The following is a 45,122-nucleotide window of genomic DNA, read 5'->3' as shown; positions in this document are numbered from 1 at the left end:
TCCACTAAGCAATAGGTGGACACCTACCGTCATCGAAGTCGGAGCTCAACGGAAGGTGTGTTCACCGGCCGGATACGCTCGACGGTGCAACGAGCCGTGGGGATCGCTTCTCAATGCAATTGGCGCCAGACCTTGCGGATGCCATAGACACAGAAGTTCTCGTCCCAGACGCGCTGGATCTCGGCGCTCAACCAGCGATCACGCTGGATGCGGGGTGGCGCGCGATCAGGCTGGGCGTCACGGGCTTTGTGCTCGTAGTAGGTCGACGGGGCGATCGGCAGGACACGGCAGATCGGCTCGACCCCGTACGACTCCCGGTGATCATCGATGAACTCGATCATTACTTGCCGCGGCGGTCGAGCTCCGCCTGGGCAAAATACGCAGAGGCCTTGCGCAGGATCTCGTTGGCCTGCTTCAACTCGCGGTTCTCACGCTCCAACACCTTGATCCACTCGCGTTCAGTAGTGGTCGCGCCTTCCCGACGTCCTGTATCACGTTCAGCCTGACGGACCCAGCTACGCAGCGTCTCCGGTGTACAGCCGATCTTGGGAACAATGGCACCGATGGCGGCCCACTGAGAGGGGTAATCGGCTTCATGGTCGAAGACCATGCGGACGGCCCGTTGACGGACCTCAGGGGCATATCGCTTGGAAGTGTTCATGGCTCCATCCTCTCAAGGTTTGGAGCCTCCGGGAATCCCGGTACGGTTCACCTGGATCAGCGACATGGCAGCCTGCTCGAACAACATGGTGAAGTCGCTGCTGGGCCGTGCCCAAGGCACCTCGATACCCTTGACGCCATGCGCGGGACGCGCGCATGCAGGTAGCAGTGATGCTGGAAGAAGTTCAGATGCCGCCAGGTCTTGTCGTCGAAGTCATGGGCCGGGCAGGCCTTGCCGCACTCCGGGCAGGGGCAGAGGCTGCCCCGCTCGGCCTCGACATAGAGGTCCAGGCGGAGGGCTGACACGGAGGTATCCAGATGCCGGGCCTTGAGAACCCAGGGCGCATCAAGCCCCAGGCCGAGAGTCAGAATCTGGGGACCGTCTATGTAGAACCTCCTTTACATGTGGAGGTCATATCCTGGCACAGCTCAGGGGATCGAATTCCACACCCAGCGACGAAGAGCCTAAAGAAAGGGCTGCGGGCGGGTTAGGACGACTCAGCTAGACTTATAATCGGTGATCGTCCATCTCACCAGCCGGTTCACTAGTGGCCTGACTGCCAGCACCCCGACAAACGCCACCGGCATGGCGCGGACATAGGCCCTGGCCACTGTCGTCAGGTACTCAGGCCCCATGCCCTCCGTCACCGCCGTGATCACCAGACACATTATCAGTGCCATCAAGGCGGACATATAGAAGGCAAAAACCAGGGGGGCATAACGTGGTGGCAATCCCCGCCGGGTTTTGGATGGAGGCGAGTCCTGCGACGAAGTATGCTGGCACATATAACGATTCCTTCTCTAGAACTGGAGAACCTACTTACCCTTGTTTCCTACCACAACACTACCTTTGATTTGAGGACACCACCCTGGATTGCCAGCCATAGCGGCCAAGGATGTCGTCGCTAACCGGTCTTGGAGCGTAGCTCTTCCCTCCGCTGTCAGGCGACATCGAAAACAGCCCCCCAGGCGACACGGAGAATTGTCCACCTCCGCGATCTCACCAGGAGTGTGCACTCATGCAGCAACTTGGATACAAGGTTCTCCACACTCAGTTGCGTGTGGAAGCGATGCAGAGCCCAGAGGGTGTCGCGGCCATGCTGCGCCTGAAGACCAGGAATAGACTACGAGCCCTGGGGCAATCCACAGCCACTGCAAGCTAAAGGCACTGGGATCCGGTTCCAGGAAGGTTATGAAGCCTTTCCAAAACAGGAGACCTGGCGGTAGCTTCCATGCCACGCGGCGTCCGGAAGCTGACATTTTGGCAAATATCAGCTTATCTGGAACTACCGTTGTTTCTCTATCATGGCTGTCCCACAGAACTACCACTTTCACGACGACCTGCCAAAAGCCAAAAAAGACCCCATTTCAGGAATTTGCACTACCCCAAGCACACGACCGCTTGGGGGCAACGCGCCCAGCGACATGTGAATGATTCGATTCCCACGCTGCGCCGGATGCTACATTGAGATATCAAGAAAACCTTATACAAAGCTTATCGATGCATGACCGCCCTTCTGGAGCCGATTCACCGTCACGCGACTAAAGTCGCAGTCTCGTGCCTTGCATTCCCTTTGAGAAAATACTTAGATATAAAAGCATATTCGCACCACCACCACAACAACAGGGAGATCCCCGTGACGACCACTGACGAAGCAATGCCCATGACCGACCTCGAGGTCTCCGCGCTGGATGCCATCGCCGACGGAATCTACCGTCTCGAATTCACTCACCCGGAGGGCGACGAACTCCCTGAGTTCACGCCCGGCGCCCACCTCCACGTGGAGGTGCCGAATGGCCAGGTACGGCGCTACTCCCTGTGCAACGACCCCGAAGAACGCGATCGCTACGTGATCGCGGTCAAACGTGAGGAGGCGGGCACCGGGGGCTCGAAGAGCCTGGTGGATGACACCCGCGTGGGGGATCGCCTGCAGGTGTCGGCCCCCGTCAACGACTTCGAGCTGAAAGGCAACCCGGCACGCTACGTGTTCATCGCCGGCGGTATCGGCATCACCCCGATCCTGTCGATGATCCACCACCTGCGCACCACCGGCGGCAAGCCGTTCAAGCTCTACTATCTGACCCGAGAGCCGGAGCAGACCGCCTTCCTCGAGGAGCTCAGCGGTCCCGAATTCCGCGGCAAGGTTGTGATCCACCATGACCACGGCGACCCGGACGACTCCTTCGATCTCTGGCCGGTGCTGGAACAATCCAAGGGCGCTCACATCTACTGCTGTGGCCCGCGAGGCCTGATGGAGGCGGTGCGTGACATGACCGGCCACTGGTCATCCTCCAGCGTCCACTTCGAAGACTTCGGCGCCCAGAAGCATGCCTCGGCAGAAAACGACACGCCGTTCACCGTGCGTCTACACAAGACCGGCGAAGCGATCCCGGTACCGGCTGGCGTGTCGATCCTCGAGGCATTACGGGTCAACGGCCACCATGTGCCCTACTCCTGCGAAAGCGGCACCTGCGGCTCCTGTCGTTCGACGCTGATCGAGGGCAAAGCGGACCATCGCGATCTCGTGCTGTCCGAGGCCGAGCGAGTCGACCACATCATGGTCTGCGTCTCGCGTGCCTGTTCGAAGGAACTGGTGATCGACCTGCCGGAGTGAGCCGGCCCTGCTCCCGGAGGACGCACCATGTCAGAATCCCCCTTGAGACTCGGCATCGCGGGGCTGGGCCGCGGCTTCATGCTGTTGCTGCCCACCCTCGCGGCCCATCCCGGCATACGTTTAGTGGCGGCAGCCGACCCGCGCGAAGAAGCGCGTCAGCAATTCACCGCCGATTTCTCCGCTAATGCCTATGCCGAGGTGGCCGAGCTATGTGCCGATCCCGAGGTGGAGGCGGTGTATATCGCCACACCCCACCAGTATCACCGTGAGCACGTTGAACTGGCCGCACGACACGGCAAACATGTGCTGGTCGAAAAGCCCATGGCACTTTCCCTCGCGGACTGCCAGGCGATGATCGATGCCATGTCCCATGCCGGACGCTGGCTGATCGTCGGCCACAGCCATAGCTTCGATGTGCCCTATCTGCACACCCGGAAACTGATCGACAGCCAGGCGTTCGGCGGGGTGCGCATGATCAGTGCCCTGAACTTCACCGACTTCCTCTATCGCCCGCGTCGCCCCGAGGAGCTGGACACGGCGCAAGGCGGCGGCGTGGTGTTCAGCCAGGCCGCCCACCAGGTCGATATCGTGCGCCTACTCGGCGGTGGTCGCGTCGCGAGCGTGCGCGCCGCCACCGGTCGTTGGGACGCGGCCCGCCCCACCGAAGGGGCCTATAGTGCCTTGCTGACCTTCGACGATGGCGTCTTCGCCAACATGACCTATAGCGGATACGCCCATTTCGATAGCGACGAACTCTGTGGTTGGACGGGAGAGCTGGGACAGCCCCGCGATCCGCGACGCTACGGCCAGGCCCGCGCCGCCCTGGCAGGGCTTCGCGGTGCCGAAGAGGAAGCTCGGCTCAAAAACGCCCGCACCTACGGTGCCGGCCTGTCGTTGTCCACCAGCAGCCTGGCAGGCATCTCCCATAATCACTTCGGCTTCGTGGTGGTGTCCTGTGACGGTGCCGACCTGCGTCCCACGCCTCAGGGCGTGGAGGTCTATGCCAACGATCGACATTACCTTGAGCCCCTCCCCGCGCCGACGATACCGCGACGAGAGGTCCTCGACGAACTGATCGTTGCCGTCCGTCACGACCGCCCACCTATTCACTCCGGTGCCTGGGGCATGGCCACCATGGAAGTGTGTCTGGCCATGCTCGACTCCGCCACCACGGAGAAGGATGTTGCGCTGTCCCATCAGGTAAGTCTGCCCTAGATCGGTCGGTTATAATTGGATCTTCGTTCAGGGCGAATGAAAGGATATCACCATGACACGCAGCAACACTCCGGAAACTCACTCGATCCTGCGTCACTGGCGGGAAGATGTGCCGGACGACCGCCTGGCCCACCTGGTGCGGGACGCCGGGCGCGTCCTGACCAAGAGCCTCCAGTTACGACTGGCCGAGCACTCGGTCAGCTTCGGCCATTGGTCGTTCCTGCGCATCCTGTGGGTCAGCGAAGGACTGACGCAGCGGGAACTCAGCGAACAGGCCGGGCTGATGGAGCCGACTACCTTCACCGCCCTGAAAGCCATGGAGGCCAACGGCCTGATCGAACGGCGGCATTTGAACGGCAACCGCAAGAACATCCACATCTACTTGACGCAGAAGGGGCGCGACCTGAAGGAGACCTTGGTGCCCCGGGCCGAAGAGGTCAACGACATCGCCGTACAAGGCGTCGATGACGACGACCTACGGGCGACTCGGCGCACCTTGCTCACGATCATCCGCAACCTGGCCGACGCCAACGAATGACCGGACGGGCTGGTTGCCTGACAACGATCCCAAGACAGGACAGGCGATGACTTACCACGATTCAACACCGGCGGTTCAAGACAAGCAGGCACTCCTTGACGACTTGGTGGATGCCAACCACATCCTTTTCGACGAGGGTGTGCTCGATGCCTTCGGCCATGTCAGCATCCGCCACCCGGACGATCCCGAACGCTTTCTTCTGGCCCGCAACATGGCGCCGGGCCTGGTTACCCGCGACGACATCCTGACCTTCGAGCTCGATGGTACGCCCGTCGATGCCGAGGGGCGGAAGGTGTACCTCGAGCGCTTCATTCATGGCGAGATCTATCGACTCCGTCCCGATGTAATGGCAGTGGTACACAGCCATTCCCCTTCGGTGGTGCCCTTCAGTGCCGTCAAGTCGACCCCCTTGCGCCCGATGTGCCACATGAGCGGCTTCCTGGGAGACGGCGCACCAATCTTCGAGATCCGCGATGTGGCCGGTACGGCCACAGACCTGCTGATCCGTGATCGCGCCCTCGGTGCCTCCCTGGCCGACTCCCTAGGGGAGAACAACGTCGTGCTCATGCGCGGTCACGGCGCCACCGTGACGGCGGCCACGCTCAAGCAAGCAGTCTATCGGGCCATCTATGTCGAAGTGAATGCGCGCCTGCAGGCCGATGCCCTGCGCCTCGGCCCCGTCGAATACCTCACCGCCGGCGAGGCCAGGTCAGCGATGGAGACCACCGAGGGCCAGGTGGAGAGGCCCTGGCAGTTATGGAAACAGCGTGCGCGTCAGGCGCGCGCCACAAGCACAAGCTGAGATGGCGACCGGTGCCCGTGACACCGGTCGTTTCCTTGTGCGCCAGACTAACGCTATTGCCGAGGGTGGTGTCTCGGAGTTACTGTGTGGTGGGAGCCCCTTACGGACTTGGTATCGGGATCCGTTAGTTAAATAGTAAGGCTCTCACTGCCAAACTAGTTAGAATCTAAAAGAAGCTGAAGATCTCCCATTTTATTTCTGCACAACAAACCAAAAGAAACAGGTGCTTACATGGCAGTGCATGTTTTTTCTGGAGTCAGGCTCTATGAATAAAAAAAGCACTCACATCCCAAACTTGAGCATTGGAGAAATTTCTCGACGCAGTGGTTTGCCGGTATCCACAATTCATTATTATGAGTCTAAGGGCCTGATTAACTGCAGCCGTTCTGCTAGCAATCATCGGCGTTACTCCTCTGATGTTTTACGCTACCTAGCCGTCATAAAAGTTGCACAGCGTACTGGCATATCTCTCGTGGAGGTATACGAAGCACTTGGTCCCTATAAGCCTGGAAAAAGGCTGACTGCAAAAGATTGGAGAGCGATTGCCGCTCAATGGCGGAATGACCTTGATGAAAGAATCAAGAACCTGCAGCGCTTGCGCGATGAGCTAGATAGCTGCATTGGCTGTGGCTGCTTGTCTCTAAAAGAGTGCCCGCTAAGAAATCCGGGCGATAACCTCAGCACTGAAGGCCCTGGAGCCAGGATACTTGAAAGGGAAGCTTAACAAATCCACTCACAACCGATAATCAAGTAAACACTACACCCCGCCGGAGTCGCCTCATCGCCCCAGAAAGGATATTTGATCTCCCTATTAGTACTACAGCCGTACCTGTGAATCCAGGAATGACTGTACTGTACCTCACTTTTCCCTAGCGCTTTTTGGGGGATGCGCGATGCAGACGCCAGACACCGTCATCGTCGATTACGTCGATGACCTCGTCGAGCGACTTGAACCGCTGTTTCCCCGTTCGAAAACCCGAGCATGTGCCATGGGGTACATCAACGGGTTGCGCGGCTCCTGTAAGCGCAAGAATAGCTAGCAACTGGCGGAATGGTTGAGCGATGTCTCCCCTGATGGGGTCCAATATCAGCTGAATCGCGCCTGTACGTGCCCCAATCCTGGATCGAAGGCCGTGAGCGCTGTCAGCGTGCCGGCATTCCCGATGAGGTTACGTTTGCCAGCAAACTGGAACTGGCCCGCCGCATGCTGGAGCGCGCCTTGGGTCATGGCGTTTAGGCCGCCTGGGTAACCGCTGGCAGTGGGTATGGCAGCAACCGGAACCTAAGTTTCTTGCTCGAGCAGTGGAAGCAACCCTTTGTTCTGGAGGTGGCGTGCAAGGCCCCCCATGGTGGAAAAGTTTCCGCACGACCCGAGTCGATGACATCGCGTGCGCTCTACCGGAGCAGGACTGGCACCTCCTGTCGGCCGGTACCGGCAGCAAGGGCGAACGCTGGTACGAGTGGGCATTGGCGCCGCTGATGCGCCTCCATCTCAAGTTACGTAAGGATGGCCTGATAGACCTAAACACCTGGATGATTGACTCAACGGCCGTTCGCGCCACCAGCGCCGCCTCCGGCGGTGGCGAAAAGGGGCACGAACGAACCAGTAGATTATGCGCTGGGCCGTAGCCAGGACGACTTGACCACCAAAATCCATCTTGTCTGCGATCGCCATGGCTTGCCACTGACCTTCACACTCCCCCACTGTCAGGCTAGTTGGACCGAAGAGGTTGGAAGGACAGGTCCGACCGGCCCCTGATGCTGCACCCATCGGAGAGAATAAGTAAACCATGGCATTCGAACCTCTTGCCCTGACCAGGCCCTGATGAATACGGCATTTTCCCATCTTGAGGCGTGCTCATTTCCAAGCCTTGACCTCAAGCTAGGTTGAGGTTTTACAGTATTCGACAGCTCATGCTTTTGGGAGCTATACAGTAAAAACCGATCTTTAAGTTTATATTAGCGAAAGGAGTTAACTATGGCATTCGAGCTTCCCGCTCTGCCGTACGAGAAAAACGCGCTGGAGCCGCACATCTCCACCGAAACCTTGGAGTATCACTACGGCAAGCACCACCAGGCGTATATCAACAAGCTCAACGAGCTGACCGACGGGACCGACGACGCCAACAAGTCGCTGGAAGAAATTGTCAAGTCCTCCTCCGGGGGCCTGTTCAACCAAGCGGCTCAGGTCTGGAACCACACCTTCTACTGGCACTGCCTGTCGCCCAACGGTGGCGGCGAGCCGAAAGGTGCCCTGGCCGCAGCCATCAACGCCAAGTTTGGCTCCTTCGACAAGTTCAAGGAGACCTTCAATGCTCAGGCCGCCGGTAACTTCGGTTCCGGATGGACCTGGTTGATCAAAACCGATGACGGCGGCGTTGACATCGTCAACACCAGTAATGCCGACACCCCCATCGCCCACGGCCAGATACCGCTGTTGACCATCGATGTTTGGGAGCACGCCTACTACATCGACTATCGCAACGCCCGTCCCACGTACCTTGAAAACGTCTGGAACATCCTCAACTGGGATTTCGTGGCCCAGAACTTCGGCTGATTACCCGACAGCGCACCACTGCCCCGATAATCGGAACAACGAGGCCTCTCCGGCGGGGCCTCGTCTTGTTGGATGTGCCAAGCATGGCGTGTGGTGCCTTGCTTAATCAAGAGCCGCTCACACTGAACGCCCTGGCGAAAATCTGTCGATGCATGACCATTCAGCGGCTTGCCCACCGTCAGGCTGCAAGGACGGTGCGGCAGTAGAGCAGGTTCTTATAGCTAATTCGAATAAGAATCACCATATTCATATTAAGGGCACCAGCTACCTTGACGGACACCGGGACTAAACATCAAAACCTTTCCGTCGGTTACAAACCCCGATGAATAAAGCATATTCACACCTTGAAGCGATTCATTTCCAAGCCTTGACCTCAAGCTAGGTTGAGGTATTACTGTATACAACAACTCATCCTTTTGTGAGCCATACTGAAAAGAACCGATCCTTGAGTTAATATTAGCAATGGAGGAAATTATGGAAATGCATAGAATAGCCTTGGTAAGCGGAGCAAACCGTGGTTTAGGGTTGTCTATAACAAAAGGGCTAGCCAAAGAAGGAGTTCATGTTTTGGCTGGTTGTTGTGATTTAGGAAATGGAAAAGAAGCATTTTATGATTGTAAAAGTGAATTGATAGAGCCGGTTCAGCTGGATGTCAAGAATGAGAGGAGTGTTATAGAACTTAGAGAGCTTATTGAAAAAAAATTTGGGCGATTGGATGCTCTTATAAACAATGCCGAGTTTTCCATGGACAACGATAGCGAGATGGGCATATGGGAAAAATATCAATACACTTTTGATGTAAACGTTTTGGGCGCAGCGCTTCTAGTAGAGAAAATGACTCCCTTGCTTATCAAGTCTAGCTGCGCGAGAATTGTAAACATTTCATCTATATTGGCCTCTTTCACTTTAAGAAGCGATCCCTCGTGGGAGTTCTACAACCTCAACTTTCCATTTTATCAAGCTTCGAAAGCAGCCTTAAATTCCCTTACTTTGAGCCAGTCGAAATCTTTGTCAAATCACGGCATAAAAGTTAATTCTTATTGCCCTGAATTTACCGCCACTTCAACCACTTCTCACCAGGAAAGGAATGCTGATAAAAGTGCAAGATATGCAATAAAACTTGCTTTAATTGATGAGCAAGGTCCAACAGGGTTCTTCGCTAATAACGAGGGAAATATCCCATGGTAGTTTATTGAGCAACCGGACTGCTCCTAAACTTGTGGACAATAGAAAAAGACAGTGACTTCAAATACCCACTATCACCAGCCTAGGAATAACTGTGCTTCTCTCTTTTACAGCAGACCATAACAAATGACTGGCGAGTGGCTTTCGCTTTTAGAATGTATTTTTCCCGGCTAGGTCACGATTCAAGAAGACCACTCATCATGGATGAAACGATATCTCCCTGGCCCCCTACTGCAAGAGGACCGTCAACGTCCAACCGAGCGGCCGCACTATGGCCAGCGACCCAGAGCCGGAAACCCTTGGGGCTAAGCCTGGATGCATTTCGGGCGTGGGAATCAGTGAGAAGTAGGCGAGGAGCGTGGTGGAATGCTGGGACCTCGCCCATGAATCAATCCCCGCCGAGGAAATGATTCAATTAACGAGGCCTGATCGCGGCATTGTAAACGGCAAGATAGCTTACTCGTTGGTTATGAACTGCTATATATCGAATGGAACAGACGGCGTGTAAGAGGACGAGGGAAAGCCCTCCTTCCTACTCGATTTCACGCTCCTCGAGCTGATCGCGCCGACGCTGACGCCGGCCGCCCTCTTACCTCCCCCATGCTTCAACCGTCTCCCAGGGTCGGCCTGGCACTATTGCCTCAGCGAAAGGCGCATCGAGAGATCGATCGCCGCCACGTCCTTGGTCAGGGTCCCCAATGAAATGAAATCGACCCCGGCGGCAGCGATATCGCTCAGGGTGGCTTCCGTGACGCCTCCCGAGGCCTCGAGCTTGGACCGACCAGCGGTCCGCGACACGGCCTCACGCATGTCCTCGAGGCTGAAATTATCCAGCATGATCATGTCGGGGAGCCCCTCGAGCGTCTGCCGGAGTTCGTCGAGGGTTTCCACTTCCACTTCGATGGGCTTGCCGGGAGCTAGGCGTCGCGCCGCCTCGATCGCCGGGGCGATGCCGCCGCAGGCGGCGATGTGGTTCTCCTTGATCAGGTAGGCGTCATACAGTCCCATCCGGTGGCTGTGGCAGCCTCCACAGGCGACCGCATACTTCTGTGCCAGGCGCAGCCCCGGTAGGGTCTTGCGCGTGTCCAGCAACCTCACCGCGGTGCCTTCGACCAGGTCGGCATAGTGCCGGCTGCGAGTAGCGGTGCCCGAGAGCAACTGGAGGAAGTTGAGCGCGCTGCGTTCTCCGCTGAGCAGCGAGCGGGCGTTGCCCGTCAGACGGCAGAGCATCTGGCCGGGCTCGACTCGGTCACCATCGGCCACGTGCCACTTGATCCGTACGGCCGGATCAAGCTGACGGAAGACCTCATCGACCCAGGCGACGCCGCACAGGGTAGCGCCTTCCTTGGCCGTGATGCGGGCTTCTCCCTGACAGTTCGGTGCGACCAGTTGCGCAGTGATATCGCCGTTGCCGACATCTTCCTCCAGTGCCATTGTGACATTACGGGTAATCGCCTCGCTGAGTGCTTGGCTGTCGATTCGATACATGTTCGTGCCTTTGGTCTTCATGGTTCGAGTGGCGTCACCAGCGGCAGCGACCCCGGCACCGCAAGACGCGATACCGGGGCCAACCTGCCCTGCTCTTCGGCAGGGGTGACGCGGTTTGTGGGTTAGCGGCCGGTTGGCGACACCGTCATGCCGGTTCCTTGTGCCCATGCAGCCGCAGGTGCGGGGTGGCGATGATCGCCAGGGTGCCCACCAGCATGGCCGCGACCACGGCCCACCAACTGGGAGTGATAAAGAGCAGCCCTGCCAGACCGAAGCCAAGCCTCGGGAGTCTAGCCAGGCGCTGACGCCAGAAGCCCTCCACGGCGATACTCAACAGCAGCACCCCCACTACCGCCGTGACACAGGAGACGGTGATCGCCTCCCAGCTGCCGACCATCAGCAGGCCCTCGCCGTAAACGAACGCGAACGGCACGATGAAGGCGGTGATAGCCAGCCTGACAGCGCCAACGGCGATCTTCAGCGGGCTAGCATCGGCGATGGCCGAAGCCGCGAATGCCGCGACCGCCACCGGCGGGGTCATTGCCGAGAGCACGGCGAAGTAGAGGATAAACATATTGGTCTGCAGTACGCTGAAGTCCATCGAGAGCAGCGTAGGCCCCACGAGTACGGCGGCGAGGATGAAGGCCGACGGTGTAGGCATGCCCATTCCTAGGATGATTGCCAATACGGCGGAGATGACCAGCGCCAGGAAGGCGCTGTCCCCGGCCATCAAGTAGACCAGGTCGGCGAACTTGCCGCCCAGACCGGTCATGGAGATGCCGCCGATCACCAACCCGGCCGCGGCGCAGGCCGCTACCACCGATACCATGCGTAGCGTTGTTACAGCCAAGGCATCCCAGATCGCTCGGGGACCCATGCGGGTCGAAGGATGCACCATCGCCACCATCAGTACCACCGCTGTAGCGATGGCCGCCACGAAGGTCGGTGAATAACCCATCAGCAGTGCGCCTGACAGTGCCACCAGGGGCACAATGAACAGGCCGCCGTTCTTGAGGGTCTTCTTCAGCGGGGGAGTTTCCTCCTTGGACAGGCCACGCAGGCCCAGCTTCTGGGAGCGCAGGTGCACCTGGGCGTAGACGCATAGGTAATACAGCAGGGCAGGAACGATGCCGGCGATGGCGATATCCCGGTATTCGATGCCGGTGTATTCCGCCATGATGAACGCTGCCGAGCCCATCACCGGCGGCAAGAGGCTGCCCCCGGCGGAAGCCGCCACCTCGACGCTGCCGGACAGCGGCTTGCTGTAGCCCAGACGCTGCATGATGGGGATGGTGACGGACCCCGTCGTGACCACATCGGAAGTCGGGCTACCCGACATGGTGCCGTACAGGCCGGATGAGATCACGGCGATCTTCGCCGGTCCACCGGTGCGACGCCCGGCGAGCGACGACGACAAGTTGTAGAAGAACTCGGCACCGCCCGCCTTGGACAGGAAGGTCCCGAACATCACGAACAGGAAGGCATAGGTCGCGGCGACACGCAGCGGCACGCCGAACAAGCCATCCGAGGTGAACATCATGATATCCAGGAAGTGGTTATAGCTGACTTCCCGAAATCCGAGCGCCCCCGGCAGGCCATGCCCCCACAGGTTGTAGACCACGAACACCAGGACCACGCTGGTCAGGCCGAAGCCCACGGTTCGCCGCGTCGCCTCGATGGTCAGCGCCAGCAGCACGCTGGCCGCGACCAGGTCCGGCGTTTCCAGCGGGAACAGCAGCGTGATGCGTTCGGCGATTCGCTGACTTTCCAGCAAGAAATACACACCTACGGCGATGCTGGCCAGCACCAGGCACCAGTCGATCAGACCTGGACGGTCCTCGCGTCCCCGAGGGCCGGGGCTGACGTTTATGAACAGCAGGGCCAGCATGGCAGACAGGAACACCACCATCATGACGTAGAGATCGACGTACACGATCGTCGTGGTGTAGATGACCGCCAGTGCCACCAGGGCAGCGCATCCATGCACTGCCATGCCCAGCATGCCTGTCAACTGTCGCTTGGAGCCGGTCCCCGTCAGGATCGAAAGGAACTGATTCATCGATACCTCCTCGGCATTGATGCCGACTCACTCGATTAACGAAGGCCCGCTTCTTTCAGGTAGCGTGCGGCGCCGTCGTGATAGGGGGTGACTTCCACGGAGGCCATGATCTCGGGCGACAGGGTCTTCATGGCAGGATGCACGCCGGCGATCTTCTCGTAGTTTTCGTAGATGGCCTTGGTCAGATCATAGGCCTGCTGTTCGTCCATATCGCTGCGCACTGCCAGGGTGGCGCTGATCGAGACCGTGGGGACGTCATTGGGGGCCCACTCATAGGCGCCACCAGGGATGACGAAGGGCGTGGTGCCCGTACTCGCGGTGACCGCCTGTACGATCTCCTCGGGCAGCGGCAACAGGGTAAGATCGACGCTTGTCCCGGCCTGCATGAGCGAGCTATGACCGACGAACAGGCTGTTGAGGATCATGTCGGCACGACGGTCCTGGATCAGGTTCGCCTGCTCGCCGGAGGCTGCGTAGATGATGTCGCCGCCCCAACGCTTGACCTCCTCGGGACTCGCCCCAATGGTTTCGAGCATGGTCTCGGCCACGCTGGAGGCGATATTCCCCCGCTTGTTGATGGCAATGGTGATAGGTGGCTTGACCTCGCCAATGTCAGCGAAGCTATCGATGTCGTACTCTTCGGCAAACGCTTCTCGCATGACCGGCTGCATTGGCGCCCAGGTATAGAGGTTGGCGAGCACGCGGATATCGTCGGTCGGTTCACGGAATGGTGCCTCACCCTCTCGAGCCCGCTGCAGAACAGCATCCTCGATGATGGCGAGACTGGCGTCATTGCGTTGGAGGACGGCCACGTTGGCGAGTCCACCACCGGAGGTTTGATAGGTGACGGTCGAACCGGGGAACTCGGCCTTCATGGCGCTATCCAGGCCGGCACCGAGCAGCGACCAGAGTCCACCCGGCGAGGCGCCGGCGACCGTCAGGTTATAGCTCTGAGCAGCGGCGACGTTCATCATCAGGCCGGGGAGGACAAGGGCCGCAGTCATCAGGGTTTTCTTGATGGATAATTTCATTATTTCACCTTGTAGTCTGAAGTCGTCATTGATTGTTATCAGACGTTCTATTGTCGTTATCAGGCATCGGTCTTCCCGTGCCGAGGTCGATCAGATCTTGAAGCTCTCCAGAGTGGCGGGATGGAAGAGTTCCTCGGGCTCCAGCAGCCGCCGAGACAATCCCTCTGTGTGATGTTGCCGGAGAAAGCGCTCCAGGGTCTTGCGGTTGGGGGCGAAACCATAGGACCAGAAGTCATCCCCCATGAGCTGGCGCGCGGCCCGCAGCTGATCCTCGACGAATGGCAGGGTCACTTTGGTGGCCGAGGTGTCGCTGAGTTTTGCTAAAGCACGTGCCTTTGACTGCTCGAAGGCCTTGTAGACCGAGAACGGCAACCAGGGGTGTCGTTCGACGAGTGTCTTGCGGATACCCAACAGGTGCATGATTGGAAAGAGTCCGGTGCGGCGGTACCAATCCGATGCCGCTTGCTGCGGGTCAGCGTAGAGATAACCCACGTGAGGATGCCCCTGCTCGAAACAGGAAGGTGCGCGTGGCCCCATCACCGCATCCAGTTCGCCTGCGGCCAGCATGCCGGAGAGGGTTTCCCCTTCGGGTATGTTCTCCACGCGCACCCCATCGGGCAGATCAAGGTTGATCTTCTCGACCCGGCCAGGCTCCTCGTAGCCGCCGCGCATCCAGGTCACATCACTTGGCTTGAGGCCGTGGTCCTCTTCGAGAAACAACCGTGCCCACACGTTGGCGGTCAATTGATACTCGGGCACGCCGATGCGCTTGCCGCGCAGATCGGCGGGCGTTTCGATACCGCGATCGGTACGCACATAGATCGAGGTATGTCGGAAGGCGCGCGAGGGGAACACTGGCACTCCGATATAGGGGCAATTCTCCGCCGCCGTCTTCACCGTATAGCTGCTCAGTGACAGCTCGGTGATGTCGAAGTCGGCATGCCGGAAGGCTCGAAAGAAGATTTCCTCCGGATCATGCAGCATGAACACCGGGTTCACGCCATCGATCTGTACCTCGCCGTCGATCAGGGGGCGCATGCGGTCATAATTACCCACCGCAATGGAAAGTTCGAGCTTGTTCATCAGGGTTCCTGTGTTGTGATCAGAGAGTCGCCATGCTGGGAGGCGAGCACGCCTCCCACGCGAGTTATGGCCGTACCGCTGAGCGGGTGTCATGAACTCATTCTTCTACGTAATACTCTGCCTCTTCCGGGGCCGTGCCCAGCTCACGCCAGTCGGTTTCCTTAGTCACAACGCCCTGGAAGGATTTAAGCTTGTAATGCGGAATGCGTGGCTCTTCGGCACCGATGGCTGTCCCACCCTGTTGCATGGTCTTGGCCGCCTGGAGCATCTGGCGACGGAACTCGACGATCGCCAGGTCGCTCGCGCCCAGTCGGTCATGGGTGCGATCGGCGATCGGCCCCATGGTTTCCCACATGGCGATGTCCTGGTTGGGGATCCCCTTAATGCCGGTAAAGCTCGTGCCCAGCTGCATTATCCGCCGATCCTGCCAGTAGTTGTTCTCGCGGGTGCGGAACTTACGGAAGCTCTTATCGACATCGAGACCGATCTGCGTACCCAGGAACTTGCGCCAGGACTCCGTATCCGGCGTGGTGGCGGGGTCGCCCCAGGCGATGAAATGAAAGGCGGTGTGGGTGTCGTCGATCGGCACGTGCAGAATGGCGATGTCGTATTGGTTGTTCGGTGGAATCTGCACGGTATAAGGGGCGATGAACAACGTGGTACGCACGTAGTCGTGCGTCTTGGCATCCTTGATCGGCCGACGAATCGCCGCGTAGCGGAAGCCGAAGCGCGTCTTCTGGACCTGTAGGCGTGGCGCCTTGTCCGTGGAGGGACGCAGCCACAGCGTATCCGTGGCTTCGGCGCCAGTGGTCCGCGCTGGCACCATGTCGGTGGAGTGCAGGCTGGACGAGTGCGCCGAGTCGATGGCCCCTTCGAGGATCTGGGCCCAATTGCAGTCGATGATGACCTTGGAGATGGACACCTTGGTATCGGGTGTCGGCTGGAACACCGGGGCCGTGAACTCCGGCTGCTCGTCGGGAGGGCCCATATAGACCCAGACAAAACCCGCCGCCTCATGGGTAGGATAGGCCTTGTGCTTGACCTTCTCGGTCATCTTCGACTCCGGCGGCTCGGATGACATCTCGAGCACGTTACCGTCGACGTCCATCTTCCAGCCGTGATAGAGGCAGCGCAGCCCACATTCCTCATTACGGCCCAACACCAGCGACGCCCGGCGGTGGGGACACATCTCGTCCAGCACACCCACTCGGCCGTCGGTATCGCGGAAGGCAACCAGGTCTTCGCCCAGCAGCCTCACCCGCACCGGATCCCCGTCCGGTTCCAAGATTTCTTCAGAGAGGCAGGCAGGAAGCCAGTGACGACGCATGATCTCCCCCATCGGGGCCTCGCCTTCGACACGGCACAGCAGTTCATTATCTTCCGGGGTCAACATAGCTCACGGTCTCCTTCTTGTTGGGAGGGTCCCAGGTCACCATTGGGTGGCGACGCATTTACTTAGATACCTAACTTACAGACCTAAGATAACGCCTCCCGTGAAGGAGTCAAACCTACTAAAGTCGCACAAAGGATTTCCTCTCGCGGCCCCTAGTGGGCGACGATGTCGCATAAGAACCTGCCTGGCAATGAGAATTTATGCCTTTAATTCAGATAGATAGAAAGAACACCCAGTGGCCTTCATCATGTCGGATAAGTGGTTACCGAGGGCAGAACATGGCACGCATGTCGGCCAAAAATTAGACTATCGTCTAATTTAAAAGAGAAAATTAATTCTAAAAAAGCAATATAAAGGCACCGCAGGCTTGCCTAACCATTGTTGCCAGCGCGACAGAGGGACGGATAAAGCAACGCGTGAAGGGGATAGCTACCTGTACTGATCGCTCATACATGTCATCAATACCACTGATGCCGTACCGCTATGCAGGCTTCGTGTACTTGCAGCAGGCTCTGGCCTGATTGCGGCCGACTTCGTAACCACCTTGGCGACAGTCAGACATGGCATGCTACGGTAGGTGTACAAGTTCACAGAGATGGAGCCCAACCGGCACCGCCCCACAGTGCAATTGGGATGATCAACCCCCGAGTCCGTCGGGCCCAACTGATCTCCTGGTTGGTGCAGACGATTATTGGCAAGATCGGGGCCACCACTTTTCAGCGAAGCGGAATCAATCAAGGATGGCGCCGACGCCTTCTGCATCAATCGCAGAATACACCACTTCTTTGAGCGGCCTGGTCAGTAGCGCGCTACTCCCAAAGGTGGTAAGTTCCGTCTCCGCTGACGACCTCAAGCAGCTACTCGTGTCATCTTTCAGTCGGAGATATTTACCCGCATGGTATCTGTATCGACTCAAGCACTTGAGCAGGCGGGATAGCGTGAAAGGGGCATGCGCTAGCTAGCCCACTATCGTCAAACTGGGTGGAACACTGCAGGCCAGCTGCCACATGGATCCTGGCGCAGCGTCACAGCCTGAACTCTTTAGGGGTCCAGATAGCTGTCAGCTCGGTTGATATTGCTGCACCTTGCATTACTGGGTCCTTTCTTGTAGAGCATAGTCGTCAAAGAGCTCTGGCGAAAAACGTTAGCAGTGATGGGGAGTGGACTTAACTCGAAGATGCTTACAAACATCCCCAGAAGCTATTTACCACTTGCAACCTTTTGCGAATTAGCGACTGCAAAGCGATGTCTACATCCATTTAAACCTTCACACCCTAAGCAGCATCAGCATAATGTCCGCATTGATACAGCAATCAAATCGTACAACTAAAGGAAAGCTTTTCCATGTTCAGCGGGACCACGCTATCTGTAACATATTCACTTCTATCCTCCCTTATGTTTGCCTTAACTTTTGTATTGGTTAAAGCAGGAACTAAGAACACATCTTCCACTGCAGCTTTATGGTTGACCTTAAGCATAAACACTCTTGTATTAGGGTTTTGGGGATTATTGAGGATCGACTTCCATGGATTTCAAATTTTGGACTGGTGGCACTTCATCCTCGCGGGAATATTCGCTCCTCTTCTAGGACGATTTTTCCAATTCTTAGGAATGGCAAAATTAGGTGCAAACATCACAACCCCGCTAACCCTAACGCACCCACTTATTTCAATAATGCTAGCACTATTATTTATGGGTGAAGAAACAACCCTCCTAGGTCTGGCAGGAGCCTTCCTTGTACTTACTGGTAGCATTATAATTGGTTTGCAAAGCTCCTCTGTTTCTAGCAGCGTGGCAAGCACGAGGATAGTAAACATATCTCTTATTTACCCGTTAGCCGCATCAGTCTCGTATGGATCCTCTATTGCACTTAGGAAAGCAGGCGTTACTTCGGACACTGATCCAATCATCGCAGCAGCGATAACAACTATTACTTCCTGGCTCATTGCCTCACTATTCATACTCCCAAAAAACAAAAACATATTTAGGGCTTGCGACCGAAAAGATTTAAACATATTGACAATTGCTGGGATTCTTTCCAGCTTTGGGCCAATCCTCCTCATTCTAGCTTTAAAAAGTGGAAACTTAGTGATCGTAGCCCCCCTAGCAGCCACAACACCATTATTCTCCCTTTTAATCTCATACTTACTCATTCGAAAAGATGAATTTTTTAACCTTTGGATAGTTTTTGGAACTTTTAGCAGCTTTGTTGGGATATGCTTAAGCACCATTTACGGCATAGCTCAATAGTGAGAAACTTTGTGGTGAGGAAATGGCCAATCACCTCCTCACCACAATCAGAAAGCAATATAATAATACCCCACCATCCATTTTTTAATAATGATTTTGGCAGTGTAACCCCCTCTGACTTTTCACACCTTTCCCGGCTAGTGCCGGAGGAGCTTAAATAGCTATATAACCGAGAGCCAGATATCGACATCCTGGATTATAGAACCATTTCAAGAAGTCAATAACGACCCAAGATTTTCCAGATACTCGAAGCCACAAAGCAAATCCCACTTCTACTTCAAGGAGCGCAAGAAACGCTCAACAAGGCCATTTTATAGGGCGGCGGCCATGCAGTCGCCTGCGCACCTCCAGTTCATCAATTCAGATTGTTCTATTTTTATCAGTGTTCTTTCATCGGTACAGTTTCAAGGCCGTGTGATAGCGCGTACTTTTTTGGTGGGTGTGGCCACCAGGCTGGCTCGTCGCTTGTCCTTCAGTCGGTAACTCTCGCCTTTGATGTTCAGCGTGGTGGAATGGTGGAGCAGCCGGTCTAGGATCGCGGTGGCGATGACTTGGTCACCGAAGATCTCGCCCCAGTCCATGAACGACTTGTTCGAGGTCACGATGGTACTGGCTCGCTCGTAGCGCCGATTGATCAGCCGGAAGAACAGGCTGGCTTCCTCTCGCGTCATCGGCAGGTAGCCGATCTCGTCCAGGACCTGCACCTTCGGGTAGGTCAGCTGCTGAAGTTGCCGGTCGAGACGGTTCTCCTGCCGTGCTCGCACCAGGGTGCTGAGCAGCCGGTCCAGGGTCATGAACAGCACGCGGTGACCGGCTTCGGCGGCTTTCACGGCTAATGCCACGGCGAGGTGGGTCTTTCCCACGCCCGGTGGGCCGAGCAGAACGACGTTTTCGCTACGCTCGACTGTCGGGTCCCGTGTGATTGACTACCCACTTGGTGAATAACTCCGGCCGCTTGGCCTGCCATTCCTTCATCGCTGCAATCGGTGATTGATGATGCAGCGCCTTCTGAGGGATGTGGTGATTGTACAGCCAAGCGTAGCGTTTGAGCGTCTGCTCCAGATCTCGCCTGAGGTATAGCGCCGGGTCGCTCCGGTTTCATGACCGGTGATATTAGGCGTTATATCAGTATGTTATGAACATCTGCTTCGGGCCGAAAGCTGCCCTGCCTGCCACTTTTTTGGAAGGCAGGACATAAGCTGGTTAGTCTTCTGTCCTCACCAACCAGCCCTCGACTGTTTCCGCACCGTGCTCATCCTTCCATGCCTTCAGCGTTTTCTGGTTTCCGCCACGGGTTTCGACGACTTCACCGGTGTTGGGGTTCTTATAGATCTTCAGCTTGCGCTTGGCGCGACCTGAGCCAGTGTTGCCGCTAGAGCTTTTGCTGGTGCTCTGGGTTGGATCCAGCAGCTTGATGACCTCGGCGGCGGACTTGTCGAATTCGCGCATCAGATTCTCGAGATGGTTCTTGAAGTCCAGCTCGGTCTTGAGGCGCTCATCGTTCTCCATCTTCTTCAGCTCTTCCTGAAGCTGCTTGAGCTGCTGTTCTTTCTGAAGATAGGTATTGAGAAATGACATGGGCTGACTCCTCTGGTTACGTTGGCGTCGATTATGGGGGCAACTATCACGTAGTTCAATCAGTAGAGGATTGACAATGTTGTAGAGGTATCTCCGTTGTCATCTTCTGGTTGCCCTTGGCAGATAGTTCTGGCTGACTTAACCAGTACTTGCTGACTCCACCATAGAACTCGTTACCACCGCGGAACAGCCGGTCGCCGGTTTCCTGGAAGCAGCTCTCGAAACAAAAAAGATGGCTTGAGATACCGGTGCTGCCCTTGAGGGCAGCACCGGGTTGTAGGCCGTAAAGCTGGATAACGCCTAGATGTACCCGAGCTCCGCAAAGGACTGGCATCCCTCGCTCCCGACCACGATGTGGTCGACGACGCGGATCTCCACCAGGCCCAGCGCTTCCTTCAGGCGCTGGGGGATGCGCCGGTCGGCGTCCCTGGGCTCGGGGTCACCCGAGGGGTGGTTGTGAACGAAGATCACCGCCGCGGCGTTATGCGTCAGGGCACGCTTGACCACTTCCCTCGGGTAGACGCTGGCCGAGTCGATGGTGCCTCGGAACAGCGTCTCGAAGTGGATGAGGCGATGCTGGGTGTCGAGGAACAGGGCACTGAACACCTCGTGCTCGTAGCCCTGGAAGAGCACCTGCAGGTAGTCGAACACCAGGTCCGGCCGGGTGAGTTTACGGCCTCGGGCCAGAAGCCGTCTGGCGAAGGCCTGGGCGCTGCTGACCAACTCGGCCTCGGTGATCGGCGTGGTGATGTCATAGGTACCGGCGACTTCACCGGCCTTGAGCTTGCGGTGGTTCATGATCGTTCTCCTCAGGCGGCCATTACCAGCGCCATGCGGCGCTCCAGTTCTTCGTAGAACGCCGCGACGCGCTCGGCGATGGTGCGGATCATCGCTTCGTCCCGGTAGGCACGCTTCACGAACAGCGGCATCCCCGGCCAGTAGCTGACGAAGTCGATCCACTCTCGCTCACTGACCCACAGGCCGCCCTGGCACTGGGCGACATGCTCCTGGGGCAGCTCTCCCTCGAGCAGCAGCTCGATCTGGTACTTGGGTAGCTTGGTCTTGATCTCCACCAGGCCGTTGCTGTCCACCAGGCAATCCGGTGAGTAGCCCACTCCGTGGTTGAGGATGATGCCGACCTGCTCCAGTCGGGGCAGGCCGGTGGCCTCGTGGTAGAGCTCGCGGGCTACCGGCTCCAGTTCGTGGCCACGATGAGTGTGAGCATTACCCGGGAAGGCATCGGACGGCTCACCGGTGATGCGCTCGCCGATCAGCTGGTGCATATAGCTCAAAGCGCCGGCACCGAAGCCGTCCGGCCCCTTGCCCTTGACCAGCAGTGTCTTCAGCTCGGACATGGTGATGATGCCGAGGCGGGCGGCATGCCACTCGGGCGTGCCCTGTTCCAGTGTCAGGATCTGCATGACGATCTCCTTCTCGATGAGGCGGCATAGGCGGCGAGGGGTTGCCCCCTCGCTGACCGGTCAGTGACGTTGGCGGTTGGTCAGTGCTCGCTTTTGCAGAGAGGCGCGTAGCCTGTCGAAGTCGCTGCGTGGCACCTGCTCGGGCTCGCCGTACTTGCCGACGAACCACTCCTGAGTGGCCTGTGGACAGGCGACTATCAGCTGCCGGATCTGTCCCGCCTGGAAAGGTGTGACGAGTTTCACCGGGGCGGCGGCATGGCCGTTGTCGTCCTGTCCGCGGGTGGTGATGTTGAGCAGGGCGCAGAGCACGTAGCGCTTGCCGTAGCTGGTCGAGGAACCGAAGGCCTGCACTGCGTTCTTGCTGCCGCTGGTGTCGGCCGGCAGTAGCATGCTGGTCTCCTCGCGGTGGCCGTCCTGGTGCATCAGCACGCCGGTGACCTGGATGCCGCGCTCCTGGGTCTGGATCCGAAAACTCACCGCGAAGCCGTGCTTCTTCATGATCGGCCGCACGGTATCGACGATGTCCTCCAGGGTGGCGTAGTGCCCGTTGTTGGTCTTGCCACGCTCGGCGATGCTCGGCAGTTCGGTCTGCATGGCCGCCATGGCGGCGCTGTAGGCCATCAGCGCCTGGCGGTCGAGCACCCGCTCCTGCATCTGCAGCAGGCGTTCCATCTTGTCGATGTCGACCTCGGGATTGAGGGCCGCCCGCTCGATCACCTGGATGATCGCGGTGCTGTCCTGGGTGGCGTGGGCGACCGGTGCCTGATCGGCGGTCTTGGGATGAATGGGGGTTGCCATGATGGCCTCCGTTATCGATAGCGTTGGATGACGTCAGGGAGCTCCGCGGTCGGGACCGGCTCCAGGGACAGGGCCACGCGATAGACCTGGCCCTTGGCCAGCACGTGGGTTTCGATCGATTGCTCGCCGGCCTCCAGCAGCTGACGCGTCAGCTGGGTCAGGGCATGGCAGATCTCGAATGTCATGGGTGGTTGCATCGGTACCTCCATAAACAAAAACGCCCGGCCTTTGATGGGCCGGGCGCTATGCCGTGGTGAGGGAAAGACGGGGGTGGGAGGACGCAGGACGCCGTTCAGGCCACCAGCTCAAGAGCGGATTCCAGCGCCTTGTCCTTGAGACCGGCGCCCTGGCCGAACCACGCGGAGTCCATGCGGTAGTCGTTGCTGCGAGCGCGCTTCTCGTGGTCCACGTACTCGGTGACCGCGTTGAGCAGGCCCCAGGCGGTGCCTTGCGCGGTGCACAGCTGAGAGCCGCGTCCATCGCCCTGGTAGAGCTTCTGGACGCGATTGAGGGCGCGGACGTTGGGCAGCTTGGACGGATCCTCCAGCGGGGCCTCGGCGTTGCAGATCACCGACTGAAAGTAGGTCCTCGCTTCTTCCTGGCTGACCTTGCGCTCGGCCAGGGTCTTCAGGCGATACATGAAGTCGTCCCACTGCGACACGGAGATCCCCAGCTGCTGTTTGACCAGCTGAGGACGGAATTCGGTGCTGTGCGGCACCTTCACACCCTGAGAGGTGCCGTCCACCGCAATGGTCAGGGTGTTGTTGCAGACCACGCGCACTGACGTCGGGGTGGCGACGGTGGCCAGGGAGCCATCGCAGGACGTGGCCAGCAGCAGGTAGTCGTTGACCTGGTCCTGGCCCTTCAAGGCCCCGCCCAGACCACTTTTCGCCAACGCCCAGAACTTGCGACCACCCTTGAGCACGCCGGCCGTCTCCAATTCGTAGCCAGCGTATTCCGTGAGATCCCGGTAGAACTCCAGCACCTCCTCGGGCTGCACCACCTTGTAGCGCTGGGAGACCACCGACAGCGGTGCCCGGGTATCCGAGCGGTAGAGCACCTTCTGCTCCGGGAAAGAGTGGATGCTGCCCAGGTGCCCCGCGCCATCGGCGATGAAGCGTACCGGGGATTCGTCAATGTGCCAGTCCATGCCGGCCTGTTGCCGCCACACCTCCAGCGGCTGATGGCGTGACAGCTGCTGCCCCAGTCCGTGCCAGGGGGTGTCGCCGACGTAAGCCATCTGTTCGATCTGATGTGCCATGAGTATTGCTCCTTGATTGTCGAGATCACGGCATAGCAGCCCGCCACCCAAGGGCAGCGGGCCATGCTCGTGAGGATTGAGAGAAAGGGTTGAGAACGAGGTCAGTCCGCCTCGGGGCGGAAGGTGTGGCCGCAATCGCGGCACTGATGGTTGTCGAGCATCTTGTCGTCAAGCTGCGCACCGAGGCGTGCCCCGGTGACGCCGCCAGCGGCACAGCCAATCAGGCCGCCCAGGACGGCGCCGGTGAGGCTGCCAATGGTGATACCAACAGGGCCGGCCATCGCCCCTACGAGGGCACCGGTCTTGGCACCACTGAGCGCTCCTGCCGATCCTGACGCCGTACCGGCAGCAGCTCCGGTAATGCCGCATACCTTGCGGCCATGATGTCGAGTGATGACGTGATGAGAGCCACAGCTTGGACAGCATGTGGGCATGGGAGTACCTCCATGATGATGATTGATAACCCAATCGTCTGGGGTTTCATGGAGGTAGTGTGTGGTTGAGATTTTTTTCAATCTAATGAGAACGTGACGCGCGGTGTGTACATAGTATGTATACGGCAGCAACGTAAAAAAGTGGGGAAATAAGGCCTGCGACGGCAAACGCCGGAGTAGCTAGAATGGGGTGATGTAATTCTTTACACGGCCTAGTTATCTGATGCCACGAGTTCATTTTTTGCGGGAGCACTAATGGGACAAAAAACGCTAGGCAGCGCTTAACATAATCGATAAAAGTGTCAGCGGTACCGAAGCATAACCGGATATCGATAATTAGGTAAACGTTAATATATACCTACTGCTTTAGAGCTACTGGATGAGATTATTCAATGGTGTATTTATAACACCATCATTGAGCACACTAGTGAGACTGGGTGGTGCTAAAACACCAACCCTGTCGTAACGCCAACCGTTATCCGCATCAATGCTCAAATAGCTGACCGAGTAGAGCGTGAAGCAAGCGCACATATTGGTTATTGATAGCACTTACCGTCGTTCCTTAGCTGCTCCCCTGCACGTGGCAATACTGGCGAGTCAACGAGACTCGCTTCTTACAGTTAACGGAGCCAACTTCATGAAACAGCCCAAGCTTCTGAAACAACCGAAGCGCCTAAAACAAAACCGCAATCACATTCTGCATTACAGCCAGGAATACTCTCCAAAAGAAAATGTCACGCTACCCGTGCTCACCAAGGACGGGCCTTTGATCACAAGTTATCTCGACCGAGCTTATAAGGTATTTGATAATGCATTGCATGCACATAGCAAGGTTCTAGTAGTACGCTTTGATCTAAAGGTACCAGCGCAAGTCCCTCTTCCTCAAAATGCAGGTGGAAACGGCGTGATTCGCCTTTTCCTAGATTCGTTAGAAGCCAAGATTAAAGCTAACCTTCACCGTAAACGTAGCCCACACAAGTGCCCAGTTCGCTACATCATCGCCCGTGAAATTGGAGATAAGAACCAAGGGCTTCACTATCACGTCATGCTTCTACTCAATGGTCATGCCTTTCGCCACATTGGCGCCATGGAGTCAGAAGAAGACAACCCGTTCTGGTTGATAGTAGGCGCATGGGCCAGTGCTTTGAAGACGACCGACGAGGAAGCTGTGGATGGGGTTCAGTTCGGCTTTAATCGCAAAGGTGTAAGGCAATATTATCTTGAACCCAGCCTAGACTATCACCTACTACCCGACGCCTTCCGACGTAGCAGCTATCTCTGTAAAGCTCATACCAAGCATTTTGGTGAAAGGCACCACGGCCTGATGACGAGCCAGAAATAAGACACATATCCCTTGTATAGGCCCGCTTTGACGGGCCTTTCCTTTTGATATGCAGGAGAGCCCTCATGACACGATACCCTTGGCAACACCCTACCGCGTCGATAAGCAATACTGGTGGTTCAAACACGCCACCTCATACCCAATCACAGGTCTACCAGCCGGAATCATTAGACCCTGATCATGCACGGCTAGCCGCCATGGAGCAGAATGAACCAAAGCGCCGACTAATCCGTGATGCTGCTGCCTTGCGAAAGCTGCGAGGGATCACTCAAGCCCAAATGGCTAAGGAGGTTGGTGTGCCGCATCGAACATTGGAAGAATGGCTTCAGTTCCGGCGAATGCCGAAAGCACCGGGCACGACGCTAATCCGCCGGTGGGTGGACATGCACCGGAACAAGACAACTGGATGACATGCCGAGGAAACGCCACTGAATAGCGCAAAAACATGGTTATTATGGCGAAAAATAATTCAAGACATCCAGACATCCTGCCTACAGGCGCGCATCACGCCTGTATCCTGCTAGATACTACTCACGGGAGTAGCGTTCCACTGGTGGTATAGCTGCGAGGGGCATTTCTCGATCCTGCGATGAAAAACTCCATGCTTACCCTTTCGCACGGGCGGGCCTACGCGCACACCATGCGCTTCCATCAGGGCACCACAGCTATCCAGTTTAGCTCCCAAATGACGAGGGCTACGCGGCCAATCCTTATCCTCAGTGTGATCAGGACGGTAGTCATTCAGCCTAACAAGAAACTGCCCTACGGGTATATCTAGGCAGTCCTCGCCGGAAGCGCCTAGCAAGTCCCTCACAGCAACGGCGACAGGATGCTCAGAGAGCTCTAATGCAAACCGGCGTTTCATGCTCGCCTGAACCTGATAATCAAAATCTTCGGCACTGGAACCAAGGGCTTCAGCCACACTAATGCCAATGCGGTAAAAATCAATCATACCAGCTGGGCATGATGTCGGGTTGATAGATTTCCAGCGGCTATGAACGTACCCCAACAACTTCACCAAGCTTGCAAAAGCGAAATTCACGTGGTGACTCACTTGATTAAAGTAATTCTCTTTAATATTTTCGATTCGAGGTAGCTGAACAAGGACACTGCGATCTGCCAAATCGGACCAAGTGACAACACTTTCAGCACTGTTCAACAAAACCGGATGAGAAAGCATGACATTTGTATCCCTCTCCTTCTTTGACGTACTAATATCAGTTAATTTACCCTCGAGCAGTGTCAGGAGCGCACTCTGAACTTTTTGGCTCAGACCATCGACCTTATCTAAGCTAATAACGTTATCTCGCCTTCCAAGCACATCGACTTGCCTAGAGGTAGTGGGTGTGTCCACCACCAAATACTCAAAGCTTGGATCAATCAAATGCTTCAAAATAGTTTGCAAAGAGCTTTTACCACTACGCCGCTCCCCAACGATCTCCAGCAGTACATTATCGGCCTCCGGATGAAGGCTAGTTACAAGCCAAGCGGCCACCAATAATCGGCTATCATTAGGCACATTTAGCTGGCCCAAAATCCACAGCAATGGCTGGAGTTGCACTTCCCCAAAAACTGCCTGATAGCACGGAGGCTTACCGTTTTTCAAACGAACATACCCTATCGCCCCGGCGATATTGTCGGGGCGAAAGTATCCACCGCTTGGCTGGATTTCAATAACGCCAACAGGTGTTAACAAGAATACCTGGCCCTGGTCACCACATACCGTCAGCCCTATAGTTGCACGCAGGTTTTGAACTTCTGGTGCATCACCCTCGATAACCCCAAGCGCTTGCTCTATATCACCTTTATTAACTGCAAGTCCAGAAGCGTGATATGCAATGCTCTGAACGGTACTCACCAGCTGTTTCGCCTCTAAAGGAGTAGATTGCAATGTTTCACGGTTGACTAATAATGAGGTGCCTCGTGGCGTGATACCTTTATAAAAATATTCCCGCAGCAACCCATAGATCGCTTCTACCTTGCGATCCTTGCGATTGCGTCGAGGAAGTTGGCTACCTTGTGGCTGAAGCTGGGCACAGCTAACCTGACCTGTAGCTCCTGTTACTTCATGTACTTGACCCTCAGTTAGCCTTTGCCTAGTAGACGAGGTAGCCCTGCACCCACCTATCTCAGAGGTGTAAGAATAAACACCATTATTTCTATCCACAGCCCCCCCTCATAACAACATAGGCTAACCATGCTAGCCTGCGATACTTAAGCTCGAGCAAAGAGCTCCTTGTGCAATCATCAGATCTTTCAGTCCCGGAAGATGGACCATATCGACCAACTAAAATCACGCACCAAACAAACCTACAAGCCCATAATTATTTTATTCGATGCTTTTCCTGCCAGTTTTTACTTTTGATCTTATCTTCCAAGCTTGTAGGTATAAGTTCCTTTCCTGGCTCACCTGGAAGCAGGCTACCTTGCTGTATAGCTTCGATCCTTTCAATTGCTGGCCTATTCACTACAACAGTAAGGTCAGCAACCATTGGCACCCAATCAACCACTATGCCTAGCTCCTTCACTTTCACCTTGAAGGTATGCCATGTATCTGAACGCATGGTGACTCCCGGCCTTTCACCGCGGGTGACGATGGCTTTAGTCAACCCGATGCAGTCAGCAAAGCCTTGCTGGTTCATGCTAAGTGCTGCGCGAGAAATTCGCATGGCCGCTGCATCAAGCTCTCCCCCTGTCATATAGAGCCTTACGCTATCAAGCGTGCTAAATACATCCAGCTCTACTCCCCTTTGCCGCAAGACGTAGATCAACCTGACGAGGGTGTCTGCACGCATAGCCATGTCGGGCTTTTCATTGCGCGCGACAACAATTTTTGTAACCCCTAGCTCGGCCGCCAACGCATTCTGCGTCAGTTGCACCGCTGCCCTCGCCATACGAAGCCCGATGGCCAATCTCGTCGTCTCGTACATGCCGCTTGACTCCTCCGCAAAGCCCTCTATGATGTCTTAATAGTATCCGATAGATACCTTTTGTGGCAACACCTGGAGTCAGGAGACTCACCATGAGAGCCGAAGCATACGTCAATACACGCCAGCTCTACCGGAGGTACGGCAGCTCAATAAGCACGCTCCACCGCTGGCAGCACACGCAGGGCTTTCCAAGCCCCGTCATCCCCGGTGGTCACGGTGGGGAGTCATGGTGGGGAGAGTGTGACGTCAAATTCTGGGAAATTCGCCGTCCACAATTGCCCGCGTGATGCGGCCAAGATAGCCAATCCCATGGCTTTGCCGTCGACAGCAACAGCCCATTGAGCAACCTAGTGAGGGGGCACGTATGACTAAAGGGTTACTGCGCCCGGATCAGGTCGCTGAATGGCTGGGCATGAGCCCGAGCTGGGTGTACGGCAACAAGCACCGCATCGGCTTCGTCCAGATCGGCACAGCTGTTCGCTTTGAGCGGAGCGCAGTGGAGAGGTACGCTGAGAGCTGCAAGCGCGGCCCTCAGCCTGAGGTACGCGACACATGGGAATCACAGTCAGATACAGGGAAAAAAGGAACCGGTGGGTGGTCACAGAAACGTACCACGGTCACCGATATCAACGAACGTTTGCGGGGAATCGAGAGGGGGAGCGCCAGGCGCGCGAGTACGCAGCGAAGCGCCAGGCAGAGCTGAACGAAGCGGCTTTCCAGGGTGAGGCTATGGGGCGCCAACCGCGGCGCACCTTTATCGAGGGGCTCGAGCGATGGATCGACGAGTACGACGTGGCCAGTCAGGCGAAGGCTATCCGCCCTGTGGCTCGCTACATGGGCGACCGGGTACTGCTCGGCATGGACAGCGTCGACAAGGCCCGCGAGATGGCCCGCGACCTCCGCAAGCAAGGACGTGCTCAGAGCACCATCAACAATCATCTGCAGGTGGTCAAGCGGGTGCTGAACCTTGCCTATCGGGAATGGGGATGGCTGGATCGTCCCTTGGGCGACAAGATCAGAAAGAAGATGCCGAAGAACGAACGGCATGTGTACCTGACCATCGAGCAGGTGAGTCAGCTTCTGCAAGCCATTCCCGATCACTCGATTGTCGAGAAGCGGGTGATCGCCCTGGCGGCGCTCACCGGGCTCCGCCAGGGCGAACTGCTGGCTCTGGACCCTCAGAACGTCCAAGGTGGTCGCATTCTGCTGCGACCAGACCAGACGAAGAGCGGCAAGGCCAGGGTGGTGCCGGTGCCGAAGGATGCCCGAGCATGGCTGGAGGAGCTACCGTTCGCTACGACCTATCATCGGCTGCGAACGGTGTGGGAACATGCTCGCCAATCCGTGGGACGGCCCGATCTGCGCTTTCACGACTTGCGCCACAGCTATGCCAGCATGCTGGCCCAGGCCGGCGAGAGCATGACCACGGTGCGCGATCTGCTTGGGCATTCCAGCCTGATCGTCACCAGCCGCTACTCGCACATTTTCGATGCGGGTCTGGACGATATCGGCTCCCGCCTGCCGAGCTTGAGCGGGGCCTTCTGCGACCAAACTGCGACCACGCACTAGAAAGAGGGAGGGTAGAAACACAAACAGCCGCTCGTAAGCGACTGTTTTTCAAGTGGTACCGGCGGTCGGACTCGAACCGACAAGGGCTTGCACCCGGCGGATTTTGAATCCGCTGCGTCTACCAATTCCGCCACACCGGCAACGGGCGAGGATTATACGTGGGTGGCGCCAGAGGTCAATTCCCCTGAGCCGCTCGCTGGCGCCTGTCGGGGGCCGATGGCGCCGTTGTCGAGGCGACTCCCGCCCCTGTCGGGCGCGGCACCCGCCGCATCCGGCCGAGCATCGACCTGGGATCGGCCTCGGCCGTTGTCAGCCAAAGCCCCACCGGCCGTCGGTTTCGGCACCCTGGCGGCAGGTGGGTCATTCCTCCATGTCTTGACGCTCGCCCGCTCGGGTTAGACCTTGGTAGACTGCGCTCCGCCTGCCCCAGGTCAACCAAGCCCCTGGTCAACGAGACCCGCGTCCAGCCCAGAATGGAGTCGCCCATGGCTGACACTCGCAATGAAGCCGTTCCCCATCCGTCCATCGCCAGCCGCATCGGGCTGGTGCTGGGTCCGCTGTTGTTGATCGCCACCCTGGTGCTGCCCCCGCCCGGCGACATGTCACAGGCCGCCTGGGGCTGCGTCGGCATGGCACTGCTGATGGCCAGCTGGTGGTCCACCGAGGCGATCCCGATCCCGGTGACCTCGCTGATCCCCCTGGTGCTGGCCCCGGCGGTGGGCATCGGCAGCATCAAGGAGGTCGCGGCCAGCTACGCCAATCCGATCATCTATCTGTTTCTTGGCGGTTTCCTGCTCGGTATCGCGATGCAGACCTGGAACCTGCACAAGCGTATCGCCCTGCACGTGTTGAAGGTCGTCGGCAGCGAGCCCAAGCGCCAGATCGCCGGGTTCATGATCGCCACCGGTTTTCTCAGCATGTGGGTGTCCAACACCGCCACCTCGATCATGATGTTGCCCATCGGCATCTCGGTGCTGAGCCTGCTCGAGGATTCCGACCCTGATGAGCTGCGCCGCTTTGCCACCGCGCTGCTGTTGGGCATCGCCTATTCGGCCAGCATCGGTGGTGTGGCCACATTGATCGGCACGCCGCCCAACGCTCTGCTGGCGGGTTATCTGGCCGATGACCGCGGCATCGACCTGGGCTTCGCCCAGTGGATGCTGGTCGGGGTACCGATCAGTGTGGTGATGATGTCGCTGACCTGGTGGTGGCTGTCCCGCGGCGGCTTCTCGCTGAAGGTCGGCAAGGGTGAAAGCGACAACCTGATCAAGGACCAGCTCGCCGAGATGGGCCCGATGAGTGCCGCCGAACGCCGTGTCGGCCTGCTGTTTCTGGCCGCGGCGGCGCTGTGGATCCTGCGCCCGCTGCTCAATGACATGGGCGCCTCCTGGCTGTCCGACACCACCATCGCCATCGTCGCCGGCATGGCGCTGTTCCTGATTCCTTCCGGCCGTCGTTCCGGCGAGGCGCTGATGGTGTGGGAAGACGCAGTGAAGCTGCCCTGGGGCATCCTTCTGCTGTTCGGCGGCGGCCTCGCGCTGGCCGGAGCGATCAGCAAGTCGGGGCTGGCCGAGTGGATCGCCAACCAGCTGTCGATCCTCGGCGCCCTGCCGGTGCTGGCGATCATCGGCGGCGTGGTGCTGGTCATCATCTTCCTCACCGAGGTGACGTCCAACACCGCCACCGCGGCGGCCTTCCTGCCGCTGCTCGGCGCCCTGGCGCTGTCGCTGGATCTGCCGGTGATGCTGATCACCGTGCCGGCCGCCATCGCCGCCAGCTGCGCCTTCATGATGCCGGTGGCCACACCACCCAACGCCATCGTCTTCGGCACCGGTCACATGAAGATCCAGTCGATGATTCGTGCCGGCTTTGCCCTCAACCTGATCAGTACGGTGGTGGTGACGCTGATGGCCTACGGTCTGATTCTGCTGCTGTGGTAGCCACCCCGATGGCCCCTGGTCGTCGACCCGACTGCGCTGTCCGCCTCGCGGATGGCCGAAACGGACTGACGCTGATGGCGTGGTCGTGACAGAAGATCGACGCCGTTTCCTGACGTGGCGGTCAGGAAACGGTATCCTTGTGCGCCTTTGGCATCCTTCATCCCGCCTGACGACTTGCGAATTCCCATGCAGCGCGCCGACTTTCATTTCGAGCTCCCCGAAGAGCTGATCGCCCGTTACCCGTCCGACGTTCGCAGCGACTGCCGCCTGCTGTGTGTCGACGGCGCCAGCGGACACCTCGACCACCGCCGCTTTCCGGACCTCGAGCAGTTGCTCGAGCCAGGCGACCTGCTGGTGTTCAACGACACCCGCGTGATCCCCGCCCGTCTACACGGCCACAAGACCAGCGGCGGCAAGGTGGAAATGCTGCTCGAACGGCCGCTGGACGCCCATCGGGGGCTGGTCCATCTGCGTTCGAGCAAGTCACCGAAGCGCGGCACCGAGCTTCACTTCGAGGGCGGCATCCAGGCGGTGGTCGAAGGCCGCCGCGACGCCCTGTTCGAGCTGCGCTTTCTCGGCGATACCCCGATGATCGCGCTGCTGGAGCGCCACGGCCATATGCCGCTGCCGCCGTACATCACCCGCGACGACGAGCTGTCCGACCGCGAGCGCTACCAGACCGTCTACGCCCGCCGCGACGGGGCGGTGGCCGCGCCGACCGCCGGGCTGCACTTCGACGAGCCGCTGCTCGAGCGGCTGGCCGAGCGGGGCGTCGAGTCCGCCTACGTGACCCTGCACGTGGGCGCCGGTACCTTCCAGCCGGTGCGCGTCGACAATATCCACGAGCACCACATGCACAGCGAATGGATCGAGGTGGGTGACCAGGCCTGTGCCCAGGTGCGCGCGGCCAAGGCTCGCGGCAACAAGGTCATCGCCGTCGGCACCACCAGCGTGCGCTGCCTGGAGACCGCCAGCCAGTCGGGCGAGATCGCGCCCTTCTCCGGCGACACCGACATCTTCATCTACCCGGGCTACGAGTGGCGCTGCGTGGACGCCCTGATCACCAACTTCCATCTGCCGGAATCGACCTTGCTGATGCTGGTGTCTTCCTTCTCCGGCTACGACACCGTGATGAAGGCCTACCGCGAGGCGGTAAAGGAACGCTACGCCTTCTTCAGCTACGGCGACGCCATGCTGCTGACGCCGGCACGCTGACCCTATTTGCCAGGCGGTGGCTGCTCGGCCGAGCGGTCCACCGTCGTCAGGCTCGAATCAACGCCCCCAAGGGGCACGGAGAGACCCATGCGCGAGCAATGCTTCATGCGCTTCGACAAGCTGGCCGAGGACGGCCGGGCCCGCCGAGGTCGCATCACCTTTCCCCGCGGCACCATCGAGACCCCGACCTTCATGCCGGTGGGCACCTACGGCACGGTCAAGGGCATGACCCCGGCCTCGGTGGAAGAGATCGGCGCCGAGATCATCCTCGGCAACACCTTTCACCTGTGGCTGCGCCCCGGTACCGAGGTCATCGAGGCCCACGGCGACCTGCACGACTTCGCCCAGTGGCACAAGCCGATCCTCACCGACTCCGGCGGCTTTCAGGTGTTCTCGCTGGGCGAGACGCGCAAGATCACCGAGCAGGGCGTGCACTTCCGCTCGCCGGTGGACGGCTCCAAGGTGTTCATGGGACCGGAAGAGTCGATGGCGGTGCAGCGCTCGCTGGGCTCCGACATCGTCATGATCTTCGACGAGTGCACCCCTTACCCCGCGACCCACGACGAGGCGCGCCGTTCGATGGAGATGTCGCTGCGCTGGGCCCAGCGCTCCCGCGATGCCCACGGCGACTCACCGTCGGCGCTGTTCGGCATTATCCAGGGCGGCATGTACCCGGATCTGCGTGAGGCTTCGCTCAAGGGCCTCGGCGACATCGGCTTCGACGGCTACGCCATCGGCGGGCTGTCGGTGGGCGAGCCCAAGGAAGAGATGATCAAGGTGCTCGACTACCTGCCCGAGTGGATGCCGGCGGACAAGCCGCGCTATCTGATGGGCGTCGGCAAGCCCGAGGATCTGGTCGAAGGGGTACGCCGCGGGGTCGACATGTTCGACTGTGTGATGCCCACCCGCAACGCCCGCAACGGCCACCTGTTCACCGCCGAGGGCACGGTCAAGATCCGCAACGCCAAGCATCGTCACGACACCCGCCCGCTGGAAGATGACTGCGACTGCTACACCTGTCAGAACTTCTCGCGGGGCTATCTGCACCACCTGGACCGCTGCGGCGAGATGCTCGGATCGATGCTCAACACGATCCATAATCTGCGTCACTATCAGCGTGTCATGGCCGGTTTGCGCGGTGCTATCGAAGCGGGTACATTGGCTGACTTCGTGGAAGGGTTCTATGCCAGGCGTGGCCTGCCGGTTCCCCCCGCCCCGAATTGATGACCCGGTCGGCAGCCGCCGGCCGTCTGACTCCCTTTTCCCCACGACTTCAGGAGACCGTCGTACATGTTGGACTTCTTCATCTCCCCGGCCCTGGCCCAGGATGCTGGCGCTGCCGCCGGTGGTGGTATCGCCCAGATCGTGATGCTGGTCGGCTTCGTGCTGATCTTCTACTTCCTGCTGTGGCGTCCCCAGGCCAAGCGCGCCAAGCAGCACAAGCAGTTGATCGCTGGCCTGTCCAAGGGTGACGAGATCGTCATCGGCGGTGGTCTGATGGGCCGCATCACCCGGGTCAGCGACGACAGCGAGTTCCTCGCCATGGAAATCAGCGAAGGCACCGAAGTCAGCGTGCAGAAGAACGCCGTGGCCGCCGTGCTGCCCAAGGGCACTATCAAGTCCATCTGATTGGTGTCATTCCCCTTCGGCCCTGTGCGCCGAAGGGGGCCCCATGCTGACGCGGGGGGAGCCGATCGGTCGGCTGTCGCGCGTTGGCGAGGCAGCCGCACCCTTCGCTTTGGAAAGTCCCCGGAGCACCTCTCGAGCGCCCCCGGCTTTCCCTTATTTGTCAGCAACCTGAGGGCAGAGCCCCGATGCTCAATCGTTACCCTTTATGGAAGTACCTGCTGATCCTGGTGGTACTTCTTGTCGGCCTGGTCTACTCCCTTCCCAATCTGTTTCCCGAAGACCCAGCGGTCCAGATCAGCAGTGATCGTGGCGAGCTGAGCCTCTCCGAATCCCGCCAGCAGAGCCTCGAACAGGCCCTGGCCGAGGCGGACATCGACGTCAAGACGGTGGAACAGGAGCCCAACAGCCTGCTGATCCGGCTGAACGACGCCGAGGACCAGATTCCCGCCCGTGACCTGATCGCCCAGCAGCTCGGCGATGACTATGTGGTCGCGCTGAACCTGGCAGAGTCCACCCCCGAGTGGCTGTCTTCGCTGGCGGCCTCGCCCATGACCCTTGGTCTGGACCTGCGTGGCGGCGTGCACTTCCTTTTGGAAGTGGACATGGAAGCGGCGGTCAATCAGCGTCTCGAGGTCAACGCCAGCGCCATGCGCGAGACCCTGCGTGAAGAGCGCATCCGCTACCGCAACACCGAGATCGACGGCCGCACCATCTCGCTGGACTTCATGAACGCCGAGGATCGCGACGCCGCCGAGACGCTGATTCGCCGCGAGTTCCCCGACTTCCAGTACCAGGATGTCGAGCGTGAACGCGGCGCCAGCCTGGCGATGACCCTGACCGACGCGTCCGTGGACGAGATCCAGGACTACGCGATCAACCAGAACCTGACCACCCTGCGCAACCGCGTCAACGAGCTCGGCGTGGCCGAACCGCTGGTACAGCGCCAGGGCCCGGATCGCATCGTGGTCGAGTTGCCCGGTGTGCAGGACACCGCCGCCGCCAAGCGTATCGTCGGCGCCACCGCCAACCTGGAGTTCCGCCTGGAGGCGCGCACCGACACCCCGTCCAACGAGACCGAGGCGCTGCCCTTCCGCAACGAGCCCGGACGCACCGCCGACCTGATGCGCGACGTCATCATCACCGGCGACAGCGTGTCCAGCGCCAGCCGCGGCTTCGACGAGAACGGTCGCCCCCAGGTCAACATCAACCTGGACGGCACCGGCGGCACCCTGATGAACCGCGCCACTCGCACCAACATCGGTCGCAACATGGCGGTGGTGTTCATCGAGCACAAGACCCGTGACCGTACGGTGATGGAGGACGGTGAGCAGGTAACCGTGCGTGATCCCTACACCGAACGCGGCATCATCAGCCTGGCCACCATCCAGAGCGCGCTGGGCAACAGCTTCCGCATCACCGGGCTGGAATCGCCCACCGAAGCCGGCGAGCTGGCACTGCTGCTGCGCTCCGGTTCACTGGCGGCACCGATCTACTTCGCCCAGGAACGCACCATCGGCCCAAGCCTCGGCGCCGACAATATCGAGCGCGGCATGCTCTCGGTCCAGATCGGTCTGCTGCTGGTCGTGCTGTTCATGTTGATCCGCTACAAGGTGTTCGGCGTCATCGCCAACATCGCCCTGGCGTTGAACCTGACCCTGCTGGTCGCCGCCATGTCGATGCTCGGCGCCACCCTGACGCTGCCTGGTATCGCCGGTATCGTATTGACGCTGGGCATGGCGGTGGACGCCAACGTGCTGATCTTCGAGCGTATTCGTGAGGAGCTGCGCACAGGACTGTCGGTGCAGCAGGCGATCCACGCCGGCTACGAGCGCGCCTTCAGCTCCATCGTCGACGCCAACATCACCACCCTGCTGGTGGCATTGATCCTGTTCTCCATCGGTACCGGCCCGGTCAAGGGCTTCGCCGTCACCCTGTCGCTGGGCATCCTGACCTCGATGTTCACCGCCCTGCTGGTGACCCGTGCCATGGTCAATCTGATCTACGGCGGCAAGCCGGTGAAGAAGCTATGGATCTAAGCCCATGTCCACTTGCACACAACGGGGAGAGGGTATGAAACGCCTCACCAACCTGAATCTCGACTTCATGGGCCAGCGCAAGATCGCCTTTGCCATATCGGCGATCCTGATCCTGGTCTCACTGGTGTCGCTGGTGGTGCAGGGCCTGGCCCTGGGCCTCGACTTCACCGGCGGCACCCTGGTCGAAGTCCGCTACGCCACCGCCCCGGCGCTGGACAGCGTGCGCGGCGCCCTCGAGGGAGCCGGCTTCAATGACATCTCGGTACAGACCTTCGGCGCCGCCAATGAGGTGCTGATTCGTCTGCAGCAGACCTTCGAGGCCAACGTCGGCGACCAGGTCGTGGGCCTGCTGGCCCAGGGCGGCGCCCAGGTGGACCTGGTGCGTGCCGAATTCGTCGGTGCCCAGGTCGGCGGTCAACTGCGTGACCAGAGCGGTCTCGGCATGCTGGTCGCCCTCGGCGTGGTCATGCTCTACGTGGCCTTCCGCTTCCAGTACAAGTTCGCCATCGGCGCACTGCTGGCACTGGTCCACGACGTGATCATCGTGGTCGGCGCCTTCTCGCTGTTCCAGATGGAGTTCGACCTGACGGTGCTGGCCGCCGTGCTGGCGGTGATCGGCTACTCGCTCAACGACACCATCGTGGTCTATGACCGTATCCGCGAGAATATCCGCAAGTCGCGTATCGACGACATGCCGGCGATCTTCAACGAGGCGATCAACCAGACCCTGTCCCGCACCCTGGCGACCTCCGGCACCACCCTGCTGGTACTGCTGGCGCTGGCCTGGCTCGGTGGCGACATGATCCACAATTTCTCGGTGGCCCTGCTGATCGGTATCGGCGTGGGTACCTTCTCGTCGATCTACGTGGCGGCGGCCCTGCTGATAAAGCTCAAGCTCCAGCGCCGCGACCTGATCCCGGAGAAGAAGGAAGACGCCGAGGAAGAGCAGCTGCCCTGATATCACCGCAACTGCCCCTCGAGGCCCCGTCGTGGATCATCCACGGCGGGGCCTCTTCCTTTCCGAGGTCGCCGCCCGATCACGGCGAGCCGGCAACGCTGTCGGCGGCCTCTCAGTTCACTTCGAAAACCATGCCGCAACGCGAGATAGGTCGTTTCCTTCCAGAAAATGCCCGCAGTCACTTGCCCTGGCCAGCGCCCCCTTTCATGCTTGTCATCCACCCCATTAAAACGTGACGAGGCCGCATGTTCCTGCTGATCGCCTTTGCCGTACTGTCCATCGGCGCCTCCTTCCTGTGTTCGGTACTGGAAGCGGCCATCCTGTCGCTGACACCGAGCTATATCGCCCAGGTCCAGGAGACCAACGAGCCGCTGCACAAGAAGCTGAACGCCCTCAAACGGGATATTGATCGCCCGCTGGCGGCTATCCTGACGCTCAACACCATCGCCCACACCGTTGGCGCCACCGGCGTCGGCGCCCAGGTCGCGGTGGTCTTCGGCGAGGCCTGGCTGGGCGTCGCCTCGGCGGTGATGACGCTGGCCATCCTGATCCTCTCGGAGATCATCCCCAAGACCATCGGCGCCACCTACTGGCGCCAGCTGTCGCCTTGGCTACCGCCCATCCTCAATACCCTGATCCTGATTCTCAAGCCGTTCATCTGGATGTCCGAGCAGATCACCCAGCGTATAGGCGGCAATGCCGCAGACACCGATATGCGCGGCGAAATCAAGGCGCTGGCGCGCATCGGCCTGGACGAGGATGCGCTGGATCGTGACGAGACCCGCGCCATCACTAACATCCTCAACCTGCACGAGATCAAGATCGGCAAGGTGATGACGCCAAGAACCGTGTGCGTCACGGTGCGCCCATCGATGACCGTGGCCCAGTTCGAGCAGGAACTGGTGCGCTCGCCGTTCACCCGCTTTCCGGTGATGGACGGCGGCGAACAGGCCATCGGCTATGTGCACAAGGCCGACGCCTACCAGGCGGATGAATCCGTCGACATGAAGGAGATCATGCAGGACGCCCCCTCGGTACAGGCCGACGACAGCGTCGAGCACGTCTTCACCATGATGCTCAGGGATCGTCAGCATCTGGCGGTGGTGTATGACGACCACGGCACATGGGTGGGCCTGATCACCATGGAGGACGTGATCGAGACGGTGCTCGGCCAGGATATCGTCGACGAGACCGACAACGTCACCAATATGCGCAAGTACGCCAAGCAGCGCTGGACCCAGCGTCGACAAGGCAGGTCAGCCAAGACAGACTCCGGCGACCCGGCCAGCCAGGGTTCCTGAACCCAGCGCCAGGGAGCGTTCGCCAGTACGCAACGCAACGTAGCACGGCGACGCTCCCCCTTTGGCCGAACATTTGCGATAACATCTCCATTGAAAATGATTATCAATGGAGAAAGCATGTACAAGTCTCTCGCCATCGCCGCCCTGCTCAGCGTCACTGCCCAGGCCTGGGCGCAACCGGTGCCGGAAAGGGTCGCCGCCCTCGACTACGCGGCCCTGGACATCCTCGACAACCTGGCGCAGCGCGAGCGTATCGCCGGTGTCGCCCAGGCAACGCTTCCCGACTATCTGTCCGACTATGCCGACGACGCCTTCACCGACGTGGGCACCCTCAAGGTCGCCGACATGGAAGCCCTTGAGTCGCTGTCACCCGATGCCATCCTGATCAGCGGGCGCCTGGAAGCCGAACGCGAAAATCTGGAAGCTCTTGCCCCGGTCTACGCCGTGGCGACCGAGGGCGAGGACGCCTGGGACCAGCTTGAACATCGGGTCGACGATCTGGCTGCGCTGTTCGATGCACAGCAAGCGGGTGAGCAGGCGCTTGCGGACCTGCGCCAGGCGCTCGATCAGCAATTGGCCGAGATCAGCGGGACGCCGAAGGTACTGGTGGTCGTCCACAATGACGGAAAGCTTATCGTCCAGCACAACGCCGTCGTGCATGACCTGATGGGACTGGCCTCGCCCGAACTTCCCGAGAACGTCGAGAGCGTGACGCGTGGTGAGCGTACCTTCACGCCGCTGACGCCGGCGCAGATCGCCGCCACCCAGCCCGACCTGGTGTGGGTGGTGGACCGCAGCGCCGCCATCGGCCAGACGCCTCTCGATGTCGAGGCGCTGACGCAGGCCGTCGGTGACGATCTGGCAATCGCCGTCGGCTCGCCGCGACTCTGGTATCTGGCCGGCCAGGGCCTGGACAGCACCCGCCTCCAGGTCGAAGAGGTGGTGGCCGCGCTGGCGCCCTGACCACGGTCGCACCGAACTCACTGCACCAACAACGAATGACGCCCCCGCGGCCAGGCCGCGGGGGCGTCGTCGTTGGCGGGGCCAAAGCCGCACCGGCTCTCCACAGCGGCCATCCGACGCCCCCGTTCAACCACCATGAATCGCCCCCTCCAGCGGCCGAATAGCCGCTACCTCCTGGGAGGTATGGCGCACCAGGGCATGCCATCTAGCCTTAAATGGCATACCAGACAACCCACCAGGCATGCCGAAGGCGACGTACACCATGACCTCTCATCTGCTTCAGGACATCGCCCCCCAGACTCCGCTGTCGGATCCGCTCTCCCCGGCCGCAGCACAGAGCGCCGTGATCGAGCTTGAAGGGACTCGCCTGGTCGCCGTTACCACCCTACCGGAGCGTGCCAGAGGCGCCATCGGCAAGCGGGAAACCGCGATCTTTCGCCAGGCCATCGCCACGGCCAGCGAACATCGCCTGCCGCTGATGATGCTGATCGACTCCGCCGGTGCCAAGGTCGACGAAGGCGTGGCGGTACAGGGCGACTTGCGTGCCCTGATAGGAGACCTGCTGGTCGGACGCCAGCGCATCCCCGGGGTCCTGGCGGTGCTGGGGCACAATACCTTCGGCGGTGCCAGCCTGGTGGCCATGTGCGCCGACCAGCGTCTCTACACGCCAGCCAACCGTCTGGCGATGAGCGGGCCTCGCCTGCTGTATGCCCGCAATCTCCACCAGCACCGAGTGGACGCCGTCATCTCGGCGGCGTCCCGACTCAGGCGCGATCCCGCCGGCCATGCCACGAGCGGAACACTGACAGCGCTGCGCAACGACATCGCCAGGTGGCTCGCCTCGTCACGTCGAATCGACCTCAATGTCGGTTCCGCTACTGAATCCGTCGCCACCTTGCCGTCAGCTCGGGTAAGCCGGTCGCAGCAGGAGCAGCACGCTTGGATCACCTGCCACGGAAGCGCCCCGCCGGATCACCGGGATCTTGCAGACCTTGCTCAGGCAATCCAGCGCCTCCCCGCTGGGCTTTCGCTGATACTGCGCTGCCAGTGGAGCTGCCACAGCCTGAGGGCCATCGATGAAGCCAGGCTACAGAGCCTGGCGCTGGTGCGTCTGGCCAGCACCATCGAGCACCGAGTGCGCTCGGGTGCCGCCGTTGAGCTGGTGATCGATGGTGAACTCTCGGGTGGCATCTATCTCGCCCTCGCCGCCTGCGCAAGCCAGGTGAAACTCACCGCCAGAGGACGCGTTCGCAGCCTGCCCTCACGGGTGGCCGCGCTGATCACGCCTAGAGGCGATCATCCACAAGCCAGCGCCGAACACCTCCACGCGCTTGGCATCATCGACACCCTGGAGGCCTGGGATGAACACTGAGGCCAGCTGCCGCAACGTCTTTCGGATGTTTCAGGATGTCGCCGAGCGGGTGGGGCATGGACCCCTGCTGACCACAGCGCCATTCAACAGGGCCACCAGCGGGGCTTCCAACAGAGCCACCAGCGAGCCTTCCACCACCCTGTCCTACGCCGACGCCATGGCCCAGAGTGCCCGCCTGGCCTGCGCCCTGACAGCGCTCGGTGTCAGGCCGGGGGATCGCGTCGCCGCCCAGGTCGACAAATCTCCGCAAGCCTTGCTGCTGTACCTGGCGGTGCTGCGTCAGGGCGCCCTCTATCTGCCACTCAATACCGCCTATACCGCCACCGAGATCGCCTATTTTCTCGGCGACGCCGCGCCGGTGCTCTATGTCGCCTCCTCCGCGTGCATGGCCACGAGCGAAGAAGTCTTGAACCGCCACCCCGGTATCCAGCGGCTCACCCTGGAGGCGGACGGCTCGGGCAGTTTGATGACACTCGCGTCGGAGCAGGCCGAGCGCCACCGAGTCCAGCCTCGTCGAGGCGACGACGTCGCCCTGATTCTCTACACCTCCGGCACCACCGGCAGCCCCAAGGGGGCGATGCTCACCCACGCCAACCTGGCCAGCAATGCCAGGGCGCTGACCCGACTCTGGGAGTTCGGCACAAGCGACGTGCTGATCCACGCCCTGCCGCTGTTTCATGCCCACGGCCTGGTCATCGCCACCCACTGCGTGCTGCTGTCCGGCAGTCGCATGCACCTGCTGCCGCGCTTCGATGCCGATACCGTGGTTCACCTGCTGCCCGAAGCCACGGTGATGATGGGCGTCCCTACCTACTACAGCCGGCTGCTGGAGCACCCTGATCTCAGCGCCGCGGCCACCTCGGGGATGCGTCTTTTCGTCTCGGGCTCCGCGCCCCTGAGCGAGGCCACCGCCCGGCGCTTTCACGCTTTGACCGGGCACACCATCCTGGAGCGCTACGGCATGACCGAGGCCACTATCATCAGCTCCAACCCGGTGGTTGGCGAACGGCGCCTCGGCTCGGTGGGCCTCCCCATCGAGGGCGTCAGCCTCAGGATCACCGATGACCACGACACCCCGCTTGCCAGCGGCAACGTCGGACACCTCCAGATCAAAGGCCCTGCCGTGATGAAGGGCTACTGGCGGCAGCCACAGAAGACTCGCCAGGAGTTCACCCGTGACGGCTGGTTTCGCACCGGCGACAACGGCCGTATCGATGAGGATGGCTACCTGACCATCGTCGGTCGCAGCAAGGATGTGATCATCAGCGGGGGCTACAACGTCTACCCGGGCGAGGTCGAAGCGCTGCTCGACGCCATGGAGGAGGTCAGTGAATCCGCGGTGATCGGGCTGCCCCACGCCGACTTCGGCGAAGCGGTGACCGCCGTGGTGGTGGCGGCCGCTGGCGCCACCCCGGACGAAGATGCCATTCGCCGCCGTCTGCGCGATGTACTGGCCGCCTACAAGGTTCCCAAGCGGGTACTGGTGGCCGACGACCTGCCACGCAACACCATGGGCAAGGTGATCAAGGCCGAGCTCAGGGACAACCATCGAACCCTCTACCTTGGCCGCTCGGCCGAAGGTGTCTCATGAATCCCTTCCTCCGGCTGTGCCGCACCCTGGGCGATGCCGGCTTTTTCGCCGCCCTGCTGATCATGGTGTTCCTGGTCGCTTCGATCATCTGGGAGGTCATCAGTCGATACCTGCTGGGGGCCCCCACCGTCTGGGTCACCGAGGTCTCGGGCTATCTGGTCTCCGGCATCCTGTTCATGGCCATCGCCCGGGTCTATCGGGAAGGCGGTCATGCCCGCATGTCGCTGCTGGAGGGACGGCTGTCGATCGCCGCCCAGAACCGTCTGGGGCTGGTCGTCGACGGCTGCACCCTGGTGTTCGCGGCCTTCGCCTTCTGGGCCACCCTGGAACTCGCTCTCCTGTCCTATCAGCTCAACTGGCGGTCCTCGACCACCCTGGCGGTACCGCTGTATCTGCCCCAGTCGCTGATGCCGGCGGGCTCCGCGATCTTTGTGCTGGAACTGATCGCTCAGATCCACCAGAAGCTGGCGCACTTCAAGGCGCCCGCCACCGACGAGGACGGACCCACGCCATGATGATTCTCAGCGTCGCCCTGAGTCTGGCCATCCTGTTGATCCTCGGCGTCCCCGTGGCCTTCGCCCTGGGGCTCGCGGCCCTGGTGGGCATCATCTACCAGGGTGGCCTGGCCGCCAGCCTGGCCATGTCCGACATCATCTGGGGCACTACCTCGGAGTTCGTGCTGGTGGCCATACCGCTGTTCGTGCTGATGAGCGAGATCGTCAACGTTTCCGGGGTGGGCCGCGACCTGTTCGAAAGCGTCGACAAGTGGCTGGGACGCCTGCCCGGCGGCATCGCCATCAGTGCCATCGTCGCCGGCGCGATCTTCGGTGCGGTCAGCGGCACCGCCGTCGGCGTCGCGGCAGTCATCGGTAGCGTCGCCATCCCGGAGATGCTCAAGCGCCACTACAGTCCCGAAATGGCCACCGGCACCGTCGCCGCCAGTTCGGGGCTCGGCATGATCATTCCTCCGAGCCTGCCGCTGATCATGTATGGCGTGGTCACCGAAACCTCGATCGCCGAGCTGTTTTCCCACGCCATTGTGCCGGGGCTGGTGATCACCGCGCTGTTCGCCTCTTACGTCTGCGTCGTCCAGGGCCTGTCAGGCAAACGGGCGCCAACGATCGGTTTTGCCGCCGACCTCGGCTGGATCAGGTCACTGCTCCAGGCCGGCCCGGTCATCGCCCTGATCGTGGTGGTCATCGGCAGCATCTATCACGGCATCGCCACCCCCACCGAAGCGGCCGCCATTGGCGTCGGCGGCGCACTGATCATTGCCCTCGGGCGCAGGGGCCTGACGCGAAAGAGCCTGACCACAGCGCTGATCAAGGCCACCCGCACCAGTTGCATGCTGCTCGCTATCCTGGCCTCGGCGATGCTGTTCAGCTATGCGCTGAGCAACGCCCAGCTACCCCAGCAGCTTGCCAGAGTGGTGGTGGAGGCCGAACTCGGCGCCTGGACCTTCTTCCTGCTGGTCATGCTGATGCTGTTCGTTCTCGGCACCCTGCTCGATGCCATCTCGTTGGTCATCATCGCCGTGCCCATCGTCTTTCCTGCGATCCTCGCCTACGGCTTCGACCCCGTCTGGTTTGGCGTGGTGGTGATGGTCAACATGTGCTTCGCGGTGATCACACCCCCCATCGGCCTGTGCCTCTACGTGGTCAGGGACTGTGTCGAGGGCATCCGAATCAGTCAGGTGGTGCGCGGCGCCCTGCCGTTCATCGCCCTCTACGTCGTATCCATCGTCATCCTGTGCGTCTTTCCCGAACTGGTCACCGGTCGCTGACCCAGTGATGTCCCGCCCCTTGCGACCGAGCTTACGTCCGAGCTCCGCCGGACCTTCCCAAGAGGACAACAAGATGAAACCCTCCCTCTGCTGTCGTCGCTTCATCTCATCCCTGCCCCCCGCGC

General features: G+C 59.7%; 40 protein-coding genes, 1 tRNA gene, 5 pseudogenes and 1 other annotated feature. Of the genes and pseudogenes, 26 read left to right on the top strand and 20 right to left on the bottom strand.

Going from position 1 to position 45,122, the window contains the following annotated elements:
• Positions 1 to 113: 113 nt before the first annotated feature.
• From RBB39_RS19125 to RBB39_RS19120, 3 genes and pseudogenes are all read right to left on the bottom strand, one after another.
• A pseudogene (locus RBB39_RS19125) lies at positions 114 to 661 on the bottom strand (transposase); the annotation flags it as partial.
• Positions 267 to 383, bottom strand: a sequence feature (AL1L pseudoknot). Its footprint overlaps the pseudogene before it by 117 nt.
• A gap of 56 nt (positions 662 to 717) precedes the next feature.
• A complete protein-coding gene (locus RBB39_RS22815) occupies positions 718 to 966 on the bottom strand; it encodes a transposase family protein (protein WP_185696494.1) in 249 nt (82 codons plus the stop codon).
• Between the two features lie 192 nt (positions 967 to 1,158).
• Positions 1,159 to 1,353 carry a DUF2798 domain-containing protein gene (locus RBB39_RS19120; RefSeq protein WP_260425410.1) on the bottom strand — a complete coding sequence of 65 codons (195 nt, stop codon included), beginning with the start codon at positions 1,351 to 1,353 and terminating at the stop codon, positions 1,159 to 1,161.
• Positions 1,354 to 2,297: 944 nt separating this feature from the next.
• Between RBB39_RS19120 and RBB39_RS19115 the strand changes: the two genes are divergently transcribed.
• The 9 genes and pseudogenes from RBB39_RS19115 to RBB39_RS19075 all read left to right on the top strand — a co-directional run bounded on the left by RBB39_RS19115 (position 2,298) and on the right by RBB39_RS19075 (position 9,575).
• The gene (locus RBB39_RS19115; RefSeq protein WP_221621223.1) at positions 2,298 to 3,275 is read left to right on the top strand and encodes a PDR/VanB family oxidoreductase; all 978 of its coding nucleotides are present in this window, start codon (positions 2,298 to 2,300) and stop codon (positions 3,273 to 3,275) included.
• 27 nt (positions 3,276 to 3,302) lie between these two features.
• Positions 3,303 to 4,490, top strand: coding sequence for a Gfo/Idh/MocA family protein (locus RBB39_RS19110; protein ID WP_124805297.1), 1,188 nt, complete (start codon positions 3,303 to 3,305; stop codon positions 4,488 to 4,490).
• A gap of 52 nt (positions 4,491 to 4,542) precedes the next feature.
• Complete coding sequence (locus RBB39_RS19105; protein WP_124805298.1) at positions 4,543 to 5,028, top strand: MarR family winged helix-turn-helix transcriptional regulator; 486 nt, start codon at positions 4,543 to 4,545, stop codon at positions 5,026 to 5,028.
• Between the two features lie 46 nt (positions 5,029 to 5,074).
• Positions 5,075 to 5,830, top strand: a complete 756-nt coding sequence (locus tag RBB39_RS19100; protein ID WP_124805299.1) for a class II aldolase/adducin family protein — start codon at positions 5,075 to 5,077, stop codon at positions 5,828 to 5,830.
• A gap of 265 nt (positions 5,831 to 6,095) precedes the next feature.
• The gene (gene soxR / locus RBB39_RS19095; RefSeq protein WP_124805300.1) at positions 6,096 to 6,554 is read left to right on the top strand and encodes a redox-sensitive transcriptional activator SoxR; all 459 of its coding nucleotides are present in this window, start codon (positions 6,096 to 6,098) and stop codon (positions 6,552 to 6,554) included.
• A gap of 384 nt (positions 6,555 to 6,938) precedes the next feature.
• Entirely contained in the window at positions 6,939 to 7,067 is a 129-nt protein-coding gene (locus RBB39_RS19090) for a transposase (RefSeq protein WP_185696495.1), read from the top strand.
• A 239-nt stretch (positions 7,068 to 7,306) separates the two neighbouring features.
• A pseudogene (locus RBB39_RS19085) lies at positions 7,307 to 7,547 on the top strand (IS5/IS1182 family transposase); the annotation flags it as partial.
• A 261-nt stretch (positions 7,548 to 7,808) separates the two neighbouring features.
• Complete coding sequence (locus RBB39_RS19080) at positions 7,809 to 8,387, top strand: superoxide dismutase (RefSeq protein ID WP_124805303.1); 579 nt, start codon at positions 7,809 to 7,811, stop codon at positions 8,385 to 8,387.
• A gap of 474 nt (positions 8,388 to 8,861) precedes the next feature.
• On the top strand, positions 8,862 to 9,575 hold the full coding sequence (locus tag RBB39_RS19075; RefSeq protein ID WP_124805304.1) for an SDR family NAD(P)-dependent oxidoreductase: 714 nt from the start codon (positions 8,862 to 8,864) through the stop codon (positions 9,573 to 9,575).
• A gap of 630 nt (positions 9,576 to 10,205) precedes the next feature.
• Here the strand turns inward: RBB39_RS19075 and nadC are convergent.
• The 5 genes from nadC to RBB39_RS19050 all read right to left on the bottom strand — a co-directional run bounded on the left by nadC (position 10,206) and on the right by RBB39_RS19050 (position 16,626).
• On the bottom strand, positions 10,206 to 11,060 hold the full coding sequence (gene nadC / locus RBB39_RS19070; RefSeq protein WP_124805305.1) for a carboxylating nicotinate-nucleotide diphosphorylase: 855 nt from the start codon (positions 11,058 to 11,060) through the stop codon (positions 10,206 to 10,208).
• A gap of 145 nt (positions 11,061 to 11,205) precedes the next feature.
• On the bottom strand, positions 11,206 to 13,119 hold the full coding sequence (locus RBB39_RS19065; protein ID WP_124805306.1) for a TRAP transporter fused permease subunit: 1,914 nt from the start codon (positions 13,117 to 13,119) through the stop codon (positions 11,206 to 11,208).
• A 35-nt stretch (positions 13,120 to 13,154) separates the two neighbouring features.
• Positions 13,155 to 14,150 carry a TAXI family TRAP transporter solute-binding subunit gene (locus RBB39_RS19060; protein ID WP_124805307.1) on the bottom strand — a complete coding sequence of 332 codons (996 nt, stop codon included), beginning with the start codon at positions 14,148 to 14,150 and terminating at the stop codon, positions 13,155 to 13,157.
• A 90-nt stretch (positions 14,151 to 14,240) separates the two neighbouring features.
• A complete protein-coding gene (locus RBB39_RS19055) occupies positions 14,241 to 15,233 on the bottom strand; it encodes an ABC transporter substrate-binding protein (RefSeq protein ID WP_124805308.1) in 993 nt (330 codons plus the stop codon).
• A 97-nt stretch (positions 15,234 to 15,330) separates the two neighbouring features.
• Positions 15,331 to 16,626: a Rieske 2Fe-2S domain-containing protein gene (locus tag RBB39_RS19050; protein ID WP_124805309.1), complete on the bottom strand. Its 1,296-nt coding sequence runs from the start codon at positions 16,624 to 16,626 to the stop codon at positions 15,331 to 15,333.
• Positions 16,627 to 17,970: 1,344 nt separating this feature from the next.
• Between RBB39_RS19050 and RBB39_RS19045 the strand changes: the two genes are divergently transcribed.
• The gene (locus RBB39_RS19045; protein ID WP_124805310.1) at positions 17,971 to 18,876 is read left to right on the top strand and encodes a DMT family transporter; all 906 of its coding nucleotides are present in this window, start codon (positions 17,971 to 17,973) and stop codon (positions 18,874 to 18,876) included.
• A gap of 404 nt (positions 18,877 to 19,280) precedes the next feature.
• Here RBB39_RS19045 and istB read toward each other — a convergent pair.
• The 9 genes and pseudogenes from istB to RBB39_RS19000 all read right to left on the bottom strand — a co-directional run.
• Positions 19,281 to 19,781, bottom strand: a pseudogene (istB, locus tag RBB39_RS19040) (IS21-like element helper ATPase IstB); the annotation flags it as partial.
• Positions 19,771 to 19,941: pseudogene (locus RBB39_RS19035) on the bottom strand (IS481 family transposase); the annotation flags it as partial. The pseudogenes RBB39_RS19035 and istB, both read right to left, overlap by 11 nt.
• A gap of 138 nt (positions 19,942 to 20,079) precedes the next feature.
• A complete protein-coding gene (locus RBB39_RS19030; protein WP_124805311.1) occupies positions 20,080 to 20,454 on the bottom strand; it encodes a histone-like nucleoid-structuring protein, MvaT/MvaU family in 375 nt (124 codons plus the stop codon).
• Positions 20,455 to 20,754: 300 nt separating this feature from the next.
• Positions 20,755 to 21,252, bottom strand: a complete 498-nt coding sequence (radC, locus tag RBB39_RS19025) for a DNA repair protein RadC (RefSeq protein WP_124804900.1) — start codon at positions 21,250 to 21,252, stop codon at positions 20,755 to 20,757.
• An 11-nt stretch (positions 21,253 to 21,263) separates the two neighbouring features.
• Positions 21,264 to 21,875, bottom strand: a complete 612-nt coding sequence (locus RBB39_RS19020; RefSeq protein WP_124804901.1) for a lambda exonuclease family protein — start codon at positions 21,873 to 21,875, stop codon at positions 21,264 to 21,266.
• 60 nt (positions 21,876 to 21,935) lie between these two features.
• Positions 21,936 to 22,673 (bottom strand): ERF family protein, encoded by a 738-nt coding sequence (locus RBB39_RS19015; RefSeq protein ID WP_124804902.1) that lies wholly within the window; start codon positions 22,671 to 22,673, stop codon positions 21,936 to 21,938.
• Between the two features lie 11 nt (positions 22,674 to 22,684).
• Positions 22,685 to 22,870 carry a hypothetical protein gene (locus RBB39_RS19010; protein WP_306169298.1) on the bottom strand — a complete coding sequence of 62 codons (186 nt, stop codon included), beginning with the start codon at positions 22,868 to 22,870 and terminating at the stop codon, positions 22,685 to 22,687.
• 95 nt (positions 22,871 to 22,965) lie between these two features.
• Positions 22,966 to 23,934 (bottom strand): DUF932 domain-containing protein, encoded by a 969-nt coding sequence (locus tag RBB39_RS19005; RefSeq protein ID WP_124804904.1) that lies wholly within the window; start codon positions 23,932 to 23,934, stop codon positions 22,966 to 22,968.
• Between the two features lie 101 nt (positions 23,935 to 24,035).
• Positions 24,036 to 24,368 (bottom strand): hypothetical protein, encoded by a 333-nt coding sequence (locus RBB39_RS19000; RefSeq protein ID WP_124804905.1) that lies wholly within the window; start codon positions 24,366 to 24,368, stop codon positions 24,036 to 24,038.
• Positions 24,369 to 25,005: 637 nt separating this feature from the next.
• Between RBB39_RS19000 and RBB39_RS18995 the strand changes: the two genes are divergently transcribed.
• Positions 25,006 to 25,710, top strand: coding sequence for an inovirus-type Gp2 protein (locus RBB39_RS18995; RefSeq protein WP_124804906.1), 705 nt, complete (start codon positions 25,006 to 25,008; stop codon positions 25,708 to 25,710).
• Between the two features lie 65 nt (positions 25,711 to 25,775).
• The gene (locus RBB39_RS22810; protein ID WP_371931881.1) at positions 25,776 to 26,120 is read left to right on the top strand and encodes a helix-turn-helix domain-containing protein; all 345 of its coding nucleotides are present in this window, start codon (positions 25,776 to 25,778) and stop codon (positions 26,118 to 26,120) included.
• A gap of 110 nt (positions 26,121 to 26,230) precedes the next feature.
• Here the strand turns inward: RBB39_RS22810 and RBB39_RS18990 are convergent, their stop codons facing one another.
• Together RBB39_RS18990 and RBB39_RS18985 are read right to left on the bottom strand one after the other, a co-directional pair.
• Positions 26,231 to 27,877, bottom strand: coding sequence for a hypothetical protein (locus RBB39_RS18990; protein WP_124804907.1), 1,647 nt, complete (start codon positions 27,875 to 27,877; stop codon positions 26,231 to 26,233).
• A 157-nt stretch (positions 27,878 to 28,034) separates the two neighbouring features.
• A complete protein-coding gene (locus RBB39_RS18985) occupies positions 28,035 to 28,640 on the bottom strand; it encodes a hypothetical protein (RefSeq protein ID WP_124804908.1) in 606 nt (201 codons plus the stop codon).
• A 364-nt stretch (positions 28,641 to 29,004) separates the two neighbouring features.
• Here RBB39_RS18985 and RBB39_RS22805 point away from each other — a divergent pair.
• Together RBB39_RS22805 and RBB39_RS18980 are read left to right on the top strand one after the other, a co-directional pair.
• Positions 29,005 to 29,148, top strand: a pseudogene (locus tag RBB39_RS22805) (helix-turn-helix domain-containing protein); the annotation flags it as partial.
• 44 nt (positions 29,149 to 29,192) lie between these two features.
• The gene (locus RBB39_RS18980; protein ID WP_124804910.1) at positions 29,193 to 30,209 is read left to right on the top strand and encodes a site-specific integrase; all 1,017 of its coding nucleotides are present in this window, start codon (positions 29,193 to 29,195) and stop codon (positions 30,207 to 30,209) included.
• 53 nt (positions 30,210 to 30,262) lie between these two features.
• On the opposite strand, the gene RBB39_RS18975 is transcribed toward RBB39_RS18980, so the two are convergent.
• Positions 30,263 to 30,349 (bottom strand) — tRNA-Leu (locus tag RBB39_RS18975).
• 345 nt (positions 30,350 to 30,694) lie between these two features.
• Here RBB39_RS18975 and RBB39_RS18970 point away from each other — a divergent pair.
• From RBB39_RS18970 to RBB39_RS18915, 12 genes are all read left to right on the top strand, one after another.
• Entirely contained in the window at positions 30,695 to 32,149 is a 1,455-nt protein-coding gene (locus RBB39_RS18970) for a DASS family sodium-coupled anion symporter (RefSeq protein WP_045992764.1), read from the top strand.
• A 186-nt stretch (positions 32,150 to 32,335) separates the two neighbouring features.
• A complete protein-coding gene (gene queA / locus RBB39_RS18965; RefSeq protein ID WP_306169297.1) occupies positions 32,336 to 33,364 on the top strand; it encodes a tRNA preQ1(34) S-adenosylmethionine ribosyltransferase-isomerase QueA in 1,029 nt (342 codons plus the stop codon).
• Between the two features lie 87 nt (positions 33,365 to 33,451).
• Positions 33,452 to 34,588, top strand: a complete 1,137-nt coding sequence (tgt, locus tag RBB39_RS18960; RefSeq protein WP_045992762.1) for a tRNA guanosine(34) transglycosylase Tgt — start codon at positions 33,452 to 33,454, stop codon at positions 34,586 to 34,588.
• A 66-nt stretch (positions 34,589 to 34,654) separates the two neighbouring features.
• Positions 34,655 to 34,993, top strand: coding sequence for a preprotein translocase subunit YajC (gene yajC, locus RBB39_RS18955; protein WP_045992761.1), 339 nt, complete (start codon positions 34,655 to 34,657; stop codon positions 34,991 to 34,993).
• Between the two features lie 185 nt (positions 34,994 to 35,178).
• Positions 35,179 to 37,029, top strand: coding sequence for a protein translocase subunit SecD (secD, locus tag RBB39_RS18950; protein WP_045992760.1), 1,851 nt, complete (start codon positions 35,179 to 35,181; stop codon positions 37,027 to 37,029).
• A gap of 34 nt (positions 37,030 to 37,063) precedes the next feature.
• Positions 37,064 to 37,987, top strand: a complete 924-nt coding sequence (gene secF, locus RBB39_RS18945) for a protein translocase subunit SecF (RefSeq protein ID WP_045992759.1) — start codon at positions 37,064 to 37,066, stop codon at positions 37,985 to 37,987.
• Between the two features lie 245 nt (positions 37,988 to 38,232).
• Positions 38,233 to 39,288 carry a CNNM domain-containing protein gene (locus RBB39_RS18940; protein ID WP_045992758.1) on the top strand — a complete coding sequence of 352 codons (1,056 nt, stop codon included), beginning with the start codon at positions 38,233 to 38,235 and terminating at the stop codon, positions 39,286 to 39,288.
• Between the two features lie 117 nt (positions 39,289 to 39,405).
• On the top strand, positions 39,406 to 40,251 hold the full coding sequence (locus RBB39_RS18935; RefSeq protein WP_052704345.1) for an ABC transporter substrate-binding protein: 846 nt from the start codon (positions 39,406 to 39,408) through the stop codon (positions 40,249 to 40,251).
• 262 nt (positions 40,252 to 40,513) lie between these two features.
• Positions 40,514 to 41,623: a hypothetical protein gene (locus RBB39_RS18930; RefSeq protein WP_306169296.1), complete on the top strand. Its 1,110-nt coding sequence runs from the start codon at positions 40,514 to 40,516 to the stop codon at positions 41,621 to 41,623.
• Positions 41,613 to 43,214: an AMP-binding protein gene (locus tag RBB39_RS18925; RefSeq protein ID WP_204248947.1), complete on the top strand. Its 1,602-nt coding sequence runs from the start codon at positions 41,613 to 41,615 to the stop codon at positions 43,212 to 43,214. The genes RBB39_RS18930 and RBB39_RS18925 overlap by 11 nt, the downstream gene beginning before the upstream one ends.
• A complete protein-coding gene (locus RBB39_RS18920; protein ID WP_045992755.1) occupies positions 43,211 to 43,729 on the top strand; it encodes a TRAP transporter small permease subunit in 519 nt (172 codons plus the stop codon). Before RBB39_RS18925 ends, RBB39_RS18920 begins: the two co-directional genes overlap by 4 nt.
• A complete protein-coding gene (locus RBB39_RS18915; RefSeq protein ID WP_083970399.1) occupies positions 43,726 to 44,997 on the top strand; it encodes a TRAP transporter large permease in 1,272 nt (423 codons plus the stop codon). Before RBB39_RS18920 ends, RBB39_RS18915 begins: the two co-directional genes overlap by 4 nt.
• The last annotated feature ends 125 nt before the right edge of the window (positions 44,998 to 45,122 follow it).

This window comes from Halomonas sp. MMSF_3323 (assembly GCF_030733595.1).
In the GTDB taxonomy this organism is placed as follows: Bacteria; Pseudomonadota; Gammaproteobacteria; order Pseudomonadales; family Halomonadaceae; genus Halomonas; species Halomonas litopenaei.
This window is presented reverse-complemented; position numbering and strand designations above follow the sequence as displayed.

What these genes read in the sequence shown, in the direction of transcription:
- RBB39_RS18970 (WP_045992764.1), top strand. Translation starts at nt 30,695, where the DNA reads ATGGCTGACACTCGCAATGAAGCCGTTCCCCATCCGTCCATCGCCAGC.
- RBB39_RS18940 (WP_045992758.1), top strand. Translation starts at nt 38,233, where the DNA reads ATGTTCCTGCTGATCGCCTTTGCCGTACTGTCCATCGGCGCCTCCTTC.
- RBB39_RS19000 (WP_124804905.1), bottom strand. Translation starts at nt 24,368, where the DNA reads ATGCCCACATGCTGTCCAAGCTGTGGCTCTCATCACGTCATCACTCGA.
- RBB39_RS19055 (WP_124805308.1), bottom strand. Translation starts at nt 15,233, where the DNA reads ATGAACAAGCTCGAACTTTCCATTGCGGTGGGTAATTATGACCGCATG.
- yajC (WP_045992761.1), top strand. Translation starts at nt 34,655, where the DNA reads ATGTTGGACTTCTTCATCTCCCCGGCCCTGGCCCAGGATGCTGGCGCT.
- RBB39_RS18935 (WP_052704345.1), top strand. Translation starts at nt 39,406, where the DNA reads ATGTACAAGTCTCTCGCCATCGCCGCCCTGCTCAGCGTCACTGCCCAG.
- RBB39_RS19075 (WP_124805304.1), top strand. Translation starts at nt 8,862, where the DNA reads ATGGAAATGCATAGAATAGCCTTGGTAAGCGGAGCAAACCGTGGTTTA.
- RBB39_RS18915 (WP_083970399.1), top strand. Translation starts at nt 43,726, where the DNA reads ATGATGATTCTCAGCGTCGCCCTGAGTCTGGCCATCCTGTTGATCCTC.
- RBB39_RS22810 (WP_371931881.1), top strand. Translation starts at nt 25,776, where the DNA reads ATGACACGATACCCTTGGCAACACCCTACCGCGTCGATAAGCAATACT.
- RBB39_RS19005 (WP_124804904.1), bottom strand. Translation starts at nt 23,934, where the DNA reads ATGGCACATCAGATCGAACAGATGGCTTACGTCGGCGACACCCCCTGG.
- RBB39_RS19045 (WP_124805310.1), top strand. Translation starts at nt 17,971, where the DNA reads ATGTTCAGCGGGACCACGCTATCTGTAACATATTCACTTCTATCCTCC.
- RBB39_RS19020 (WP_124804901.1), bottom strand. Translation starts at nt 21,875, where the DNA reads ATGCAGATCCTGACACTGGAACAGGGCACGCCCGAGTGGCATGCCGCC.
- RBB39_RS19065 (WP_124805306.1), bottom strand. Translation starts at nt 13,119, where the DNA reads ATGAATCAGTTCCTTTCGATCCTGACGGGGACCGGCTCCAAGCGACAG.
- RBB39_RS19030 (WP_124805311.1), bottom strand. Translation starts at nt 20,454, where the DNA reads ATGTCATTTCTCAATACCTATCTTCAGAAAGAACAGCAGCTCAAGCAG.
- RBB39_RS18985 (WP_124804908.1), bottom strand. Translation starts at nt 28,640, where the DNA reads ATGTACGAGACGACGAGATTGGCCATCGGGCTTCGTATGGCGAGGGCA.
- RBB39_RS18995 (WP_124804906.1), top strand. Translation starts at nt 25,006, where the DNA reads ATGAAACAGCCCAAGCTTCTGAAACAACCGAAGCGCCTAAAACAAAAC.
- tgt (WP_045992762.1), top strand. Translation starts at nt 33,452, where the DNA reads ATGCGCGAGCAATGCTTCATGCGCTTCGACAAGCTGGCCGAGGACGGC.
- nadC (WP_124805305.1), bottom strand. Translation starts at nt 11,060, where the DNA reads ATGTATCGAATCGACAGCCAAGCACTCAGCGAGGCGATTACCCGTAAT.
- RBB39_RS19060 (WP_124805307.1), bottom strand. Translation starts at nt 14,150, where the DNA reads ATGAAATTATCCATCAAGAAAACCCTGATGACTGCGGCCCTTGTCCTC.
- soxR (WP_124805300.1), top strand. Translation starts at nt 6,096, where the DNA reads ATGAATAAAAAAAGCACTCACATCCCAAACTTGAGCATTGGAGAAATT.
- radC (WP_124804900.1), bottom strand. Translation starts at nt 21,252, where the DNA reads ATGAACCACCGCAAGCTCAAGGCCGGTGAAGTCGCCGGTACCTATGAC.
- RBB39_RS19110 (WP_124805297.1), top strand. Translation starts at nt 3,303, where the DNA reads ATGTCAGAATCCCCCTTGAGACTCGGCATCGCGGGGCTGGGCCGCGGC.
- queA (WP_306169297.1), top strand. Translation starts at nt 32,336, where the DNA reads ATGCAGCGCGCCGACTTTCATTTCGAGCTCCCCGAAGAGCTGATCGCC.
- RBB39_RS18920 (WP_045992755.1), top strand. Translation starts at nt 43,211, where the DNA reads ATGAATCCCTTCCTCCGGCTGTGCCGCACCCTGGGCGATGCCGGCTTT.
- RBB39_RS18980 (WP_124804910.1), top strand. Translation starts at nt 29,193, where the DNA reads ATGGGAATCACAGTCAGATACAGGGAAAAAAGGAACCGGTGGGTGGTC.
- RBB39_RS19105 (WP_124805298.1), top strand. Translation starts at nt 4,543, where the DNA reads ATGACACGCAGCAACACTCCGGAAACTCACTCGATCCTGCGTCACTGG.
- RBB39_RS18925 (WP_204248947.1), top strand. Translation starts at nt 41,613, where the DNA reads ATGAACACTGAGGCCAGCTGCCGCAACGTCTTTCGGATGTTTCAGGAT.
- secF (WP_045992759.1), top strand. Translation starts at nt 37,064, where the DNA reads ATGAAACGCCTCACCAACCTGAATCTCGACTTCATGGGCCAGCGCAAG.
- RBB39_RS19050 (WP_124805309.1), bottom strand. Translation starts at nt 16,626, where the DNA reads ATGTTGACCCCGGAAGATAATGAACTGCTGTGCCGTGTCGAAGGCGAG.
- secD (WP_045992760.1), top strand. Translation starts at nt 35,179, where the DNA reads ATGCTCAATCGTTACCCTTTATGGAAGTACCTGCTGATCCTGGTGGTA.
- RBB39_RS19100 (WP_124805299.1), top strand. Translation starts at nt 5,075, where the DNA reads ATGACTTACCACGATTCAACACCGGCGGTTCAAGACAAGCAGGCACTC.
- RBB39_RS19120 (WP_260425410.1), bottom strand. Translation starts at nt 1,353, where the DNA reads ATGTCCGCCTTGATGGCACTGATAATGTGTCTGGTGATCACGGCGGTG.
- RBB39_RS18930 (WP_306169296.1), top strand. Translation starts at nt 40,514, where the DNA reads ATGACCTCTCATCTGCTTCAGGACATCGCCCCCCAGACTCCGCTGTCG.
- RBB39_RS19080 (WP_124805303.1), top strand. Translation starts at nt 7,809, where the DNA reads ATGGCATTCGAGCTTCCCGCTCTGCCGTACGAGAAAAACGCGCTGGAG.
- RBB39_RS19010 (WP_306169298.1), bottom strand. Translation starts at nt 22,870, where the DNA reads ATGCAACCACCCATGACATTCGAGATCTGCCATGCCCTGACCCAGCTG.
- RBB39_RS19015 (WP_124804902.1), bottom strand. Translation starts at nt 22,673, where the DNA reads ATGGCAACCCCCATTCATCCCAAGACCGCCGATCAGGCACCGGTCGCC.